A 57,671-nucleotide genomic window follows, 5' to 3' on the forward strand; every position below is an offset into this window, starting at 1 on the left:
TCCGTTACCTAAGAAGTAACGCACAAGTATAACCTATGATTATCAACACTTTGACTATTTACAAGCGTCCCAAAGGACAAGTCTTTACGTAATGTAAATTCATCCGATTCACCTCCGTACGCTCTTTCAACTCAAAACCTTTCAGATAAATTTGCGTCGTCTTTATAGACTTATGCCCCAAAGATTCGCTGATCATTTCAATTGGAACTCCACGATATTTTGCAGTAGTTGCCCAAGAATGGCGGATCGTGTAAGAAGTTACCGGTGAAGCCAACCGCAAAGCTCTTGCCAAACTCTTCAAATGATTATTAAACCGACGTAGTGCAGATTGATACTCACGATAAGCACGTTCATCCTTACGTTTCTTATTGCCGGAGAGAATACCGAAAAGATAGTCAGGACAACCCGGACGCGACGGCTGGGAATTACGGAGCTGATTCATAACCTCCTTGGCGGTATCCAAAACTTCCACACTCATCGGAGTTCTGGTTTTGATGCGATTATATCGCAGTACATTACAGTCCAAGGCTGACTTCTCCAAATGGGCCAGATCGGCAAAAGACATTCCACAGAATTGAAACATCAGAGCAGCAATAGACTGTGTACGCCGCAAAGACTCCGACTTGGGATCTTCGTAAAGAAGCCGGCGGAGTTCACTCATCGGAAGAGCTTTCTTCTGGCGGATATCCACTCCCGTATATACATCACGAAACAAACCATGAATATAGGGCGCACTACCCGACTCTACTCCACGATTATAGATGCTGCGAAGCATACGCATATAAGTAGACACCGTATTCGGCTTCAAGCCCGAATCATAAAGATGCTCTCCGTAACGACGCAGCCGGTCACGAGTGACTTGCCTGAAAGATACGCTGGTATTACCACAAAACTTATTGAAAGAGAAAAGAGCATTTTGATAGACATGTGCCGTAGAAAAACGACCTTCTTTTCGTAAAAGGCCAATGTATAGTTCCCCACATCGGCTAAATCCATTTTTATTCATTTGCATCACTAGTTATTTTATATACAATTATAGGGCGAAAATTTGGAATTACCATCTCAACGCCTTTATTTCTTAATTTTATTTAATTTAAGCGTTATGACAACAACTAAGAAAAGCCTGAAAAATGCGGTGGGCACGCAACAAAAGAAAAACATTGAAACTGATTATCAGGATGATGACGAAATCATCGACATCAATGAAGTGAGAAGAAGAAAAGGAATTACAGGTGAGAAAAAATTCTTTTTTATAGCCTGCCTTCGCTCTTTTTACGAAGATGAGGAGTTTCGTTTCTCTGTAAAATCTTTAACAGGCCTGGCCAGTTACATTGCCGGCTGGAGAATATTTTACGTAAATACGCATCACGGGTATAGATTAATGAAATACAGCAGTATACTCAGTGAAATACATGGTTTAAGCAAAAAGACAAGAGAAATCGCAAATCGCGAAAAAGAAGAGAAAAAACATTATAAGTCTAAGTATTACAGCAAAAAACAGTAAGAATAATTGGAGCGAAAAAAAACAACTCATAATTTTGCCCCCGTTTTTAAAACGAAGAAAAGAACGAACTATCCGATAGAAATTATAGTGTCACTATAATGACAAGATAGTGTCACTATAGATACAGGATGGTGTAAGCATCATCATACGATAGTGTAAGCATCTCACAGATAGTCCGCCTTTTCTTCAAACATAATAACACTTAATAGTAATCAAAATTAGAATGAAATGACTAAAGAAAAACGGCTAGCAGCCACAAAAGAAACGAAAGAACAAAAAGATCGATTGACAGAAGTATGGAAAAGACGTATCGTATCAGAGAAAGGTTATTCGGAAACAATTGCAGAACGAATAGCCGAAAAAGTGAAGTCGCTGGCAGATCATATGCAATATGGACATGCTATCATTGCGTATTACAGACAGAACGGCAACTTTCAACTGGTTACAGGAACTCTCATTTCTTACAACCGAGACTTTCACCACTCTTATGACATGACACAGGTACACAGTACTTTCATTTTCTGGTGCATGGAAGAGAAAGGATGGAGAACCTTTCAGATTGAGAATTTTCTGGATTGGAAACCTATTGTATAAACTTAAAACAAACCATTAGACGACATGAGTACAACGTATCTTAGCGTAGACTATTTCCCGCTTACCGTAAACTTTTTCGACAGAGATGCAATTGAACTGGCTGAAGCCAAATATGGTATCAGAGTGGACGGAGCCGTATGCAAACTTCTATGCAAAATATTCAAAGAAGGATATTATATTCCATGGGGTGAGGAACAATCTTTGATCTTTGCCCGTAAACTGGGAGGAGAACTCAGTGGAAAAGAGATGGACGGAATTATTCAGATTTTGCTTGACAAAGGATTCTTTGACAAAGAAAGCTATGAAAAGTTTCAGATATTGACTTCTGTCAAAATCCAGCGCATCTGGATAGATGCCACCTGCCGCAGAAAAAGAAAATTAGAGGATTTGCCTTACTTGCTGATCAATGACACCAGAAAACAGGAAAAGGAAAGTAATGCAGAAAATGCAGACAATGCGTCGGCACAAAGTGAATTGAAACCGGAAAATGAAAACATTTCACCCGAAATTGCAGACATTTCCGGACAAAGTAAAGGAGAGCAGAGTAAAGCAGGGGAAGAAGAAGACAATACGGCTCCGCCTTCGATTGAAATCCCCGGTTATGCTTATAACAAAAGCACGCACAACGTGAAAGGACTTTTAGACAGCCTGGCACAGCATGGAGTGACAAACAAGAAGGAAGTTACAGCTATTCTCAAACTGTCGGATTACGGAAAGAAGGGAACACAGATATGGATCACATTGTCTACCACCAAATGGGGGAAGATTGATAATCCGGGAAGGTATATCATTTCGACGTTGAGGACATAGGGATAAAAATCAGGCACGGATTACGCAGATTAACACGGTTTTCAGTTACTTAATTCTTAAAACCGTGAAATCCGCGTAATCCGTGCCTGAATAGAATATTACCAATTATAGTTGATACCAAAACTCAGTAATTCCTTCAACTGAAAGAAACTGCCATTTTCAACGGTTGGTTTTGAGCTGTCGTCGAAACGGGCATGTATGTAAAGTTTAGTAGAAAGATAACGGTTCAAAACAAAGTTGAACGTGTTCTCCCACTCTACACGTACCCATTCGTAGTTGGTCAGATAGTTCAGACGGGAGTCCAGTGAAATAGCCGAAATGATTTTCCAGTTGAACGTTGACTGCAACTGAGAACCAAAGTCATTTTTAGAGCATTTGCCTTTCTCCAGACCGAATTTGGTTTCGTTTACTTCCGCGTTATCAATGTATCGCAAGTTATAGGTCAGTGGACCGATAAAAACTGAAAGATTGAATTTCTTCTTATTCAGTTTGTAGTCCATACCGATACTGACTGCCAAATCTGCCGGAGACAGGAATGCGGAAACAAGTTCTTCGCTGTTGGCTTTGTAGCCGTGACAGAACTGGGTCTTAAACTCAGAAGAAATAGTATAATACCAGTTTTTCAACGCCCGCAATCCTAACTTATTGTAAAGACGGAACTGGTCGGTATTGATCAGATAATCATGAAATTTATCCGACGGAGTAGACGTCATGCCCAATTTTGCCTCCAACTGATTTTCGAAAAGGACTTTCTCATTATCATTGTAATTGGCATAAAGCTGCAAGGTAGCCAGACCGGCGAAGTTGCTTTCACCTCCTTTGTACCAGTTGTCCGAAAGGTGGTTCTGGCTGATCTGCAAAGAACCGTTACCTCCGGTAACCCACCAGTTGGGGCGATTGATCTTCATACTTGCCTTCCCCACATTGTTGCTCATTTCTTCCGGCTGGAAAAGATGGATGACAGTTGCCTTCGGAGAAATCTTCGGTTTCACGTCACGGCGGAAGACGTCACGGCTCATGATCCGGTTTTCAGTAGTGACAACCAGTTCCGGATGATTGAGATAAAGATCCATCAATGCTTTATTGACCGACTCATTGGCACGTGCAGACCTTGTGTATGCCAAAGTATCATATGGAAGAAGTTCCGCTGTCAACCTGGACAGTTGATCAGGCAGAGAATCAAATCGCACCGGTTTCCAGTCCACTTTCGAATACTGCGCCATCGGAGCATAATAATAGGCCAGCGGAGTAAACAGACGAAAATAATTGGGATCGGACGGAATGTAACGCGGCGGTACAGACGGGTCATTCAGATAGTCCAACTGGCCGATATACTTATTATATAAGATAGATACGGTATCCAGTTTAGGAATTTCGCCGGACATATTCAATTTAAGCATTAAATACTTCTGAAGTTCTGACGAAAGTGTGTCTGCCTTCACAATCCTCGCTTCAGCCACTACTGTAGAAGGTTGGGTGGTGGTCTGTGCTGAAAGCGATAAAGATAAAGTTGAAGTAAAAACTACGAATGATAATAACTCTCTTCTCATAATATTCCTAATTTGGTGCAAATCTACATTATTTTGTTTAGAAAACATAGTATTCCTTCAAAATTGCATTTTTTAATAAAATTGTAGAGGGGAAAGTCTGCATTCTTCCTCTTTTTTTTATAATTTTGCGCTTTTTAAGTTCGTAAGAAACTACTAAAGTAAAAATAATTAAAACAGTTATAGCTGTGGGAGAAACAAAGTATATTTTCGTCACCGGTGGTGTTGCCTCTTCTTTAGGAAAAGGGATCATCTCATCGTCCATCGGTAAATTGCTGCAAGCAAGAGGTTATAATGTAACCATCCAAAAGTTTGACCCGTACATCAACATCGACCCGGGAACTTTGAACCCGTATGAGCATGGAGAATGCTATGTTACCGTAGACGGACATGAAGCCGATCTCGACTTGGGACATTACGAACGTTTCCTGGGTATACAGACAACGAAGGCCAATAACATCACTACGGGACGTATCTACAAAAGTGTTATTGACAAAGAACGCCGCGGAGATTATCTGGGTAAGACTATTCAGGTGATTCCTCATATCACGGACGAAATCAAACGGAACGTGAAATTGCTCGGTAACAAATACAAATTCGATTTTGTAATTACCGAAATCGGTGGTACGGTAGGTGATATCGAATCACTCCCCTATCTCGAAAGTATCCGCCAGTTGAAATGGGAATTGGGCAAGAACGCTTTATGTGTACACTTGACCTATGTTCCCTATCTTGCCGCTGCCGGAGAGCTGAAAACGAAACCGACACAGCACTCTGTCAAGGAACTCCAGAGCGTAGGTATCCAGCCGGACGTATTGGTGCTCCGTGCCGAACACCCGCTGAGCGATGGACTTCGCAAGAAAGTGGCTCAATTCTGCAATGTGGACGATAAGGCTGTCGTACAGTCTATCGACGCAGAAACAATCTATGAAGTACCTCTTCTGATGCAGGCACAGGGACTGGACAGCACGATTCTCGAAAAGATGGGGCTGCCGGTAGGAGAAACTCCGGGACTCGGTCCGTGGCGTAAATTCCTGGAACGCCGTCATGCTGCTGAAACGAAAGAACCTATTAATATCGCACTGGTAGGAAAATATGACTTGCAGGATGCTTACAAGTCTATTCGCGAAGCATTGTCACAGGCAGGTACTTACAACGACCGCAAAGTGGAAGTTCACTTTGTAAACAGTGAAAAGCTGACAGATGAAAACGTAGCCGAAGCACTGAAAGGCATGGCAGGCGTAATGATTGGCCCGGGATTCGGTCAACGTGGCATCGACGGCAAGTTTGTTGCCATCAAATACACACGTACACATGATATTCCGACCTTCGGTATCTGTCTGGGTATGCAATGTATCGCTATCGAATTTGCCCGCAACGTGCTGGGATATGCCGATGCCGACTCACGTGAAATGGATGAAAAGACTCCGCACAACGTGATCGACATCATGGAAGAACAGAAAGCGATTACGAATATGGGTGGTACAATGCGTCTGGGCGCTTACGAATGTGTACTTCAGAAAGGCTCGAAAGCATTTCAGGCTTATGGCGAAGAACATATCCAGGAACGTCACCGCCACCGCTATGAGTTCAACAATGACTATAAGGCCCGATACGAAGCTGCCGGCATGAAATGCGTGGGTATCAACCCCGAATCGGATCTGGTAGAAATCGTGGAAATTCCGGCATTGAAATGGTTTATCGGTACACAGTTCCATCCGGAATACAGCAGTACGGTATTGAACCCGCACCCGTTGTTTGTGGCTTTCGTGAAGGCAGCCATCGAGAACGAGAAGAATTGATAATTGACAGTTGACAATTGACAATTTATTATTCAAAAATTTATAATTCATAATTAATAGGAATGGATAAAAACACCATTACAGGTCTCGTTTTAATAGGTATATTATTGGTAGGATTCAGTTTTCTGAGCCGTCCGAGCGAGGAACAGATAGCTGCACAGAAGAAATACTACGATTCTATTGCCGTGGTGCAACAGCAGCAGGAAGCGCTGAAAGCAAAAACAGAAGCCGCACTCGCCAACGAAAACAAAAGCGCAGCGGTTGCAGCAGATTCCTCTGCCCTGTTCTTCAACGCGATGCATGGAACCGACTCTAAAGTCAGCATCCAGAACGACGTAGCGGAAATAACTTTCACTACGAAAGGCGGACGGGTTTATTCGGCAATGCTGAAAGAATACAAAGGACAGGACAAGACAACTCCTGTCGTACTGTTCGACGGCGATGACGCTACCATGAGTTTCAACTTCTACAACAAGCAAGGAGCCATCCAGACGAAGGATTATTACTTCGAGGCTGTCAACAAGACAGACAGCAGCGTCACCATGCGCCTGGCTGCGGACAATGCCAGCTACATAGATTTTATCTATACGCTGAAACCCAACAGCTACCTGATGAACTTTGAAATCAAAGCTACAGGTATGGAAGGCAAACTGGCCAGTACGGAATATGTAGACATCGACTGGACACAGCGCGCACGCCAGCTCGAAAAGGGATTCACTTACGAAAACCGCCTTTCAGAGCTGACTTATAAAGTAAAAGGTGACAATGTAGATAACCTGTCGGCAGCCAAGGATGACGAAAAGGAGCTGGGTAATACAGCGATCGACTGGGTTGCATTCAAAAACCAGTTCTTCTCTTCTGTATTCATCGCAGATCAGGATTTCAACAAGGTTTCCGTGAAGTCAAGAATGGAACAGCAAGGAAGCGGATACATCAAAGATTACTCTGCCGAAATGAGTACTTTCTTTGATCCGAGCGGCAAACAACCGACGGAAATGTATTTCTACTTTGGCCCGAACCACTATAAGACACTGAAGGCACTGGACAAAGGACGTGCAGAGAAATGGGAACTGAACAGACTGGTCTATCTGGGCTGGCCGCTGATTCGCTGGATCAACCAGTTTATCACGATCAACGTATTCGACTGGCTGTCAGGCTGGGGCTTGAGCATGGGTATCGTACTGTTGATTCTGACGATTATGGTGAAGGTGCTGGTTTACCCTGCTACCTGGAAAACATACATGTCTTCTGCCAAGATGCGTGTACTGAAACCGAAAATCGACGAGATCAACAAGAAATATCCGAAGCAGGAAGATGCGATGAAGAAACAACAGGAGGTGATGAGCCTTTACAGCCAGTACGGTGTAAGCCCGATGGGCGGCTGTCTGCCGATGTTGTTGCAGTTCCCGATTTTGATGGCATTGTTCATGTTTGTACCGAGCGCTATCGAATTGCGTCAGCAGAGTTTCTTGTGGGCGGATGACTTGTCTACTTACGACGCGTTCATCACGTTCCCGTTCCATATTCCGTTCCTGGGCAACCATCTCAGCTTGTTCTGCCTGCTGATGACGGTAACCAACATCCTGAACACCAAATATACGATGACAATGCAGGATACAGGAGCGCAACCGCAAATGGCGGCGATGAAATGGATGATGTATCTGATGCCGATCATGTTCTTGTTCGTACTGAACGATTATCCGTCGGGATTGAACTATTACTATTTCGTGTCAACACTGATTAGTGTAGGAACCATGATTTTGTTGCGTAAGACTACGGACGAAACAAAATTGCTGGCTATTCTGGAAGCTAAGAAGAAAGACCCGAAACAAATGAAAAAGACCGGATTTGCTGCACGACTGGAAGCTATGCAAAAGCAACAGGAATTATTACAGCAGCAAAAACAGAATAAACGATAAGAAATTATCGGAAAATATATTCTGAGAAAGCCGGGCAACCGAATGGGGTTTGTCCGGCTTTCTTTCTCTAAAAAACAAACTTAATATGAAGACAAAATATACTTATAAACAAATCTGGACGATCGCCTACCCTATTCTGATCAGTCTGATCATGGAGCAAATGATCGGTATGACGGATACCGCATTCCTCGGACGCGTCGGGGAAATAGAATTAGGGGCATCTGCCATCGCAGGTGTATATTATCTGGCTATCTTCATGATGGCCTTCGGATTCAGTATCGGAGCACAAATCCTGATTGCCCGTCGTAACGGAGAAGGGAACTACAAGGAAATCGGGCCGATTTTCTATCAGGGCGTCTATTTTCTTCTGGCTATTGCCGCAGTCTTATTTACACTTTCGATTGTCTTTTCACCGCTTATCCTGAAAAATATCATTTCGTCCCACCACATTTATGATGCAGCCGAAAGCTATATCCACTGGCGGGTTTACGGGTTCTTCTTCTCCTTTGTCGGAGTGATGTTCCGTGCTTTCTTTGTCGGCACGACACAGACTAAGACACTGACGCTGAACTCCGTCGTAATGGTATTGTCGAATGTGGTATTCAACTACATCCTGATTTTCGGTAAATTCGGTTTCCCGCAGTTGGGTATCGCCGGTGCAGCTATCGGTTCTTCACTGGCCGAATTAGTTTCCGCCATCTTCTTTATCATTTATACATGGAAACGGATCGACTGCAAGAAGTATGCGCTGAATATTCTGCCTAAATTCCAGAGCCGGACTCTCAAGCGGATTCTCAACGTTTCCGTATGGACAATGATTCAGAATTTCGTATCTCTGTCCACTTGGTTTATGTTCTTCCTGTTTGTAGAGCATTTGGGAGAGCGTTCGCTGGCTATCGCCAACATCATCCGGAATGTATCGGGAATTCCATTCATGGTGGCCATGGCTTTTGCCGCTACGTGCGGTTCACTGGTCAGCAACCTGATTGGTGCGGGAGAGAAAAACTGTGTACGGGGAACGATCAACCAGCATATCCGCATCGGATATGTGTTCGTACTGCCTATATTGGTGTTCTTCTGCTTGTTCCCGGACCTGATTTTGCGCATTTACACGGACATGCCCGATTTAAGGGCAGCCTCCATACCTTCGCTATGGGTGCTTTGTTCAGCCTATCTGTTATTGGTGCCGGCCAACGTTTATTTCCAGTCAGTATCGGGAACAGGAAATACCCGCACGGCACTGGCCATGGAACTCTGTGTACTGGCAATTTATGTAGCTTACGCCACATACTTTATTCTTTACTTGAAAATGGATATCGCATTCGCCTGGACAACGGAACATGTATATGGTATTTTTATCCTTCTCTTCTGCTACTGGTATATGAAGAAAGGAAACTGGCAGAAAAAGAAGATTTAAATTCTTTTTTCATTATCTTCGCAAGAAAATAAACATTTTATAAAATATGAGACAAGCAAATCTATTTATGATGTCGGCAGCAATGTTGTTAGCTGCCTGCGGCGGAACAAAAGACGCAGGCAAAACGGATCAGGTGCTTATCGAAAAATCCGATATTAAGATCGAAGGGAAGCGCATGACGCCTGAAGCTCTTTGGGCAATGGGACGTATCGGAGGATTGGCGGTATCGCCCGACGGAAAGAAAATTGCGTATACGGTAGCATACTACAGTGTACCGGAAAACAAGAGTAATCGCGAAGTTTTCGTCATGAACGCGGACGGCAGCGACAACCGGCAGATCACCCGCACTCCTTATCAGGAAAATGAAGTGACCTGGATCAAAGGAGGAACGAAGCTGGCTTTCCTGAGCAACGACAACGGAAGCAGCCAGTTGTATGAGATGAACCCGGACGGTAGCGGTCGCAAACAACTGACCAACTACGACGGAGACATTGAAGGTTATTCAATCTCACCGGACGGCAAGAAACTACTGTTTATATCGCAAGTGAAAACCAAAGAAAGTACTGCCGACAAGCATCCGGATCTGCCGAAAGCTACCGGTATTATCATCACCGATCTGATGTATAAACACTGGGATGAGTGGGTGACCACTGCACCACATCCTTTTGTGGCCGATTTTGACGGCAACGGTATTTCCAATATCGTAGATATACTGGAAGGAGAACCATACGAAAGTCCGATGAAGCCTTGGGGCGGTATTGAACAACTGGCATGGAATGTGACTTCGGACAAAGTGGCTTATACCTGTCGTAAAAAAACGGGGCTGGAATATGCGATTTCTACCAATTCGGATATTTATGTGTATGATCTGAATACAAAGAAAACGGATAATATCACCGAAGAAAACAAGGGATATGACACCAACCCGCAATATTCTCCGGATGGCAAGTATATTGCATGGCAAAGCATGGAGCGTGACGGTTACGAAGCTGATCTGAACCGCTTGTTTATCATGAATCTGGAAACCGGTGAGAAACGTTTTGTCAGCAAGGCATTTGAGTCTAATGTAGATGCGTTTATCTGGGGAAATGATGCCAAGACAATCTATTTTACAGGTGTGTGGCATGGAGAAACTCAGATTTACTCTCTTGACCTGACAAATGACTCTGTGAAAGCGATCACTTCGGGAATGTATGATTACGAAGGGGTAGCGCTCTTTGGCGACAAACTAATTGCCAAACGTCATTCTATGAGCATGGGCGACGAAATCTATGCCGTAGCACTGGATGGTTCTGCTACTCAATTGACGCAGGAGAATAAGCAGATCTATGATCAGTTGGAAATGGGCAAGGTAGAAGGTCGCTGGATGAAAACGACGGATGGCAAGGATATGCTGACATGGGTAATCTATCCTCCCCAGTTCGATCCGAATAAGAAATATCCGACACTATTGTTCTGCGAAGGTGGCCCTCAGAGTCCGGTAAGCCAGTTCTGGTCTTATCGTTGGAATTTCCAGATTATGGCTGCCAACGACTATATCATTGTAGCCCCGAACCGTCGCGGACTGCCGGGATTCGGAGTGGAATGGAATGAACAGATTAGCGGTGATTATGGCGGTCAGTGTATGAAAGACTACTTCACTGCTATCGATGAGATGGCTAAAGAATCGTATGTAGATAAAGACCGTCTGGGATGTGTTGGCGCTAGTTTCGGAGGATTCTCCGTATATTGGTTAGCCGGTCATCATGACAAACGCTTCAAAGCCTTTATCGCTCACGACGGAATCTTCAATATGGAAATGCAATATCTGGAAACAGAAGAAAAATGGTTTGCCAACTGGGATATGGGTGGCGCATACTGGGAAAAACAAAATCCGGTAGCACAGCGCACTTTCGCCAACTCCCCTCACCTATTCGTAGATAAATGGGATACTCCGATTCTCTGTATTCATGGAGAGAAAGATTTCCGTATTCTGGCTAATCAGGCTATGGCTGCATTTGATGCCGCTGTAATGCGTGGTGTACCTGCCGAGTTACTGATTTATCCGGACGAGAACCATTGGGTACTGAAACCGCAGAATGGTGTCTTGTGGCAACGCACTTTCTTTGAGTGGCTGGATAAATGGCTGAAATCAAACAAGCAATAGTTTAAACAAAGATCATTCTAAAAATGATCATTAAATAAAATGTCCTATATGCAGCTTTCATTAGTCAGCATATAGGACATTCTTATTGTAACTATTATCTGAAATTATTCTATCTCATAATTTACATAATTTACAGACGACTTATCAGTAACATCAGACAAAGTCTTACGTAAACTATTAAACTGTATCCCTGTCCATTTACCTTTCAATGGATATTTTTTATCAGTATTTAAATCTCTTAGAGTTATATAAAAAGTTAATGTACATTTATATCCGCAGTCATGCCTCGTTATTTCATAAATAGAATAGGGTGGAACTGTATAGCTGATACGTTCAACGGAACGGTCTCCATTTTCTACAGCTTGTTGACGTCCAAAAATCAATGGAGTTTCTACTCCACCACTATAAAAAAGTTTTCCTTTGGTATCTACGATAGGTACACTAATCTTTAAATCCTCCAAGTTTTCAACTTTATTTGGCAATACGCCATCCGTTAATACAAATAAAGAATAATCCTTATACCTTTCTTCCGATTTATACTCCATTGGAAGAGGTGTGCTCTTATTATTCTCAACATGTTGTAGTACTTGCACCTCTCCTTCTATCCACTCTACCACATCCGTTTCCTCCTGCACAAACTTATAGGAAACGACCTCTAATATCGCCGGAGCATTGGATGGAGAAGAAGACACTTCATCCGAATCACTACTACAAGCTGCGAGTGCAGCGCAGATACCTGCAAGAAAGAACATTTTTGTTTTCATAACGCTTAGTTTTAGTTGTGTTACAATAGTTTAGTTTAGGGCAAATGTATAATATTTATATCACTTGTCAAAGTTTTACCGATAAAAAATAAAAAAAGGGAGAATTAATCTCCCTCCCAAATATTTTCAATTTCTACTATATACATCTTATGGAAACCTCCATGAGCACCGCCATACCATTTTTCTATAGATTCCTTATCGAGGAAGCAATCCGGTTTAATATTGTCCGCATAAAGTTTTTTGCATTCCAAAATCAGGCGGGCTTGTTCAAAAAACACATTGCCCTGTTCTGTAAATACAGGTTTCAGTCCGGTTGCTTTCACTTTGTCCATATCACGACCGGATTTTGAGCCACAAATTGCATGGACCTTTTTGTTGGCTTCTCCCAAAAAGGAAAGCGTCAGATAATCACTTTTCTCTATAAACTCGTATGTATATCGTTCGGGACGAATAAAAACAAAAGCAACAGGCTTATTCCAAAGCCACCCAATACCACCCCAACTGGCTGTCATTGTATTGAATTTCTCTTTTGTACCGGCAGTAACCAACATCCATTCTTTACCAATCGCCTCAAAGAAATTTTCTTTCAGGTCTTTTACTTCTAACTTCTTCATCTCTTTAGTTCGTTTTATAATTACTTTCTTTTACTCAGTTTTACGATTTCTCCCAGATAAGGGATTTCCACACGGATCTTTCTTTTTTTTGCTTCTGCTGCAAATACTTTAGGCGGATCATGCAAAGGTTCGTCTGATAAATCAAATGTACCATAATGCATCGGAATGGTAATTCCTGCCCGCATCTCTTCGGAGGCAGTCAGTGATTCATAAGGAGAGATATGATTGGGACGCATGAACCAGCGGGGTTTATACGCGCCGATACCCAGCAAAGCATAATCCGGAGCTCCGAACAGTTCCGGGATTTCCCGGAAATGGCTAGAATATCCTGTATCTCCACTATAATAAAGAGAGACACCATGTCCCTGCAACATGAAAGCGCCCCACAACCGCTGCCCTCCGTCACGCACGGAACGTTTGCTCCAGTGCTGTGCCGGCAAAAACGTTATTTTCAGTTCTTCATCTTCCAGTTGCTGATACCAGCCGGCCTCAATCACCTTCATTTCCGGAAACCAACTTTGTATCAATTCTCCGGTTCCCAACCCACAAAACAGTTTCATTTGCGGATTGTTATTCAGCAGACGGGTTATGCTCTGTTTATCCAGATGGTCAAAATGATCATGACTAATGAGCAGGTAATCAATTCCTGTAAAAATGTCGGGATTGGCAGGAAATTCACTTTGTCTCTTCACAAAAGGGATGCTCCCGAAAACCGGATCGAACATGATTCTTTTACCTGCCAGCTGAAGAAAAAAGGAATTATGCCCCAACCATATTAAAGAATCTCCCACCACAACATCCAGCGAACGAAGATAGCAGACTTTGGGGTCCCACTTCACTGTCTTCTTTTCTTTCCGCTGAGGATTGGGAGACAGACGCCATTTCAGCACACTTCCCATACCGGGGCGGAAACGGTGTTGCCTGTTAAAAAAACGTCCGCGCACCATCGGATTTCCTCTCCAATAAGGATTGACGGTAGCCAAACGTTCGTTTCGCCTGAAACATATATGTTCACCCATTTTCTTTATCTATTGAATAAGCTATTACAAACTTAATTAAAAATCTCGATTTAGAAAGAAAGACAAACAAAAAATGTACCCCGGACACACTATCGGGGTACATTTCTCAGAAAAAGAATAAATATTATTCTTTTTTAATAGAACAATCTTACATTAAAAGCAGTGCAGGCCATACAACGGCAACTGCCATCCGAGAGCTGACAAATTAATAATTACGATGACAAGCCCCAGTACCCACAGGATAAACAGAGACCATTTCAGACCGGTTCCCATCGGTGACCAATGGAACAACTGACGAAAAATGGTATACAGGAAGGCTCCTAACGGAATAGCTATCAAGGCAATTCCTGAGATGGTACCCAGCAATGTCATTATAGGAGATACGGTGGCTATAGGAGCCCAGTCGATAGCCGGAAGCATCTCATAAAGTATAGCTCCTCCGCCAATGAGTGCAGCAATCACCACAAACACCAACGCCACTATCAACACCGCTAGCACGAACAATATCGGGCAGCAAATAATGATAAGGGCAATCAGGAATATCTTGAGAATAATGGCAGCTATCGTCACAAATACATCGCCTACTTTCTGTAGAAAGGTGCGTGGCTTATCTGAGTTCACAAAGTTATTCACTCCGTCGGCAACCCGTTCAAAACCGTCTGTCACCGTTTTACCTATATTCTCAATGGTCACCGCTTCCCCACGCATGCTCAGTTTTTCGGCTGCCGTACGTGCTTCGGGAATGATAATCCATCCTATAATATAAAGAATAATCATCGGACAATAAGGAACGAACAACAAGACAATCATCAAGATGCGTACCAGCGTTATATCCCAGTCAAAATAAGCGGCCAGCCCCGAAGCTACACCTCCCAGCAGTTTATTATCCGGATCACGGAACAAGCGACGGGTAGTGGCAGTCCGTGTATATCCCTGACCGGCAGAAGCAGCCTGCTCCTTTTTACGAGGTTCGGATTCGTCGTCAGATACACCAAAGTCCTCCGGCTTGCCTACCCGGGCTATGATTTCCTCTACATCGGCAAGGGTAATGACTTGCTTCCCTGCAGACACTTTCTCGGCAAACAACTCGGCAATACGAATCTCGATATCATTCACAATCTCTTCCGCTCCCTCCTGTTTGCGAAAATAATGTTTCAGGTTGGCCAGATAGTTGTCCAACAGACGGTAGGCATCATCATCTATATGATAGACAGTTCCTCCTAAATTTACAGTCAATGTTTTTTTCATTATTATTTCTTCTTTATCGAATTATCTACTAGCAATATGATTCACTGTTTCATTCAGCTCCTTCCAGGACAGCTCAAGCTCGCCTAAAAAGGCTTCTCCTTTTTCTGTAAGCTTATAGTACTTACGAGGTGGACCTTGCGTGGATTCTACCCATTCATAACTCAACAAATCGTCATTCTTCAAACGTGTCAGCAATGGATATAAGGTACCCTCCACCACAATCAGCTGCGCCTCTTTCAACTTCTGAATAATGTCAGAAGCATAAGCCGGCTCTTTGTGAAGTAAAAGCATGATACAATACTCTAACATGCCTTTTCTCATCTGAGATTTTACATTGTCTACATTCATTGTTCTTTTTCTTTTTAACAGAACAAATATATGCATTACTTTAGTACCTTGCATTACAAAGTACTATAATTTAATAATAATTAAATCATTAAGAAGTTACCACCTTATTATAAAAAGAAATAATCGCTATATTTGCAATTCAAAAAAACCACAAAAAAGAAAATACGTATGTTTACTATTCGAAAAGCAACCACAGATGATTGCGGACTGATCAACCAAATGGCGGGTGAAGTATTTCCCGCTACTTATAAAGAGATCTTATCTCCCGAACAACTGGATTATATGATGGACTGGATGTACTCTCCCGAAAATATCCGGAAACAAATGGAAGAAGAAGGCCATGTTTATTTTATCGCGTATGAAGAGTGCGAGCCCTGCGGCTACGTCTCTGTACAACAACAGGAAGAAAATGTATTCCATCTTCAGAAAATTTACGTTCTCCCCTATTTTCAAGGCGCGCACTGCGGCAGCTTTTTATTCAGAGAAGCTATCAAATATATAAAGGAAGTACATCCGGAACCTTGCTTAATGGAGCTGAATGTGAACCGTGACAATAAAGCTTTACTGTTTTATGAACGGATGGGAATGAGAAAGTTGCGGGAAGGGGATTTTCCGATTGGCAACGGATATTACATGAATGACTATATCATGGGACTGGATATCTGAAAAATAAAGCTATATACAAAATGCCCCGGAACATGGATTGAATGACAATATCTGTTCCGGGGCATTCGTTTTATGTATTACTGACGTAAGCTTATTTCGCTACGCGTTCCAGCCATTTCAGCATGAAAATCATTGTAAACATTGAAATAGTACAAGCTACAACAAATACAGTCCATGTCATCCAGATAGGAATTGATTCGTATAGGATAGCACCGATCACCAGCAGCTGATTACCAAGCGCAGTTGCACCTAGCCATCCTCCCTGCATGATACCCTGGTATTTCGGAGGAGCCACTTTAGACACAAACGAAATTCCCAACGGGGAAATGTACAACTCAGCTACCGTCAGAATCAGATAAGTCAGCATCAACAGGAACGGAGTCACTTTCACCGGTGAAGTACCTACAGCAATAATATCCTTGTGCAAAGGTAGATTGGCAAAATAAGAGCCGACAGCCATTACGATAAAGGCTAATGCCGCAATACCCATACCAATCGCAATCTTTTTAGGAGTAGAAGGTTCTTTTCCACGTCTGCGCTGACTGGCAAAGATCGCCATAATCACAGGAGTCAGGAAGACAACGAAGAATGGATTCAGTGATTGGAACAACTCTGCGGAAATAGGCATGCCAAACAAATTGAGGTCAGTGTATTCTTTTGCAAAGTAAGTCAATGTCAAACCGTTCTGGTGGAAAGAGAACCAGAAGAAGATAACGACTCCGAATACTGCAAAGAGAGCGTACATACGTTGTTTTACTTCCTGAATACTCATTTCTACAGTAGCAGACGAAGAGGAGGAAGAAGCAGCTGCCTTCTTGCTGGGATCCGGGAAGTTTCTCTTATTCAGCAAATAGATCGTCAAAGAAATGACCATCGCGATGATAGCCACTCCAAACGCATAATGGAAACCTGTGGTAAAGACATTCAAATAATCAGATGCAAATGCTGTATAATCCTGTACCGGAACACTGGAGGCTTTCTCTACCAATGTATGATATGTTTCGGTAGCTTCGGGTGACAGCGTACCAGCCAAATGACCATGACATAATGCAGGAAGATCGGCATCATAATTGTAACCGAAAGTAGATAACCACCAGTTACGTACACCTACCGCTGCAAACGGAGCAAAAATGGCACCGATATTAATGAACATATAGAATAAGGAGAAACCGGAATCACGCATACTTGCATATTGGGGATTATCATACATCTGCCCTACCAGAGCCTGCAGATTTCCTTTAAATAATCCGTTACCAAATGCAATCACAAACAAACTGGCACAGGTGATCACCAGATAAAAGGTCTGATTGTCTACCGGAGTCTTAGATGGAATAGCCAGCAACAGGTACCCCACTGCCATCAGCACGATTCCCGTGAAAATAGTTCCTTTGTAGTTTCGTGTCTTATCGGCAATAATACCTCCGACCAAAGCAAGAATGTAAATGGAGAAATAAAAAGTTGAATAAATAAATCCTGCTTCTTTTCCATTCATTCCAAACTTAGCTTGCAGGAAAAGCACGAGGATTGCCATCATTGTATAGAAGCCGAAGCGTTCACCTAGATTGGCTAAAGCGGCTGCTATCAGTCCTTTAGGGTGTTTGTCAAACATAGATATAAATTTATTAATTAATGATTGATAATTTTTCTAATGACATATATTCTGCAAATATATACTTTTTTGGATTTATTCCTCAAATAAACGGCAAATTTCTGCCCTCGATTCACGGATTAAATCATCCGGTGCAAGCTTTATCTGAAGCCCCCGTACACCGGCACTTACATAAATATACGGAAAATGCAGGCAAGTGTCATGAATATAAGTAGGAAAATGCTTCTTCATTCCAATGGGCGAACAACCTCCCCGGATATATCCCGTCAGCGGAAGAAGTTCCTTCACGGGTATGAGATCGCACTTTTTATTGCCGGAAGCCTTTGCCGCCAGTTTCAAATCAACTTCGTGTTCACCCGGGATGACGCAAACAAAATAGCCGCTTTTGTCACCGTGAAGAACAAGTGTCTTAAATACCTGCTCTATATTTTCGCCTAAATTGGCTGCTACATGAATAGCACTCAGATCATTTTCGTCCACCTCATAAGGAATCAATTCATAAGCTATTTTAGCTTTATCCAGCAAACGCGCCGCATTCGTCTTATTGATCTTCATTTTGTTGTTTCTTTTATTAATCTTGTATGCAATATATACTAAAGAATATGATAAATGCCGACTTATCGGACAAAAGCCCATAAGCCGGCACTTATACTTCAATATCAAAGTCCTAACTCCTCGCGAAGAAACTTCGGAGTATAACCTTTCTGGCTCTTCGCAACCTCTTCCGGTGTTCCGTAGCTAAGGAGTACTCCCCCGCCCTTACCACCTTCAGGCCCCATGTCTATGATATAATCCGCCATCTTGATAACGTCCAAGTTATGTTCGATTACAATAACGGTATTGCCCTTATCCACCAATTTATTAAGTACCCCCATCAACACACGGATATCTTCGAAATGGAGGCCGGTAGTCGGTTCGTCAAGAATGTAAAGTGTTTTACCGGTATCTCGCTTGGACAATTCTGTCGCTAGTTTCACACGCTGGCTCTCTCCACCGGAAAGGGTGGTAGATGACTGTCCTAATTTAATATAGCCCAAACCGACATCCTGCAAGACTTTTATCTTATTCAGAATCTGCGGAACATTCTCAAAAAATTCGACAGCACGGTTGATAGTCATATCAAGCACATCAGCAATGGACTTTCCTTTGAAACGTACTTCCAGCGTTTCACGATTATAGCGTTTGCCATGGCAAACTTCACAAGGTACATACACATCCGGCAAGAAGTTCATTTCAATCGTCTTGTATCCGTTACCCGTACAGGCTTCACAACGACCGCCCGATACATTGAAAGAGAAACGACCGGGTTTATAACCGCGGATCTTGGCTTCCGGAAGACTTACAAACAAATTACGGATATCTGAAAATACACCCGTATAGGTAGCCGGATTGGAGCGAGGAGTACGTCCTATCGGAGACTGATCCACATCGACTACCTTATCTATATTTTCCAGTCCTTCAATAGACTCGTATTCCAAGGGGTCCTGCAAGGAACGATAGAATTTCTGTGAAAGAATCGGCTGCAAAGTCTCATTAATCAAAGTCGACTTACCGCTTCCGGATACTCCTGTCACACAAATCAACTTACCTAACGGAAATTCAACATCTACATTCTTCAGATTATTTCCTTTCGCTCCTTTCAGCCAGATAGACTTCCCATTCCCTTTTCTCCGCTTGACCGGAATTTCTATTTTCATCTTTCCGTTCAGATATTGCGAAGTCATCGTTTCGGTTTTAAGCATTTCCGACGGAGTTCCGGAGAAAACGACTTCTCCGCCCAGACGTCCCGCTTTCGGTCCCATATCAATCACATAGTCGGCAGCCAGCATCATATCTTTATCATGTTCAACTACTATAACAGAGTTCCCCATATCACGGAGCTCCTTCAACGAACGGATCAGTCGCAGATTGTCACGCTGGTGCAATCCGATACTGGGTTCATCCAGAATATAAAGTACATTCACCAATTGGGAACCAATCTGTGTAGCGAGACGAATACGCTGGCTTTCACCACCGGACAGACTGACTGAACTACGATTCAGCGCCAGATAATCCAGCCCTACATCCAGCAGGAATCTCAAACGCGTACGAATCTCTTTCAGAATCTCGGCAGCGATTTTCTTCTGTTTGTCAGACAGGAACTGGTCCACATTCATCAGCCAGTCATATAGCTCATTAATGTCCATATTTGCCAGCTCATTGATGTTCTTGTCGTGAATACGGAAGTGTAATGCTTCTTTATTCAACCGGGCACCTTTACATTCCGGACAAACAGTGGTCCGTGCAAACTGTTCCGCCCACTTCTGCGCTGTAGCAGATGCATCTTTTTCCTGAAGCATCTGGATATATTTTACGACTCCCTCGTAGGTCACAAAGTAATCGGAAGAAGTCCCTATCAACGAACTTTTGATCTTAATCCGATCGTCAGAACCATACAGGATTTCTTCAACCGCATCGTCTGACAATTCCTTCATCGGAGTTTTTAAAGTAGCCTCATACTTCTCCAGCAAAGCACCAATCTGCCAGAAAATCATCGCATTCTTGTATTTTCCCAAAGGCGCTATGGCTCCTTCATAGATGGAAAGTTCACGGTCGGGAATCACCTTATCGACATCGATCTGATTAACGACTCCCAATCCTTTACACTTCGGACATGCTCCCTGCGGAGAGTTGAACGAGAAGTTGTGAGGAGCCGGTTCCCGATAAGACAATCCTGTGACCGGACACATCAGGCGCTTGCTGTAATGGCGGATATTTTCTGTTTGTGCATCGAGAATCATCAATAAACCATCACCTTGACGCATCGCAGTTGCCACGCTCTGTTTCAGTCGTTTATCATCTTTATCAGCTACAATCAGCTTATCTATTACAACCTCAATATCATGATTTTTGTAACGGTCGAGCTTCATACCATGTGTCACTTCACGCAGTTCGCCATCTATCCGTACATAGAGATATCCTTTCTTGCGTACCTGTTCGAAAAGTTCTTTGTAATGTCCTTTACGCGAACGGACCAATGGTGCGAGCAAGTATATCTTCTTTCCTTTATAATCTTTCAGAATCAGATCCAGAATCTGTTCCTCCGTATATTTCACCATCTCCTCACCCGACAAGTACGAATAGGCAATACCTGCACGGGCATAAAGCAGACGAAGATAATCGTATATCTCCGTTGTTGTTCCTACAGTGGAACGGGGATTTTTATTCGTCGTCTTTTGTTCAATGGAAATAACCGGACTCAAACCGGTTATTTTATCGACATCCGGACGTTCCAGATTCCCCAGGAAGTTGCGGGCATAGGCTGAAAAAGTCTCGATATAACGGCGTTGTCCCTCGGCAAATATCGTATCGAAAGCCAAAGAAGATTTACCACTACCACTCAATCCGGTAATCACTGTCAAACTGTTACGGGGAATTTCAGCATCAATATCTTTCAAGTTGTGCACACGAGCACCATACACATTAATATATTCTGTTTCTTGCATATTCATATCCTTCATAAATGGTACAAAATTAATGTTTCCGCCCGAAATATGCTCCTAAAAAAGCACAATATTATTTTCTTAACTCAAATCTTATGAAGATATAGGGCATTATTCGTACCTTTGTTCCTTGATTTCAAGAACCAATAGTTATAAATTGATGAAACCGATAAGCCGAATATTCTTATGTTTGTTTTTTATAAGCGCCTCATACGCTATTAGTTATGCACAAGAGAACCAATCTTACTTCTTGCATACCATCGAAAAAGGACAGAGTTTATACTCAATCGCCAAGATGTATAATGTCACAACAAACGACATCATACGTTTGAATCCCGGATGTGATGAGAAAATTTATGCCGGACAGGCCATAAAAATCCCTAAAGGAAAAGAAAGCCAGAAAGGAGAAACATTTCATACGATTCAATCCGGAGAAACTTTATATAAACTGACTACAATCTATAATGTATCTGCGAAAGCCATTTGTGAAGCAAATCCGGGATTAAGCGCTGAAAACTTCCGTATCGGTCAGGTGATTCTCATCCCATTGGAGCAAGAACCGGAAACAGCAACGGCACAAACACCGGTTGATAAACCTGCTATCCAAGGTCCTGTACAATCCAGATGCAAAGATATGCATAAGGTGAAACGCAAAGAAACTGTATTCAGCGTAAGCCGCGAATACGGAATCAGCGAGCAAGAACTGCTTGCCGCCAATCCCGAACTGAAAAACGGAATGAAAAAAGGACAATATCTTTGCATCCCCTATCCTGGCGCAATAACGATGCAGCCGACAACTCCCAAAGAGGACCCGTACGCTATTCCACCCAGCAACAACGAACTTTTCCGCAAGAGTAAAGAAACTCCTCAGGAAATTTCCACTATCAAAGCCGCTTTGCTATTGCCTTTCCAGGAAGACAAACGGATGGTGGAATATTATGAAGGTTTCCTGATGGCAGTAGACAGCCTGAAACGTACAGGCACTTCCATTGATTTATATGTATATGACTGTGGGAAAGATGTTTCTACATTAAATTCTATTCTGGCTAAGAATGAGATGAAGAGTATGAATGTCATTTTCGGCCCGATGCACCAGCAGCAAATCAAACCTTTATCTACTTTTGCAAAAAAGAATGATATACGGTTAGTCATCCCTTTCTCTTCGAAAGGTGAAGAGGTGTTTAATAATCCCGCCATCTATCAGATTAATACTCCACAATCCTATTTGTATTCAGAAGTATACGAACACTTTACCCGCCAATTTCCGAATGCAAACGTCATTTTCATTGAGCCAACCAGCGCAGACAAAGAAAAGGCTGAGTTTATAAGTGGCATGAAACAAGAGCTGAAAAACAAGGGAATATCGATGAAAACCGTCAATGAAAACGCTACCAAAGATATGCTGAAGGAAGCTCTTCGCACTGACAAGGAAAATGTTTTCATCCCGGCTTCAGGCAATAATGTTATGCTGATCAAGATTCTTCCTCAGCTGATTCTATTGGTCAGAGACACTCCGGAGCAGAATATCCGCCTGTTCGGTTATCCTGAATGGCAAACGTACACCCGGGATCATCTGGAAAGTTTCTTTGAACTGGATACCTATTTCTATTCATCATTCTACACCAATACATTGTTTCCGGCTGCTATACAGTTCATCAACAATTACCACAAATGGTATAGTAAAGATTTAGTCAGCAAATATCCCAGCTACGGAATGCTCGGTTTTGATACAGGTTTCTTCTTTCTGAAAGGATTGTCACGCTATGGCTCGGAGCTGGAAAACAACTTGCCAAAAATGAATCTGACTCCCATACAGACAGGATTCAAATTTGAACGCGTCAACAACTGGGGAGGATTCATCAACAAGAAAGTATTCTTCATCCATTTCACGAAGAATTTTGAATTAGTAAAACTTGACTTCGAATAATACAAAAAATGATAAAGATAAAATCTGTTCTGATCGCTGCTTCCCTGATAATGGGACTTGCACTTCCGGCCACCGCACAGATTGGCGAACCACGCCAGAATTTTTCTGTCGGGTTTAATGGGGGTGTCAACTTAAACAGTGCTTCATTTACTCCTAAAATCAAGCAAAACTCATTAATGGGTATCACCGGAGGGTTGACAGCACGTTATATTTCCGAAAAATATTTTGCGATGATCTGTGGCGCGCAAGTGGAGTTAAACATCTCACAACGTGGCTGGGATGAGCTATTCGAAATTATGGATGCAAACGGACAGACAGTGGAAGATCCTACCCGCTCATACACACGGAAAATGACTTATATCGATATCCCTTTCCTGGCGCATCTGGCATTCGGAAAAGAAAGAGGATTGCAATTCTTTGTCAACGCCGGTCCGCAGATCGGACTCTTGATCGGCGAATCTGAAAGCATGGAGAATATAGATATGAATAAACTGACAGACACGCAAAAAGCTGTTTACGGTGATAAAATCCAAAACAAATTCGATTACGGTATAGCCGGTGGTGGTGGAATAGAATTCAGAACCAAGAAAGCCGGCAGCTTCCTGCTCGAAGGACGTTATTATTTTGCATTGTCCGACTTTTACAGTACAACGAAAAAAGACTATTTCTCTCGTGCAGCTCATGGCACAATCACGGTGAAATTCACTTATCTATTCGATCTGAAAAAGTAAAAGATAGTAGAAATAAAAAAACAGGCGCGAAGTTCGCGCCTGTTTTTTTATTTCTATAAAGCCACTCCCCTATGCCGGGAGCTTCTTTCATACTCTTACCGAAGTCTGTCTGCAGCCTTCACCATCACTTCATCACGTCCGATAGCACGAATAGCCAGCACGTTCAGAACAATGGATACCAGTGGCAAACAAAGTGCCCAACCAATACGGAACAAATTAGCGTCGCTCTTCAATGCAAAATAGAAAGCAACAAAGGCAATATAATAACCTACCAGCAACAAACTATTGAAGATCGACATGCGAATCTGTAACATGCGGTTCTTATACAGAAAAATAGTCGCAAAAGCTACCAGGGCACTCAGCATCAGAATACCAAATATCCCCCAAGTAGACTGGAAAGTTCCATTCACATCTATTCCCAGAGCTTTAAAAGGATGTTCTCCCGTAGTGTCGATAAAATATCCCATTGGCAAACACATTGCTGCGATCAGCAACGCTGTAACAATCAATAAGTACAAACTTTGAATCCGTTGAATCATAAATATTCTATAGTAGTTAAGTTAAACAATAATAGCCAAGCAATAAGGAATAGGAAAATACTTCCCGCTTACTACTTGACTATCAATTCTTTCGTTAGAAAATAAATTACTGAAGTTTTTCTTTCTCCTTAGCCGGATTTCTATAATAAATTTTCCCTTCGATGTATTCCTGTGTAGCAATCAAGTCAGGTTTCGGAAGTTTCTCATAATAACGAGAAATTTCAATCTGCTCTCTATTTTCGAATACTTCTTCCAGATTATCATTGTAAGAAGCAAACTCTGCTAATTTCTTAGAAAGATCGTTTTTAATTTCCACACTAATCTGATTAGCACGCTTACCAATAATGGCAACAGTTTCATAAACATTCCCTGTGTCAGCACAGAGTTCCATCATATCACGGGTTACTGTCGTAGCAGGAGCATTCGTTTTTTTGTAGTCCATAAATCTATTTTAATTTAGTCTTTAATTACTTTCTGTGATTCATTGAATATTTTTTCGGCCTCTTTCAGGTATTTGCTTTCTGGAAATTCATTCTTAAAAGCATAATATTCATCTACCGTTTCACGGTAACGATCCATCTTCTTATCTTCTACACTATAAATGGCCATTTCATGTCTGGCACGCAGAATCAAGATAGAAAGTTCTTCGCGATAATCTGTATAGGGATAATCTTTGAGTGCATTCTGGGCTGTAATTACACATGACTCATAGTTATTTCCCAGATAGTTGCCCAGATTATAATACAACTTCGCTGAATAGAGTTCTTTCAACACCAGCTTATCCTGCAAAGCAAAAATCATATCTTGCGCTTCCTGCTTCTTGGTACTGTTCGGGAAATACTCCATGAACATCTGCAGTTGCTGGATAGCCTGATAAGTGCTTGATTGATCCAAACGTGGTTCCGGAGTATCCAGGAACAGGGATTTACCTGCATGGAAACGTGCCAGTTCAGTGAAAGTCCCACGAGGATAAGTGTTGAAATAGGTGATAAATGTCTGGGCAGCTGTCTGATAATCTTTCTGATTATAGTAACTCATACCCAACATATACAGAGACTCCTCCGCCTTATCGGTTCCTTTAAGGATTGTAATCAATTCGTTCAGCAAGGTAGCTGAGCGGTTATACTGCCCTTTTGCAAAATAGTTTTTGGCGGCCTCGTACTTGTATTCGTAATCGGTACTTTTCAGCAATTTGTTGTACTCTCCACACGATGTCAGAGAGGCTGCTGCGAGCAAAGTTATAATGATATTTTTCTTCATCCTTTTAAAAAATATTGCGCAAAGTTACTTATTCGCGGGGAATTAACCAATTAATCTATGTTTTTTAATACATAAAAGGCGTTAAACATCGACGAAAAGAGAAAAAATGACGTCGAACGGGAAGCTGCCAACAGTCAATAATAAACGGTGAACGACAAACAAGTAGTGCCATGCTCATACATCAGCCCTACTGTTCCTCGTTCACCGTCCGCTTGTATTGTCAGTCACCCGGTTACAGCTTATACAATTCGCTCGCAGCCAACAGATCGACTTTCTTTTCTTTCAGTACTTCAATACACTTATCCATATTGCTGGGGCGAATCACAACATTTGCCACATTATTATTGGCAAATGAATACATGTATTCGATAAAGACGCCCTCTGCCGACAAGAATCCCAGCACTTTTGCCAAAGCTCCCGGCACATTCGGACAGCTAATACCAACTACATCTGTTATATTCACAGCAAAATGATTATCTTTCAATGCTTTATATGCTTTATCCGGATCGGATACAATTCCACGCAAAATGCCAAAATCAGCATTTTCGGCGATGCACAAGGCAGAAAGATTGATATTCTCTTTTGCCAGCACTTCAGTCACTTCCGTCAAACGGCCGGACTTGTTTTCCAAAAAGATAGAGAGTTGTTTTGCTACCATTATCGTAAAGTTTTAAGTTTTAAATACAGGTATTAGGTAATATGTATTAAATATCAGCCATGCGGATTCCATTTACAGCTACGATAATACTTAATACCTATTACTTAATATCTATTTCAAATTTTTCTGTTGTCAATCACTCGTTTTGCTTTGCCCACGCTACGTTCAATGCTACGCGGCTCTACCAGCTTTACATTCACTCCCAGACCAAGCACACTTTGCAGACGACCTGCCAGCTTCTTCTTCAACGCCAGCATGCGGTTTATCTCATCCGAATAGAAATTCGGACGCACTTCTACCTGAAGTTCCATGGTATCGGTATTGTTTTCACGGTCCACTATTAACAAATAATGTGGTTCGAACTCTTCCATCTCAAGTATAACAGACTCTATCTGAGTCGGGAATACATTCACACCACGGATAATCAGCATATCGTCACTACGTCCCAAAATACGATCCATACGAACCAATGTACGCCCGCAGGAACATTTATCATAATGCAACGCTGTCAAATCACGCGTACGGTAACGGAGCAATGGCATTCCTTCCTTTGTCAGATGAGTAAACACCAGTTCCCCCGTCTGCCCGGGTTCTACCGGCAACAATGTATTCGGATCTATAATTTCCGGGAAATAATGATCTTCATTCAAGTGCGTGCCATGCTGGCATTCACACTCATAACCGACACCCGGCCCGGCTATTTCACTCAATCCGTAGATATCATATGCTTTGATACCGAGCTTATCTTCGATTTCATGACGCATATTCTCTGTCCAGGGCTCTGCACCGAAAGCTCCCACTTTCAGCTGGAACTCTTCACGCGGATAACCGGAATCTTTAATGGCATCCGCCAGATAAAGCGCATACGAAGGAGTACAGCAAAGAACAGTTGATCCAAAATCATGCATTAATGTGATCTGTTTCTCTGTATTACCACTGGACATCGGAATCACAGACGCTCCAATATTCTCAGCTCCGGCATGTGCTCCTAACCCACCGGTAAAAAGTCCATATCCATAAGAAACCTGAAATATATCTGAACGGCCTGCTCCATAAGCAGTAAAAGCACGTGATATACATTCCGCCCATGATGACAGGTCTTTGCGGGTGTATCCCACTACTGTCGGCTTTCCGGTAGTACCGGAAGAAGCGTGAATGCGCACAATCTGGCTCATCGGTACAGCACAAAGTCCAAAAGGATAATTATCTCTTAAATCATGTTTCGTAGTAAACGGCAGTTTCACGATATCGTCAATCGAATTGATATCATCCGGGGTTATACCCATTTCCTGCATTTTCTTCCGATAAAAAGGCGTGTTGTGATAAACGTAATCCACAATTTTCTTGAGTCGTATGCTTTGAATCTTGCGAAGACTTTCGCGGTCCATACACTCAATGGTCTCATTCCAAATCATGTTCTCTTGGTATTATTAGTTGTATGAATCTGTTTCATGATATTAATATGTTGCAAAGTAAAGGATTTATTTGGAAAAATGATTTGTAATCTCAATTATTTTGCCGAATATTGCTCCACTTTTTAGGATTTAACTATGAATTTTGAACTAACATCAGCTTACAAACCTACCGGGGACCAACCGGAAGCCATCGCTCAGCTCACTGAAGGGGTACTTCAGGGAGTTCCTGCACAGACATTATTGGGAGTTACCGGGTCGGGAAAAACATTCACCATCGCCAATGTGATCGCCAACATCAACAAACCTACGTTGATATTGAGCCATAATAAAACACTGGCAGCGCAGCTATACAGTGAGTTCAAGGGATTCTTCCCTAATAACGCCGTAGAATACTACGTTTCATATTATGACTATTACCAGCCGGAAGCCTATCTGCCGAATTCAGACACTTATATAGAAAAGGATCTTGCCATTAATGACGAGATTGACAAACTGCGTCTTGCTGCTACCTCTTCTCTGTTATCCGGTCGGAAAGATGTAGTAGTCGTATCCTCTGTTTCCTGTATCTATGGTATGGGAAACCCGTCGGATTTCTATAAAAATGTAATTGAAATTGAACGGGGCCGGATGCTCGACCGCAATGTTTTCCTGCGTCGTCTTGTAGATAGCCTGTATGTCCGTAACGATATTGAACTGAATCGAGGCAACTTCCGCGTAAAAGGAGATACGGTAGATATTTATCTCGCTTATTCGGACACCTTGCTTCGCGTCACTTTCTGGGGGGATGAAATTGATGGCATAGAAGAAGTGGACCCGATTACCGGCATGACTACCGCCCCTTTCGAAGCTTATAAGATTTATCCCGCCAACCTATTCATGACCACCAAAGAGGCTACTCTTCGCGCTATTCATGAGATAGAAGATGATTTAACCAAGCAAGTAGCATTCTTCGAATCTATCGGTAAAGAATATGAAGCCAAACGACTGTACGAACGGGTGACCTACGACATGGAAATGATCCGGGAATTAGGACATTGTTCCGGTATCGAGAACTATTCCCGTTATTTCGATGGCCGTGCTGCCGGCACACGTCCTTATTGTCTTCTCGACTTCTTCCCGGACGACTTTTTACTGGTTATTGACGAAAGCCATGTAAGCATACCGCAGGTCCGCGCAATGTACGGAGGCGACCGTGCCCGTAAAATCAATCTGGTAGAATACGGCTTCCGATTGCCTGCTGCCATGGACAATCGTCCTCTGAAGTTTGAAGAGTTTGAAGAGATGACAAAGCAAGTGATTTATGTCAGTGCCACACCGGCGGAATATGAACTGATACAATCGGAAGGAATCGTTGTAGAACAGGTTATCCGTCCTACCGGCCTGCTTGATCCTGTCATCGAAGTGCGACCGAGCCTCAACCAGATTGACGACCTGATGGAAGAGATTCAGCTCCGCATCGAAAAAGAAGAACGGGTACTTGTCACAACACTTACTAAACGTATGGCGGAAGAGTTGACCGAATATCTTCTCAATAATAATGTAAGATGCAACTATATTCACAGCGATGTAGATACGTTAGAACGTGTGAAGATCATGGATGACCTGCGACAAGGTGTTTACGATGTACTTATTGGCGTCAATCTGCTCCGTGAAGGACTTGACTTGCCGGAAGTATCTCTTGTCGCTATCCTTGATGCCGATAAGGAAGGATTCCTCCGGTCCCATCGGTCATTGACCCAGACAGCAGGACGTGCCGCCCGTAACGTAAACGGAAAAGTGATTATGTATGCTGATAAAATAACGGACAGCATGCGGCTTACGATCGATGAAACAAATCGTCGACGTGAGAAACAGCTGGCTTACAATGAAGCAAACGGTATCACTCCACAGCAGATCAAGAAGGCCAGAAACTTGTCTGTATTTGGCAATGCCGGCTCGGAAGCCGATGAAATGTTGAAGGAAAAACATGCTTACGTGGAACCTTCCTCTCCTAATATTGCAGCCGACCCTGTTGTACAATACATGAGTAAAGCACAAATGGAGAAGAGCATAGAACGTACCCGTAAATTAATGCAGGAAGCTGCCAAAAAGCTGGAATTTATCGAAGCCGCCCAATATCGGAACGAATTATTAAAACTGGAAGATTTGATGAAAGAAAAATGGGGATAAACGGCTCATAAATATCAATAAATCTATAACAAACCCGCACTTTTGCTAATTAGTGTTATAAAAACACCTATTAAGGATGAATAATTTGCTAATATCACAGAAGTCCGTATCTTTGCACTGTGTTTTTCATAGTATTAGATTTAAGGTTAACAAAGGTTGGAGCAAGGCGTTGCTCCTTTTTTTATGTCCATACGTTATCTAAGCTTTTTCAATTCTATAAAATAATATACGAATGCCTTGGCCAATGTTCCATAATAGACTCTACTTTGGAATCTTCAGTAACCAAATAATCGATATCCCCCCAAAGAAGCTATAGTATAGTCTTCAGCCACCGAATATCCGCAAAGTCTAACAGAAAAACAAGAATGGCTCAACAAACATTTCCCTTTCATCACATGGGAGCAAATGATATTTTGCGGACGCAAAGACAGTATCAAAGGAGATATAATGATTGACGATCATCCCAAAAATCTCAGAATTTTTGATGGTGAAAAATATATTTTCACCCAACCGCATAATATTTTTATAACAGATTATAAGCGAGTAAATAGTTGGAATGAGATTATGACACTTTTCTAGTCTTTTCCACAACCTAAGAGCAAGAAAAAATGCCTCTTAATTTCTTTTCAAGAGGCATTTTTTTATATATTCTATTGACTAATTCATTCACTAAAGTGCCTTTTCAATAGCTTGTTTGATCAATGTTTCCATGACTTCATATCCCTCACCTGTCGGATGTACTCCATCTTTTGTATATTGAGGATTCAAAGCCTTGTTCTCGCCAACTACCATCGGCTGATAATAGTTCACAAACGGAATTTTGTTAGCCTTGGCATAAGCTTCTATACGGGCATTCAGTGACTGAATCTTTTGAGGAGCATCCTTGATCTCCCGTCTCCATGGAAATTCAGCAGCCGGCAGCACTGAAGTCAGAATCACCTTTATTTTATTTGCTTTCGCTAACTCTGCCATAGATGCAATATTTCCGAATGTATAATCTTCATTATACGGACCTGTATTTTCAGCCACGTCATTTGTTCCCGCATTAATGACAACCAATGCCGGAGCAAGATTTATCACATCTTCCCGAAAACGAAGTAAAAACTGATAGGAAGTCTGTCCGCTGATACCACGGCCAATATATCCATTCGTTTTGAAAAAGTCAGGATGCGTCCTCACCCATCCTTCCGTAATGGAATTGCCCATAAAAACAACTCTTTTTTCTTTCTTCACAGGTTGCGCAAGTGTTGCATTCTCTTTCGCATAACGTTTAAAGTCAGCGAACTCATGTTTCTGTGCATAGATCTCTCCTACCGAGAAACTCAAACAAACAACAGCCAATAACATCCATTGACCCAATTTTTTCTTTTCCATATACTTATAATAAAGATTAGTAATTCAAATTGCATGCAAAGATAAAAAAACTCTTTATATGAACGATTAAATACCGAATATCCGTTAAGTGAAGAAGTAATTTTCTTAATCTATATTATATAACATGGATTTTTCTTTGGATTATTTGCAGATTTCACAGAAGTCCGTATCTTTGCACTGTGTTTTTCATAGTATTAGATTTAAGGTTAACAAAGGTTGGAGCAAGGCGTTGCTCCTTTTTTTATGCCTATACATTTGGAATCCTGAAAAAGAATGGTATTTTTGTAAATCATAATATCCTAAAAAATACTGCCATGAAAAAACTCATAACTCTCTTCTTTATAAGTATACTTAGTCTTCAGATGTACTGTTCCGCACAAGAGATATTGAACGTAGATTATTCTGCCATCAAGGAATATGTAACCGACCATAGTACGGAATTTCAGAAACTCATGCAACGTTTTGAGGAAAATGATAGCCTACTCACCCGCCAGGATTATGCCATGATATATTACGGATACTCCTTTACTCCTGCCTATAAAGGAAGTATGGATAACTTTCAAGATCTCCGGAAACTGATTAAAGAGCAAAAGTATGAAGACGCTTATAATACCGGTAAAGAACTGCTGAAAAAGAATCCTGTATCTCTTCAATTATTATACAACATGTACGGATTAGCAGGTTTACTTGAAAAAGATATCCAGGAAATAAAGCATTATTCGAAGCGATACGCAGCCCTTCTTACTATGATTTCCCTTACAGGAGACGGCACAAGTGAAGAGACAGCATTCAAGGTTATCTGCGTTAATGATGAATACCAGCTACTGAACATGTTATTCAGAATGGAAAACATGAAAAGTCAATCGCTAGTCAATAAATGCGATCTGATAGAGTTTGATAAATGCCAGCATTATGAAGGCAATCAAATGTACTTCGACATTAGCCGTTCCCTTGATTATACGAGTAAATTATTCGGGAAATGAAAAGTAGGTTTGCTTTTGGGGATCTCTCCCAAACTAAAATACAAAAATAATAACTTATAATAAACTTGAAATAACTAATTAAATAATGGAATCAGAAATTCAACTCAACGACCACAACAAACAGGAATATCCTCCCATGCATACAGATGAGACACATTATCTTATTTTTTAGACAAAAGAACATAAGAACAAAAAAGAAACATGGAAATAGAAAGTTTGATAAAAGCTATTATCCAGTGTGCTTATAATGTAAGAACACACCTTGCAGCAGGTTTTCTTGAAAATGTTTATCAGAAAGCATTGATGATAGAATTAAAAGAAAAGGGTATTCATGCAGATACAGAAACTCCTATAAATGTATATTACAAAAATGAAATTGTAGGAGAATTCAGAGCAGACATAATCGTAGAAGGAGAAATAATCATTGAACTTAAAGCGGTACAGCATCTTCTTCCTATACACGAAACCCAATTAGTAAATTACTTAACCGCTACCAATACAGACCACGGCTTATTAATAAACTTTGGTGGTGAACGTATCGAAATAAAAAGAAAATTCAGAGAATATAAACATAAAAATAACGCATAAGAAAAAATATGTTCTTTTGTTCTTATGTCTAAAAGCAATAAAAATTTGTCTATTATGGAAATAAATCAAGCAGCCCCCAAATTTCAGGATGTGTCAATCGCGCCTATGCATACAGCAGAGCATTTATTAAATGCCACTATGGTAAAAACCTTTGGTTGCCTCCGCTCAAGAAATGCCCATATAGAAAGGAAAAAGAGTAAATGCGACTATATTCTTTCTGTATGTCCCACGGAGGCGGAAATACAAATGATCGAAGATAAAGTAAATGCAGCTATCGACCAAAATCTGCCCGTTACTGTAGAATTCATGACTCATGAAGAAGCAAAAGACATCGTAGACCTGAGCAAACTTCCCGCTGATGCCAGTGAAACCCTTCGTATTATACGTATCGGAGATTACGACGCCTGTGCCTGTATCGGACTACATGTATCCAATACTTCAGAAATAGGAACTTTCAAAATCATCAGTCATGATTATGATGAAGAAAGACAAGTATTAAGGTTGAGATTCAAGCTTCTTGAGAAGAAATAGAATATCAAATTAATATCTATATTATATAAAATAAACAAACACAGGCTACATTTTGTCATCAAACAAGATAAATTGACATTATCAAGATGACAAATAGACACTTACAGCCTCAAATATCTTTTGGCATAAGGTTTGCACTTATAACAGCGAACGACGGTTCGAAAACGGACGGCAAGAGTCGAAAATTCCTCTCTGCAGAAAGCGACGACCCGAAGTTCAAAATTGAATAAACCGAATGTTTAACTAAAAGATAGGAGACTAAGATTATGATGCCTGTTAGAAGAACTCAAAACTGGTTACCAAGTATTTTTAACGATTTCTTTGATAACGATTGGATGGTAAAAGCAAATGCTACCGCACCTGCAATCAATGTTTTTGAAACAGAAAAAGAATACAAAGTTGAACTGGCTGCTCCGGGGATGACAAAAGAGGACTTCAATGTTCGCATTGATGAAGAAAATAACCTCGTTATCACCATGGAGAAGAAGACTGAAAACAAAGAAGAGAAGAAAGAAGGTCGCTATCTACGTCGCGAATTCTCTTATTCCAAGTTCCAGCAGACTATGATTCTACCGGATAATGTAGATAAAGAAAAAATATCTGCCGCAGTAGAAAACGGAGTATTGAATGTTCAACTTCCTAAGATTTCTGAAGAAGAAGTGAAGAAAGCCGAAAAGCAAATCGAAGTAAAATAACACAGTAACCGCAATTCACCTCAAGCGGGTGAAGAGATAATAAAAAAACAGCTCTTTCCGATCATAAAGGAAAAGAGCTGTTTTTTATATAGTCCCATTACCCGACTATTGATTTTTCCGGTAGCTGAACACTGCCCAGCTATTGAAAACCAGGGCAAAAAGAAACAAGACTCCTATTTCAGGCAGCAATTCCAGTAAGCTGCTTCCCTTAAGATATACCATACGCATTGCTTCCATAAAGTACTTCAACGGATTAAAATAAGTGATCACCTGCGCCCACTCAGGCATGCTGCTCACCGGTGTAAATAGTCCGCTCATCAACATCAGAATCAACATAAAAAAGAACATCACAAACATGGATTGCTGCATAGTTGCCGAATAATTGGATATGACAAGCCCGAAACCGGACATAACAAACACAAACAGAATCGCCAAAAAATAAATCACAATAAAGTGTCCTACAGGAGTTATTCCATAAAGCAACCAAGATAATAAAAAGCACAAAGTCAATACGATAAAGCCTGTGATCCAGTAAGGTAGAAGTTTGGCCAGAATAAAAGTAAACTTCGGTACAGGGGTCACATTAATCTGTTCGATGGTTCCAACTTCTTTCTCACTAACGACATTCAAAGCAGGTAAAAAACCGCATATCAGAGTCAGCAACATTCCCATCAGTGCAGGAATCATATAAAGCTTATAATTCAGATTCGGATTAAATAATCCCTGCGTATCGATACAAATAGAAGGGGCACTACCCGAAGCTGAAACGGCATCAGGACGTTCCGCACGTAATTCGGTTGCGTAATTATTGATAATAGTAGCCAGATAAGAACTGCCCAACCCTCCTTTCGTTCCATTTACCGAATTGGCGGCAATCAAGATATGAGCTTCCCCTTTGTTCATCCAATCCTTTTCCAAATGACGGGGTATCTCCATCACAATATCCGCCGTTCCCAATTCAATATTCCGCAATCCATCCGCATAAGATGCCGGAACTTCCGTCAGAGGGAAATAAGTAGAAGCCGCAATCTTATTCACCAACCGCTGAGAAATAACCGAATGGTCGTTATCAACGATATTCAGCTGGATATTCTTTATTTCCATATTCACGGCCCAAGGCATCAGCAACATGATCATACAGGGAAAGACAAGAATCAATCTCGGCAAGAACGAATTGCGTAGCAACTGTTTAAACTCTTTTTCTATCAGAAATTTTATCATAATAAATTCCTTTATTCCAATCGATATTTAAATTTCTTGATGCTGATTGTAATAAGCACTATAGCCATCAGCAATAAAATGCCAATCTCTTTAAGTACCAGCACAACCGGCACTCCTTCAATCATCAGTTTGCGTACAGCCTGTATATACCAACGGGCCGGAATAATGTCCGATATGACCTGAAGAACTATTGGCATGCTTTCTACCGGAAAAATCATGCCGGACAAAACCATGGTAGGCATCATCAATATCATACCGGATGCCAACATTGCCGCCACCTGTGTACTTGTCACTGAAGAAATCAGCAAGCCCAAAGCCAGCGATACGAAGATAAAAAGCAAGGATACCATCACCAGCCAGAATAAACTCCCCACTACCGGCACATCCAGCACAAAGACTGAAAGCAACAGAATAGTAGTCAGATTGACAAACGATAAAACAAAGTAAGGAATTGCCTTCGCCAACACAATAAATAATGGTTTTACCGGAGATACCAGCAATACTTCCATGGTACCGGTCTCTTTTTCACGGACAATGGAAATAGAAGTCATCATCGCGCAAATCAACATTAAAATCAATCCCATAACCCCGGGCACAAAGTTATAGGCACTCTTCATTTGCGGATTATACAATAATTTGATATCCGGAATCAAACGGGAAACAGAAACGTTGGAAGGCAACATTTCCTGCCCCACCGAAGAAACAATACTGGCAGCGTAATTGGTTTGCGAAGTAGACATATTAGGATCAGTTGCATCTGCTATCAGCTGCACACGGGCATCTCCCTTATAAAGTCCGTCAGCAAAACGCTCTCCAAATACAATCGCCACATCAATCTTATTTTTCCGGAAGGCAGCCTCCATTTCCTGCGGAGAATGAAAGCGGGCAGTAACCGTGAAATATTCACTCGCATCCAGACGGTCTATAATTTTCCTTGTCACCACATCATTCGAAGGATCAAGAACAGCCAGCCGGACATTCTTCACTTCCGTACTGATAGCAAACCCAAACAGGATAATCTCTACGACCGGCATTCCCAACAGAATCAACATCGTACGCCGGTCACGGAAAATATGATAAAATTCTTTCTTTACGAAAGCTATAAATTGTTTCATAATCAATCTGCTTTACGCACCGCATGGCGGGCAAGTTGTTGAAACACATCATCCATCGTCTCCACACCAAACTGCTCTTTCAGTCGAGTCGGTGTATCCAGCGCCTTGATCTGTCCGTCTACCATAATCGATATCCGGTTACAATATTCCGCTTCATCCATGTAGTGTGTGGTAACAAAAACAGTTATTCCCCGATCGGCTGCCTGATAAATCAGTTCCCAGAATTGTCTGCGGGTAGCAGGGTCCACTCCTCCGGTCGGTTCATCCAAGAACACAATCTTCGGTTCATGAAAGATAGAGACAGAAAAAGCCAGCTTCTGCTTCCAACCCAAAGGAAGGCTTTTTACCAGTGTATTCCGTTCGTCTGCAAAGCCGAGGCGTTCTAACAATTCCTCTGTCTTTTCTTCAATTTCCTTATCCTTCATTCCATAGATCCCGGCAAAAAGGCGGATATTCTCCCACACTTTAAGATCTTCATACAAAGAGAATTTCTGGCTCATATATCCGATATGCTTTTTTACCTGTTCAGCTTCGCGGAAGATATCATAACCGGCCACCTTGCCTACCCCCGATGTCGGACGGCTCAATCCGCAAAGCATGCGCATTGCAGTTGTCTTACCTGCTCCATTGGCTCCAAGAAAACCGAAAATCTCTCCGCGTTTCACCTGAAAAGAAATATGGTCGACTGCCGTAAAATGCTCAAAGCATTTAGTCAGCTGATCCACTTCAATAACAGGAACTGCCATATTCTGCGCTTCCTCCCGTTCCAAAGGTGGCGGACAAAGAATAGAAGCAAATTTCTGAAGAATCCGTTCGGGTGTATCAATCCCATGCACCTGTCCATGATTAATAAAAGCAATCCGGTCACATTGACGAGCCTCATCCATAATAGGAGTTGAAACAATAATTGTAATCCCCTGCTTCCTTAAATTACGGAGCATCTGCCAGAATTCTTTTCGCGACACGGGATCTACCCCGGTAGTCGGCTCATCCAGAAATAAAATATCAGGTTTGTGAATCAGAGAACAACTTAACGCCAGCTTCTGCTTCATACCTCCTGACAAAGCTCCTGCCCTTCTTTTTTTAAACGGCTCAATCTGCTGATAGATATCTTTAATCAAATCATAGTTTTCCTGTATCGACGTATGAAAGACTGTCGCAAAAAACTCCAGATTCTCCTCCACAGAAAGATCCTGATAAAGCGAGAATCTTCCGGGCATATACCCTACTTTCGTGCGAATCAACTTGTAATCCGTCACCACATCCAGTCCGTTGACAATCGCCGTGCCTTTATCAGCCAGCAATAAAGTAGTCAGAATACGGAATAAAGTACTCTTACCCGCCCCATCGGGACCGATCAGCCCAAAAATTTCTCCCCGCTCTACTGCAAAGGAAACCTCTTTCAATGCCTCTACTTTCCCGTAGTTCTTACTGACTCCCTTTACAACAACTATGGATTCTCCTTTTTCCATACCACACCTCCATACATACCAATCTTCAGCGAACCGTCATTTTTCACGGCAATCTTTACCGCATATACCAGATTGGCACGTTCATTTTTAGTCAGGATAGTTTTGGGAGTAAATTCCGAACGGTCGGAAATCCAGGTGACCACACCGGGATAAGCTTTCTGTTCCGAATTTCCATAATCGGAGTACACAGTCACTTCATCTCCCAGCTTCACCTGAGACAATTGTTCTGAAGTGACATAAGCCCGCAGATACATCCGGTCAATCTCTCCCACTTTAAACAGCGGCTTGCCAACAGATGCCAGTTCTCCCGCTTCCGCATATTTAGCCAGTACCGTACCTTCGATAGGCGACAGGATATGACATTTGTTCAACTGATCTTCAACTTGTACCACTTGTATACCGACCGAATTTCCTTGTTCCGTCAGGCTGTTCGTACTATTCAGCAATGATGATTCCTGTGCAATCAACTGTCGCTGAAGCAAAGCGATCTGCGAATCCCAGTCGTCCAGCTGTTTCTGGTTAGCAGCTCCGGCAGCAAGCAGGTTCTCCACCCGTTTCTTTTCCCGTTGAGCCGTAGCTATTTGTTGTTTGGTAGCAGCTATCTGCTTTGCCAGGTCGGGACGTTGGCTCTCTACCGACTTCATACTTGCTTCCAGTTGCAGCTTCTTCAGATATAATTGGACGGTATCTACCAAACCGACTTCTTCACCGGCTTTCAGCCTTGTTCCTTCCTCTACTTCCAGTCGCAGCAATTTTCCTGACGCTTCAGCAGAAACGGTCACTTCCGTAGCTTCAAATGTTCCCGTTGCATCATAGTCGGGCACTCCATTCCCACAGGCAGCAAACATCCATACCGCCATCCCGTATATTCCTATTTTTGTCATTCGTTTCATATCCGAAAGATTTTATTAATGATTAGTAGTATATTTCAATTGATAAATGCCCATCAGCCGTTGAATCTCATGCATTGCTTTCGCCTGACGTGCAAGGCTCTCATTCGTCAGTTCTCTAAGCATCTCGGTCACCGTCAGCGTACCATTTGCAACTTTGGCTTCCGCAGCCCGACGAATATTAGTACGCAACCGGATAATTTCATCATCATCCTGCATCTGCTTTTCCAACGAACGGATAGACTGATCTTGCTGTGTCATTTCCAGTCGTGTATTAAAAAGAAACACATCCCGATTGCTGTCCAGTTGTTTCCGTTTATTTTCAATCACCCGGCGGTCGTTCTTCAGCGTATACAGACTCCCGAAATTCCACGAAAGCCGGACGCCTGCAATATAATAAGGAGAAAATTCATTCTTCAGCATATTTAATCCCGGATTACCATAAGCTCCCTGCACAAACAAGCCAAAATGAGGGAGATGACGCACATTCAATGCTTTCTCCTGCACCTGCAATCCCGTTCCCTGTGCATCAAACCATGACAGTTCCGGTCGGCGAATGTCACTGACAGCCGAAAGTTCGTTTTGCGGAACAGGCTTTTCAAACACAGTCTCCTGCGAAAGTACCTCTCCTACCAACAACGAAAGCATCTTCAAATAAGCCATGCGCGAAGATATCAACTCTACTCTTTTCTGGCGAGTATTCAATTGCTCCACTTTCACAGCATCCAGATCAGCCTGATTGGCAATCCCATTTTCTACATAAGCCGTAATCTGACGGAAGTTCCTTCCCAGCTCGTCTTGCAACAAGGCATTCTGAGCCAACTGTTCATCCAACATCAGAATTCCAAAATACAGATCATTCACACGGCTATTCAACGAGTACATATCCACGTTCAACTTTTCTCTGTTGATCTCCGCTTCCGCTTCAGTCTGCTTCTTCTGCATCCGGATTCCTCCGCCATCCCATATCTGCTGTTGTAACTCCAACATCACCTGATATTGATCCTTAGACATTCCTTTGATATCCACTCCGGGAATGGCAACAGGTAACTCCGTCACCTCGCTTTGATAAGACGCTTTTGCTGAAAGAGCGAACTGGGGCAAGTATCCTCTCGCCGCATTTTCCAAATTATATTCTTTCGTCTTCTCTATCAAATCATACTGACGCACCAACGGATAGTTGTCCTGCGTTTTCTGCTGACATTCTTCTAATGTTATACGTCTCGCCTGCCCATACATTCCCGTCACAAAGAGCAAGAGCGAAATACTAAAAATGATTCTTTTCATACACCTGTTTTCTATGAATTCTTCAAAAGACAAAGATAGCCGTTTAAGCGATAGCTTCACATTCCGATAGTTGGGAAATATGTCCCGTTAGTTCGATTTATCCTAAAAAAGGAGAAGATTTTGAGGCAATTTCTTATCTTTGCCGGAAAAGAGCAAAGGGAATGGAACAGAAAGAACCTATGGAATTAGGCCTCCAGCTACTGAAGGATATCAATATAGTACGTCACAACGAATTTCGTTTCATCAATGCCGAGTTCGGGTTTGTAACGAGCTTCTCGAAAATGGAAACGACCATTTTCAAAATCGGACAACCTTACCGGTTACAGGAAGGCCGTATCGCAATCATTACCAATGGACGGGCACGAGTTCTCATTAATCTGATCGAGTATATCTTTCGTCCTAATTATATCTCTCTGATCGCCCCGGGCTCTATCATACAAATTATAGAGACCTCCCAAGACTTTGATGCTCATATGATGGCGATAGAGCATAATTTCCTGCCAGTATCCGGTAAAGAAGAATTCTTTGCCCATTTCCTCCAACGGAAAAAGAATCTGCTGCTTCCACTGACTACCACTGAGCAGGTACAAATAGAGAATTTTATAACAGTCATGTGGGATGTATTACAAGAACCTGTATTCAGAAAAGAAGTAATCCAGCATCTATTGGCAGGATTACTATATAATATAGAATATATAGCCAAAAACAAAGGACAGTCCGAGTCGAGCCCATTGACACATCAGAACGATATTTTTCAACGTTTCATCTCTTTGGTCAACACTTATAGCAAGACAGAACGGAACGTCAGTTTTTATGCAGACAAACTTTGCCTTACTCCCCGTTATCTGAATACAGTGATCCGGCAAGCCAGTCAACAAACAGTAATGGACTGGATCAACCAGTCCATTATACTAGAGGCAAAAGTGCTGCTCAAACACAGCAATCGCCTTGTTTATCAAATTTCTGATGAATTAAACTTTCCCAATCCGTCCTTCTTCAGCAAGTTCTTTAAGCGAATGACAGGAATGACGCCTCAGGAATATCAAAAGAATTAAGGATTACTTTGAGAATTCCTTTATTCTCTGTTCCTCATCCAGTTTGCAAATCAGCAGTGTCTGATCCTTCTCGGCAATGATATATCCATCCAGTCCCTGAATAACAACACGCTTCTCTTCACTGGTATGTACGATACAATTCTTGCTTTCATACAGACGGACATCGGGACCTACTGTAGCATTTCCTGATTTATCTTGCGGCAACAGTCCACGAAGCGCTCCCCATGTCCCTAAGTCCGACCAGCCAAAAGAAGCCGGGAGTACATAGATTTCCTGCGCCTTCTCCATGACCGCATAGTCTATAGAAATAGCTTCACAGGTAGGAAATAGCTTTTTAATCGTTTCGTTTTCCTTCTCTGTATAGAAATCCGGGAAAATACGGTCGAAGATTTGCGCTATACCCGGAGCATATACACGCATCACAGAAGTGATAGTGCGTACATTCCATACAAAGATTCCCGCATTCCAAAAATAGCCACCTTCGGCAAGATATCTGTCAGCAGTCTCCCTATCCGGTTTTTCCTTGAATGCATCTACAGTAAAAATCTCCTTGTCAGTCATAATAGAATCTCCGGCGGCAATATATCCATATCCGGTTTCCGGACGAGTCGGTCTGATTCCCAGTGTCACGATAGCACTGCTGTTGTCAGTAAAACGAAGAGCTTTCTCTACTACCCGGCGAAATTCTCCCGTATCAATGACCAATGCATCCGATGGAGTCACCACCACATTGGCATTCGGATGTTTTTTCTTTATTTTCCAGCAAGCATAAGCGATGCAGGGAGCCGTATTCCGCGCACAAGGTTCTGCCAGAATATTACTTTCAGGAATCTCCGGCAATTGCTCCCGGACAATATCAATATATTTCTCGGACGTCACTACCCACACATTCTCCCGTGGGCAGACACCGTCAAAACGATCAGCGGTCAGTTGAATCAACGTACGTCCACATCCCATTACATCAATAAACTGTTTGGGACATTCCGGTGTGCTCATCGGCCAAAAACGGCTGCCGATGCCTCCGGCCATAATTACGATATGATTATCCATGCTCATATTACTCCCCTGTTTTTAGAATATTTTTGAATTGATTGCGCAATTTACACCAATTTGTCCAATCATGCAACTAATGCGCATTAAAAAAAATTCTTACCCGCTTCCTTCAAAAAAGATAGTGTCACTATCACGTTAGTATACTGTCACTATCACCCTGCGATAGTGACAGTATACCGACAGAATAGTGACACTAAAAAAAGCTGTCCCTGAGTATACAGGAACAGCCTTTTCAACTTATTATACAACAACTGATTACATCTTATTTATATTCTTCCCAGCTCTTGATGGCAATATCATCCACAGTCATCGTACAGAAGGCGTTGATAAATGCGCTTGCCAGACGGGCATTCGTAATCAACGGAACATTCAGGTCAATAGCTGCGCGACGGATTTTATATCCATTGTCCAGTTCTCCGGCAGTCAGATTCTTCGGAATGTTGACCACCATGTCGATTTCTTTATTATGAAGCATTTCCAGCGCTTGTGGATGTCCCTCCTCACTCGGCCAGTAGACAAGCGTACTCTCAATACCATTCTCCGCAAAGGTTTTATGAGTACCACCGGTTGCAAATAGCTTGTATCCTTTGTTTACCAACATGCGCGCCGCATCCATCATATCAGCTTTCTGCTTCATTGTACCTGTAGAAAGCAGTATGTTCTTTTTAGGAATGCGGTAGCCGACAGACAACATAGCTTTCAGCACAGCACAGGAAGTATCACTTCCGATACAGCCGACTTCACCCGTAGAAGCCATATCCACTCCCAATACAGGGTCGGCTTTCTGCAAGCGGTTGAAAGAGAACTGCGAAGCCTTTATTCCTACATAGTCCAGTTCAAACAGATTCTTTTCCGGTTTCTCCACAGGAAGTCCAAGCATCACTTTGGTAGCCAGTTCTATGAAGTTTATCTTCAGCACCTTGCTGACAAACGGGAAGGAACGGCTGGCACGCAAATTACACTCGATCACCTTGATATCATTATCTTTTGCCAGATACTGGATATTGAACGGACCGGATATATTCAGCGCCTTGGCAATCTCACGACTAATGCGTTTGATACGGCGGACAGTTTCGACATACAGTTTCTGCGGCGGGAACTGAATGGTAGCGTCACCGGAGTGCACACCGGCAAACTCAATATGTTCGCTGATGGCATAAGCTATGATCTCGCCATTCTGCGCGACAGCATCCATTTCCACTTCCTTCGCATGTTCGATAAACTGGCTTACTACCACCGGATGCTTTTTTGATACATTAGCAGCCAGCTTCAAGAAACGTTCAAGCTCTTCCTGATTGGAACAGACGTTCATCGCAGCCCCCGAAAGCACATAGGACGGACGAACAAGAACCGGAAACCCGACTTCATCGACAAACTCGTTGATATCTTCCAACGATGTCAACTCACGCCAGCGTGGCTGGTCTACGCCGATACGGTCGAGCATTGCAGAGAATTTTTCGCGGTCTTCGGCATTGTCAATGCTCTGGGCGCTTGTTCCCAGTATGTGGATATTCTGAGCATCCAGACGCAAGGCAAGGTTATTCGGAATCTGACCACCGGTAGAGACAATGACACCATGCGGATTTTCCAGTTCAAGAATATCCATTACCCGTTCGAATGTCAGTTCATCAAAGTAGAGACGGTCGCACATATCATAGTCCGTAGATACCGTTTCCGGATTATAATTGATCATCACACTGCGCCAGCCTTCTTTGCGAATGGTATTCAGAGCCTGTACGCCGCACCAGTCAAATTCTACAGAAGAACCGATACGGTAGGCACCGGAACCCAACACGACAATAGACTTATGATCACCCAGATAATGTACATCATTTGCCACTCCGCTATAAGTCAGATACAGATAGTTGGTCTGTGCCGGGTATTCGGCAGCCAGCGTATCGATCTGTTTTACAACCGGAAGAATGCCGGCAGCCTTCCGATATTTGCGGATATACAAGCTTCCATCTTCCATATCACCTTCATAACCAATGGCACGGGCAATCTGAAAATCAGAGAAGCCCTGTTGCTTCGCTTTTCTTAATAGAGAATGGACAAATGGCAATTGACAATTGACAGTTGACAAATGACAATTACCTTGCGGATCTTCGATTGCATGCGCTTCTTTTTCTTTCCTCATTGTCAATTGTCCATTGTCAATTGTCAATTGACGAAGCTCCTTGGAGGTTTGCATGATATTCATCAATTTCTGAAGGAACCATTTATCAATCTTTGTAAGTTCATGCACCTGATCGATGGTATATCCTGCCCGGAAAGCTTTCGAAATTACAAAAATACGTTTATCGGTCGGTTCGCGCAATGCCTTATCGAGATCAGAAATAACCAGTTCCTTGTTTTCTACAAAGCCATGCATTCCCTGTCCGATCATGCGCAGTCCCTTCTGAATAGCTTCTTCAAAAGTACGTCCGATGGCCATCACTTCCCCTACCGATTTCATGGAAGATCCCAATTCCTTGTCTACACCATGGAATTTTCCTAAGTCCCAGCGAGGTATCTTGCATACGACATAATCCAGTGCCGGTTCGAAGAAAGCGGAAGTAGTCTTTGTCACAGAGTTCTTCAAATCAAAGAGTCCGTAGCCGAGTCCTAATTTGGCTGCTACAAAAGCCAACGGATATCCGGTTGCTTTAGAAGCCAAGGCCGAAGAACGGGAAAGACGGGCATTCACTTCAATCACCCGATAATCTTCCGATTCGGGGTCGAAAGCGTACTGAACATTACATTCGCCCACAATACCAATGTGACGGATGATACGTATCGCCAGTTCGCGGAGTTTATGATATTCACTGTTAGTCAGCGTCTGGGAGGGAGCAATAACAATTGATTCACCGGTATGGATACCCAGCGGGTCAAAGTTCTCCATATTACAAACCGTGATACAGTTGTCGAAACGGTCGCGCACCACTTCATATTCTACTTCTTTCCATCCGCGAAGCGATTTCTCGACCAGCACTTGCGGAGAGAAAGAGAAGGCTTTTTCTACCAGCACATCCAGTTGTTCCTCATTATCACAGAAACCGGAGCCCAGACCACCCAATGCATAAGCGGCACGGACAATGACCGGATATCCCAGTTCCTTCGCAGCACGGCGCGCATCTTCTGCATTTTCTACAGCTTCACTTTTAATGGTCTTTACATTAATTTCGTTCAGTTTCTGCACGAAGAGTTCACGGTCTTCCGTGTCCATAATGGCCTGTACCGGAGTACCGAGCACTTTAACATTATATTTCTCAAGGATTCCTTCTTTGTATAAAGCAACGCCACAGTTCAGCGCAGTCTGTCCGCCGAATGCCAGCATAATACCCTCCGGCTTCTCTTTCTGAATCACTTTTTCCACGAAATACGGAGTGACCGGAAGGAAATAAATTTGATCTGCTACTCCTTCAGAGGTCTGTACCGTAGCAATGTTCGGATTGATAAGAATGGTTTCAATCCCTTCTTCTTTCAAGGCTTTGAGCGCCTGCGAACCGGAATAGTCGAACTCACCGGCCTCACCGATTTTTAAGGCACCGGAACCCAGCAGCAATACTTTCTTTATATTTTCTTTCATGATGGTCGGTTATTTTAGCAGGTTTACAAATTCGTCGAACAAGAATGCCGTATCCGTAGGACCACTCGCAGCTTCCGGATGGAACTGTGCGGAGAACCAGGGATTTTTCTTGTGCCTGATTCCTTCGTTGGAGCCATCATTCATATTGATGAACAGCGGTTCCCAATCTGCACCCAGCGTATTGTTATCCACGGCATAACCATGATTCTGTGAAGTAATGAAACAGCGTTCCGTTCCTACCATGCGTACCGGTTGGTTATGGCTGCGGTGTCCATATTTAAGTTTGTAAATCTTTGCCCCTCCGGCTTTCGAAAGCAACTGGTTTCCCATGCAGATTCCAAAGATAGGAAGTTTCTCGTTTGCCATTGCTTTGCGAATATTCTGTACAGCTGCATCGCAGGTATCCGGATCACCCGGTCCGTTGGATATAAACAACCCGTCAAATTCAAGTCCGTTGAAATCATAGTCCCATGGTACGCGAATAACTTCCACATTCCGTTTCAGCAAGCAACGGATTATATTTGTCTTGACTCCGCAATCCACCAGAAGTACTTTTTTCAATTGACAATTGACAGTTGACAATTGACAATTAAGCTGCGCAATGGGCATGGTTAATGGAAAAGAACGGGATGTCCCGTCAGGAAGATAGGAAATTATTTCTTTGCAGGAAACACGGTCTACGTAATTCACGGCAGCGTAATTGTCAATTGTCAATTGTCCATTGTCAATTGGATTGTCGAAGACAATCTTTCCCATCATCACTCCGTGTTCACGAAGTATTTTGGTCAGTTCACGCGTATCGATGCCCGTGATACCCGGCACTTGTTCACGTTTCAACCATTCACCCAAACTTTCCACTGCATTCCAGTGGCTATATTCATAAGAATAGTCACTTACGATAATCGCTTCCGCATGTATTTTCTCACTTTCCATAAAAGTGGCGAGTCCATTCGGTTCGATGGTAAAAGGAGGAACTCCATAGTTTCCTACCAGAGGATAGGTAAGAGTCATCAGCTGTCCGGCGTAGGAAGGGTCAGTGAGGCTCTCCGGATATCCGGTCATGGCGGTATTGAAAACTACTTCGCCCGCCACCGGCTTCTCGTAACCAAACGACTTACCGGAAAACCGGCTCCCGTCGTCAAGGATTAATGTCACATTTCTCATTCTTATTTCTGAATCGTTGTATGGTTGTTAGAATTGATACATCTGCTCAATGTAGTTGATGAATGCCTGATTCACCATTTTCACACCACCCGGCGTAGGATAATTGCCACTGAAATACCAGTCCCCCAGGTGGTTCGGACAGGCTTCATGAAGCCCTTCCAACGGTTGGTAGACAATTTCCACTTTGGCTTTCGTTCCCTTCGGTGTCAGCAGTTCCACCATTTTGGCAGATATTTCTTCATCCGTAAATGGGGCATAAATTTCTTTCACATAGTTTACCATCTGCTCTTTCGGCAAGCCGACCTGATCTTTGGACTTCCGGTAAGCCGCAGCAATGACATCTTTCATATCACGTTCTTTCAACAATTCGATGGCCGCTCTGAAAGCGATGAACTCGCTCATCTTTGCCATATCGATCCCATAATAATCCGGGTAACGAACTTGCGGTGAAGAGGATACAATCACTATCTTCTTCGGACCAAGACGGTCGAGAATACCGATAATACTTTGCTTCAAGGTAGTACCACGCACAATACTGTCATCGATAATCACCAAATTATCGACACCGGAGACAAGGCTTCCGTAAGTAATGTCATATACGTGAGCAGCCAGATCATTCCGACTGTTTCCCTCTGCAATAAAGGTACGGAGCTTTATGTCTTTTATAGCCACTTTCTCACTGCGGATACGGCGGGAAAGAATAACTTCCAGCTCCTCCATACAGGGATTGTGTCCCAATGCAGCAATCTGGCGTACCTTTTCTTCATTCAGATAATCATCCAGCCCCTGCAACATTCCGTAGAAAGCAACTTCAGCCGTGTTGGGGATAAACGAGAAAACGGTATGATCGATATCGTTATGAATGGCTTTCAAAATTCTGGGAATCAGTTTTTCTCCCAAAAGTTTCCTTTCTCTATAGATATCGACATCACTTCCACGGGAGAAGTAAATACGCTCAAAGGAGCAAGCGCGTCTTTCGCGTGGCTTATTGATCTGCGATGTCCGTAGCTTGCCTTCTTTACTGATAAGCAATGCCTGTCCGGGTTGCAGTTCTTTGATTTCTTCCACAGGAACATTCAGAGCTGTCTGAATCACCGGACGCTCGGAAGCCAATACGGCAATTTCATCATCCTGATACCAGAAAGCCGGACGGATACCCCACGGGTCACGGATAGCAAAAGACTCGCCGCTTCCGGTAAGACCGCAGATCACATATCCCCCGTCCCACTCACGGCTGGAAGTACGCAGCACGTTCGCCAGCTCGATATGTTCTTCTATATAGTGAGTGATCCCCATGCCCGTCAGTCCTTCGGCTTCGGCAAGATTGAAGAGGCGTTCCACTTCACGGTCAAGGCGATGGCCTACCTGTTCCAACATGATATAGGTGTCGGCATACTTACGGGGATGCTGTCCGATAGCGGTGATACGGGCAAATATTTCATCGACATTCGTCATATTGAAGTTTCCGCAGAGAGCCAGATTCTTGGCACGCCAGTTGTTTCTTCGCAAAAACGGATGTACATAGGAAATTCCGGATTTTCCGGTGGTGGAATAACGCAGATGCCCCATGTATGCTTCACCGGCAAAAGGTAAAGTACGTTTGGCGAAAGCTGCATCATGCAATTGTTCGGAAGTCAGGTCTTTAAAATTACTTTGTACGTTTTCAAAGATTTCAGTGATAGCACCGGAACCTAATGCACGTTCACGAAACATATATTCTTCACCCGGATTTGCTTCCAGTTTCACACATGCCAGTCCTGCTCCTTCCTGTCCCCGATTGTGCTGTTTCTCCATTAACAGATAGAGTTTGTTGAGACCGTACATCCATGTTCCGTACTTTTTCTCGTAATACTCCAGAGGTTTGAGCAGCCGTATCATGGCAACGCCACATTCATGTTTCAATTGTTCCATCTAATTTATTTACTATTTAATCATTCCACAGTTACCGACTTTGCCAGATTTCTAGGTTGGTCTACATCCATTCCTTTGCACACCGCAATGTGATAAGCAAGCAATTGGAGAGGTACCGTAGTAATTAACGGATCAAGGCACTCGATTGTTTCCGGAAGTTCGATACTGCAATCGGCTATTTTACTGATCACTGTATCTCCCTTAGTTACAAATGCAATTACCCGGCCTTTTCGTGCCTTGATTTCCTGAATATTGCTCAGTACTTTCTCGTACAGTCCGTTCTGGGTAGCAATGACGACTACCGGCATTTCAGCATCAATCAAGGCAATCGGTCCGTGTTTCATTTCGGCAGCCGGATAACCTTCGGCGTGAATATACGATATTTCTTTCAATTTCAACGCACCTTCCAAAGCAACAGGATAACTATATCCGCGTCCGAGGTAAATAAAGTTATGCGCATAGGTGAAAGTTTTTGATAATTCCGCCAACTTATCATTCAGCTTCAGCACCTCCTTCATTTTTTCGGGAATATTGTTCAGTTCCTGCACAATTGTGAGATAATGCGCCTCATCCAGCGTACCTTTCTCTTTGGCGAGAGTTAATGCCAACATTGTCAGTACACTCACCTGTCCTGTAAATGCTTTGGTAGAAGCTACTCCAATCTCCGGGCCGACGTGGATATACGAACCTGTATGAGTGGCACGGGGAATAGAGGAACCAATCGCGTTGCATATACCATATATAAAAGCACCGCGACTTTTCGCCAGTTCTACTGCCGCCAGTGTATCCGCCGTTTCTCCACTTTGCGAAATGGCAATCACCACATCATGCTCGTCGATCACCGGATCACGATAACGAAATTCGGAAGCATACTCCACTTCTACCGGAATACGGCAGAAACTTTCAATCAGGTGTTTACCGATCAGTCCCGCATGCCAGGAAGTACCACAAGCCACAATGACAAAGCGTTTGGCATTCAGCAACTTCTCTTTATAGTCAATCACGGCCGAAAGCACCACATTATTCGCTTCCACATTGATACGTCCGCGCATACAATCACGGATACAGTCCGGCTGCTCAAAAATCTCCTTCAGCATAAAATGCGGATAGCCCCCTTTATCCAGCTGTCCGAGGTTCAACTCTACCTTTTTCACTTCGGGGGTCATTTCCACATTATTCAGATTGACTACCTTCAATTCTTTTCCCCGGTTGATCACCGCTATCTCACCATCTTCCAGATATACTACCTTATCTGTATATTCTACAATCGGCGTGGCATCCGACGCCAGAAAAAATTCCTCTTCACCAATACCTACCACCAGCGGACTGCTTTTGCGGGCCGCAATAATTTCCTCCGGGTGCTCCTTATCAAGAATCGCAATCGCATAAGCACCAATCACCTCGCCCAATGCCAACTGAACGGCAGTGAGCAAATCAACCTGATGGGTAACTTTCATATATTCGATTAGTTGAACAAGCACCTCGGTATCGGTACTACTTTTAAAGGTGTAACCTTTGGCCTGAAGTTTTTCTTTGAGAACGGCGTAGTTTTCAATGATACCGTTGTGAATGAGAGCGAGCTTTTCGGAAGAAGAATAATGAGGATGGGCATTAGCTGAACAAGGTTCCCCGTGTGTAGCCCAACGGGTATGGGCAATTCCGACTGTACCGGAAATATCTTTGTGTGTGACGAAATTTTCGAGTTCGGAGACTTTTCCTTTCGTCTTGTACACATTTAATTGTTGGTTATCACTGATCAATGCTACCCCTGCACTGTCATATCCACGATACTCCAGCCGCTTCAACCCTTTAATAAGGATGGGGTAGGCTTTTCTTTTACCAATATAGCCTACTATTCCACACATATTATGATATTTTTATTTCGGTTGCAAATATACGAATTCCAAATGACATAAAGATAAATTTTCCTATATTTATTTGACATAAGCACATAAAAAAGTTGTAAACACATCAAAAAGTTAAATAATATATTATTTTTAGCTCAAAAAGAAACAAGTTACAATCAGAATAAAATAAAAGCAAACAACTAATAAATTTGATACAAATCCGCAGATTTTGATTACAATCTAAAAGAATAAAGAGCAGGCTTTTTATTTCGTGTTACACAAAACTAACAAAATACTATCATTATGAAATTAAATCATTAATTTTGCCGAACATTTTGATAGAATAAATAGGTATTATCATACAATAAAGCTAGAAAGAATGAAAAAACAAGAACTTTTTAACAACGCAACAGAAGGATTCACCTACCAACGAGCACCTCAACAGACGGGGTTGTACGACGCGGCATACGAACACGATGCCTGCGGAGTTGGCATGCTGGTGGACATTCACGGAAAAAAGTCACACGACCTTGTTGAGTCGGCTTTAAAAGTATTGGAGAACATGCGCCACCGTGGTGCTGAAGGGGCGGATAACAAAACCGGAGACGGTGCAGGTATTATGTTACAGATTCCGCATGAGTTTATTTTACTGCAAGGCATTCCTGTTCCCGAAAAAGGACGCTATGGTACCGGCCTGCTTTTTCTGCCGAAAAATGAGGAAGACCAGGCAGCTATTTTAAGTATCATTATTGAGGAAATAGAGAAAGAAGGACTTACATTGATGCACTTGCGCAATGTACCTACCTGCCCGGAAATTCTGGGTGAAGCAGCTCTGGCTAATGAACCGGACATCAAACAGGTATTCATCACCGGATTTACGGAAACGGAAGCTGCCGACCGCAAATTGTATCTGATCCGTAAGCGGATAGAGAATAAAGTCAGATTGTCAGCCATTCCGACAAGAAATGATTTTTATGTCGTTTCGCTCTCTACCAAGAGTATTATATATAAAGGTATGCTTTCGTCATTGCAGCTACGCAACTATTATCCCGATCTGACGAACAGCTATTTTACCAGTGGACTGGCACTGGTACACTCCCGTTTCAGTACCAACACATTCCCGACATGGGGATTGGCACAACCCTTCCGTTTGTTGGCCCACAACGGCGAAATCAATACGATTCGCGGCAACCGCGGATGGATGGAGGCCCGTGAAAGTGTACTCTCCACTCCTGATCTGGGAGATATCAAAGAGATCCGACCGATTATACAGCCGGGCATGAGTGACAGCGCTTCTCTGGACAATGTGCTGGAGTTTCTGGTTATGTCGGGATTAAGCCTGCCACATGCCATGGCAATGCTCGTACCGGAATCTTTCAACGAGAAAAACCCGATCAGCGAGGACCTGAAATCTTTCTATGAGTATCATTCTATCCTGATGGAACCATGGGACGGACCGGCAGCCCTGCTCTTCAGTGACGGACGTTTTGCCGGTGGTATGCTCGACCGTAACGGTCTGCGCCCTGCCCGCTATCTGATCACTAAAAACGACCTGATGGTAGTTGCCTCCGAAGTAGGTGTAATGGACTTCGAACCGGGAGACATAAAAGAAAAAGGACGCCTGCAACCGGGAAAGATTCTGCTGATTGATACAAAAAAAGGAGAAATCTACTATGACGGTGAATTGAAAAAACAACTTGCCGAAGCGAAACCGTACCGTACGTGGTTGTCGACCAACCGTATCGAACTGGATGAACTGAAAAGCGGGCGCAAAGTACCTCATCACGTAGAAAATTATAACCGGATGCTCCGTACTTTCGGCTACTCCAAAGAGGACATCGAACGGTTGATTATGCCGATGGCAAGCACAGGTGCGGAACCGATTCATTCAATGGGGAATGATACGCCTTTAGCTGTACTCTCCGATAAACCTCAGTTGTTTTACAACTATTTTCGCCAGCAATTCGCACAAGTGACTAATCCACCGATCGACCCGCTACGTGAGGAACTCGTCATGTCTCTGACGGAATATATCGGAGCGGTAGGCATGAACATTCTGACTCCCAGTGAAAGCCATTGCAAAATGGTACGTCTGAATCATCCGATTCTAAGCAACACACAGCTGGATATTCTCTGCAATATCCGCTACAAGGGTTTCAAGACTGTGAAATTGCCGATGTTGTTTGAAGTATCGAAAAGAAAAGCCGGCTTGCAGGAAGCACTGAACAGGCTGTGCAAAATGGCGGAAGAGTCGGTAACGGAAGGTGTAAACTACATTGTGCTGACCGACCGTGAGGTAGATGCCACCCATGCGGTAATCCCTTCATTGCTGGCAGTAAGCGCCGTTCACCATCATCTGATTTCCGTAGGCAAACGTGTTCAGACAGCTTTGATTGTAGAAAGCGGAGAAATACGTGAAGTTATGCACGCTGCCTTATTGCTCGGCTTCGGAGCAAGCGCACTGAATCCATATATGGCATTTGCTATCCTCGACAAGTTGGTGAAGGACAAAGATATTCAGCTGGATTATGCTACAGCAGAGAAAAACTATATCAAATCTATCTGCAAAGGTCTGTTCAAGATCATGAGCAAGATGGGTATCTCCACCATCCGCTCTTATCGTGGTGCGAAAATTTTCGAAGCTGTCGGGCTCAGTGAGGAATTGAGTAAGGCTTACTTTGGTGGAATCGGGTCACCAATCGGAGGTATTCGTCTGGAAGAGGTAGCCAAAGACGCAATCGCTTTCCACGATGAAGGTATCCGGGAGGTGAAGAGTGAAGAGTTACTGAATAGAGGATTGTATGCCTTCCGGAAAGACGGAGAAAAACATGCATGGAATCCGGAAACAATCAGCACGTTGCAACTGGCTACCCGCTTAGGCAGCTACAAGAAATTCAAAGAGTTCACTCATTTGGCAGACGATAAGGAGAGTCCTATTTTTCTGCGTGATTTCCTGAGTTTCCGTCGCAATCCTATCTCTATCGACCGAGTGGAACCTATAGAGAATATCCTCCGACGTTTTGTGACGGGTGCCATGTCTTTCGGTTCTATCAGCAAGGAAGCCCACGAAGCGATGGCAATTGCCATGAACACCATCCATGGACGCAGCAACACAGGGGAAGGTGGTGAAGACGCTTCCCGTTTCCACCCGCTGCCGGACGGAACTTCCATGCGAAGCGCCATCAAACAGGTAGCTTCCGGACGCTTTGGTGTCACCGCCGAATATCTGGTTAATGCTGATGAAATACAGATTAAAATAGCTCAGGGAGCCAAACCGGGTGAAGGCGGACAGCTTCCGGGATTCAAAGTGAACGATGTGATTGCCAAGACACGCCACTCCATTCCGGGGATCTCGCTGATTTCTCCTCCTCCCCACCATGATATTTATTCCATCGAGGATTTGGCACAATTGATATTTGACTTGAAAAACGTGAATCCACAAGCCAAAATCAGTGTCAAACTGGTGGCAGAAAGTGGAGTCGGCACAATCGCCGCGGGTGTGGCAAAGGCAAAAGCGGATTTGATTGTCATTTCCGGTGCCGAAGGCGGTACGGGAGCCTCTCCTGCTTCATCCATCCGCTATGCAGGTATTTCTCCGGAATTGGGATTGAGCGAGACACAACAGACACTGGTTCTGAACGGCCTGCGCGGACAAGTCGTTCTGCAAGCCGACGGACAATTGAAAACCGGACGCGATATTATTTTAATGGCATTGATGGGAGCCGAGGAATATGGTTTCGCTACTTCCGCACTGATCGTATTGGGATGTGTGATGATGCGTAAATGTCATCAGAATACTTGTCCGGTAGGTGTAGCTACTCAGAACGAAGAATTACGCAAACGTTTTCACGGACGTAGTGAATATCTGGTCAACTTCTTCACATTCCTGGCACAGGAAGTCCGTGAATATCTCGCAGAAATGGGATTTACCAAGATGGATGACATCATCGGACGCACAGACCTGATTGAACGCAAATCCGTTGCGGGTGATCCGAACCCGAAGCATGCCTTGATCGACTTCACCAAATTACTGGCACGTATAGACAACAGTGCGGCTATCCGTCACGTCACCGATCAGGAGCACGGCATTTCGACCGTAAAGGATGTGACAATCATAGACGCTGCCCAAGAGGCGATTGAACACGAAAAAGAAGTTTCGCTGGAATATACGATTGCCAATACGGACCGGGCGACAGGTGCCATGCTCTCCGGTGTCATTGCCAAGAAGTACGGAGAAAAAGGCTTGCCGGAACATACCTTGAATGTAAAGTTCAAAGGTTCTGCGGGACAGTCATTCGGCGCTTTTCTGGTGCCGGGCGTAAATTTCAAGCTGGAAGGTGAAGCCAATGATTACCTGGGTAAAGGTTTGAGTGGCGGACGTATCGCCGTCCTGCCTCCTATCCGCAGCAACTTCGAAGCCGAGAAGAACACAATTGCAGGTAATACCCTGCTTTATGGGGCAACCAGTGGCGAGGTATACATCAATGGGCGTGCCGGCGAACGTTTCGCCGTACGTAATTCGGGAGCTGTCGCTGTAGTAGAAGGTGTAGGCGACCATTGCTGTGAATATATGACCGGAGGCCGCGTAGTGGTTCTGGGACAAACGGGACGAAATTTTGCAGCTGGTATGAGCGGCGGTGTAGCTTATGTGTGGAACAAAGACGGCAATTTCGATTATTTCTGCAACATGGAGATGGTAGAATTATCACTGATCGAAGAGGCCAGTTACCGAAAAGAACTGCACGAACTGATTCGACAGCACTATCTGTACACCGGTTCGAAACTGGCACGTACCATGCTCGATGACTGGAACCATTATGCCGATCAGTTTATTCAGGTAGTACCTATCGAATATAAAAAGGTGCTACAGGAAGAGCAGATGAGAAAGTTACAGCAGAAAATTGCAGATATGCAGAGAGACTATTAATTCAAGTAATAGGTATCAGGTATTAACGATGCAGAAGGCTACGGCTAATACTTAATACCTAACACTTAATATTTAAGATTAAAGAAAATGGGAGATCCAAAAGCATTTTTAAATATACCTCGCCAGGAAGCGGGATACCGCCCCATAAGCGAGCGCATCACTGACTATAGTCAGGTAGAACAGACATTGAATACAAACAGCCGCAAGTTGCAGGCTTCCCGCTGTATGGACTGTGGCGTACCATTCTGCCATTGGGCATGTCCGATAGGCAACAAACAGCCGGAATGGCAGGACGCATTATACAAAGGAAAATGGAAAAAAGCGTATGAAATTTTATCCTCAACCTGCGACTTTCCGGAATTTACCGGACGTATATGCCCTGCCCTTTGCGAAAAGTCCTGTGTGCTGAAACTATCCTGCGACCAGCCGGTGACGATTCGCGAGAATGAAGCGGCTATCGTAGAAGCCGCTTTTCGTGAAGGATATATACAGGTACAAACACCCCGAAGAAACGGAAAAAGTGTAGCAGTGATCGGTGCCGGTCCTGCCGGACTGGTAACTGCCAATCAGTTGAACCAGAAAGGTTACACCGTCACCCTGTTTGATAAGGACGAAGCACCGGGAGGATTGTTACGTTTCGGCATTCCAAATTTCAAACTGGATAAAAATGTCATTGACCGGCGTATGAAAATATTGGCAGCAGAAGGTATCCGGTTTGAGATGGGAGTAGAAGTAGACGTCCATCATTTGCCGAAAGGTTTTGACGCTTACTGCATTTGTACCGGAACCCCCGTTGCCCGTGACTTGAGTATTCCGGGACGTGAACTGAAAGGTATTCACTTTGCACTCGAAATGCTGGCACAGCAAAACCGGACTCTGGAAGGTCAGACTTTCGCAAAGGATAAGTTAGTGAACGCTAAAGGCAAAAAGGTACTTGTCATCGGTGGCGGCGATACCGGATCAGACTGTATCGGAACCAGTGTACGACAGGGAGCAACCAGTGTTACACAAATTGAAATCATGCCCAAACCGCCCGTAGGTCACAATCCGGCTACTCCGTGGCCTCAATGGCCTGTAGTATTTAAAACGACTTCCAGCCACGAAGAAGGTTGTACACGTCGCTGGTGCCTGGCCTCCAACCAGTTCCTCGGGAAAGACGGTAAGGTTACAGGTGTAGAAGTGGAAGAGGTGGAATGGACTCCGACAGCAGACGGCGGACGTCCAACGATGAAGCCTACAGGCAAGAAGGAAGTAATCGAGGCGGATCTGGTACTATTGGCTATGGGATTCCTGAAACCGGAGCAACCTAAATTCCCGGAAAACGTATTCGTTGCCGGAGATGCGGATACAGGCGCAAGTCTGGTAGTACGGGCTATGGCAGGAGGACGGGCGGCAGCAGCTAAGATAGATGATTACCTGACCAAATAGTACTACGACAGGTAATAAGAAAAAGTTGGATTACTATGATTCTTTCGTTCCACCTGGGTAGAACGAAAGAAAAACCTAGGTGGAACGAAAGAATTATAACCAATCCATTTAAAAAGAATAGCGAGAAAACAATATATTATATAACCCCCAAACACTTAAAGTTATGTGTGGAATAGCAGGTATACTCAACATAAAAGTTCAGACTAAGGAACTAAGAAGCAAAGCACTGAAAATGGCTCAGAAAATCCGTCACCGCGGACCGGACTGGAGTGGCATCTACGTAGGCGGAAGCGCCATTCTGACACACGAGCGTCTCTCCATCGTTGACCCGCAAAGTGGCGGGCAACCCCTCTACTCTCCCGATCGCAAACAAG

General features: G+C 43.1%; 45 protein-coding genes and 1 pseudogene (1 of these 46 only partly in view). 20 read left to right on the forward strand and 26 right to left on the reverse strand.

The window, feature by feature from the left end; genetic code table 11:
* Positions 1 to 58: 58 nt before the first annotated feature.
* Positions 59 to 1,006: a tyrosine-type DNA invertase cluster 3b gene (locus HMPREF2794_RS21710; protein ID WP_032837109.1), complete on the reverse strand. Its 948-nt coding sequence runs from the start codon at positions 1,004 to 1,006 to the stop codon at positions 59 to 61.
* Positions 1,007 to 1,102: 96 nt separating this feature from the next.
* Between HMPREF2794_RS21710 and HMPREF2794_RS21715 the strand changes: the two genes are divergently transcribed.
* The 3 genes from HMPREF2794_RS21715 (at position 1,103) to HMPREF2794_RS21725 (ending at position 2,908) form a co-directional block, all read left to right on the forward strand.
* Complete coding sequence (locus HMPREF2794_RS21715) at positions 1,103 to 1,504, forward strand: DUF4119 family protein (protein WP_010538373.1); 402 nt, start codon at positions 1,103 to 1,105, stop codon at positions 1,502 to 1,504.
* 228 nt (positions 1,505 to 1,732) lie between these two features.
* Positions 1,733 to 2,098, forward strand: a complete 366-nt coding sequence (locus HMPREF2794_RS21720) for an SH3 beta-barrel fold-containing protein (protein ID WP_010538374.1) — start codon at positions 1,733 to 1,735, stop codon at positions 2,096 to 2,098.
* Between the two features lie 24 nt (positions 2,099 to 2,122).
* A complete protein-coding gene (locus HMPREF2794_RS21725) occupies positions 2,123 to 2,908 on the forward strand; it encodes a DUF4373 domain-containing protein (protein WP_055271672.1) in 786 nt (261 codons plus the stop codon).
* Positions 2,909 to 3,006: 98 nt separating this feature from the next.
* Here the strand turns inward: HMPREF2794_RS21725 and HMPREF2794_RS21730 are convergent, their stop codons facing one another.
* A complete protein-coding gene (locus HMPREF2794_RS21730; protein ID WP_022301867.1) occupies positions 3,007 to 4,458 on the reverse strand; it encodes a DUF3078 domain-containing protein in 1,452 nt (483 codons plus the stop codon).
* A gap of 185 nt (positions 4,459 to 4,643) precedes the next feature.
* Between HMPREF2794_RS21730 and HMPREF2794_RS21735 the strand changes: the two genes are divergently transcribed.
* The 4 genes from HMPREF2794_RS21735 (at position 4,644) to HMPREF2794_RS21750 (ending at position 11,739) form a co-directional block, all read left to right on the forward strand.
* Positions 4,644 to 6,257 (forward strand): CTP synthase, encoded by a 1,614-nt coding sequence (locus tag HMPREF2794_RS21735; RefSeq protein WP_010538377.1) that lies wholly within the window; start codon positions 4,644 to 4,646, stop codon positions 6,255 to 6,257.
* 62 nt (positions 6,258 to 6,319) lie between these two features.
* The gene (yidC, locus tag HMPREF2794_RS21740; protein WP_022301868.1) at positions 6,320 to 8,176 is read left to right on the forward strand and encodes a membrane protein insertase YidC; all 1,857 of its coding nucleotides are present in this window, start codon (positions 6,320 to 6,322) and stop codon (positions 8,174 to 8,176) included.
* Positions 8,177 to 8,261: 85 nt separating this feature from the next.
* The gene (gene bexA / locus HMPREF2794_RS21745) at positions 8,262 to 9,593 is read left to right on the forward strand and encodes a multidrug efflux MATE transporter BexA (protein ID WP_070752676.1); all 1,332 of its coding nucleotides are present in this window, start codon (positions 8,262 to 8,264) and stop codon (positions 9,591 to 9,593) included.
* 46 nt (positions 9,594 to 9,639) lie between these two features.
* A complete protein-coding gene (locus tag HMPREF2794_RS21750; RefSeq protein ID WP_070752678.1) occupies positions 9,640 to 11,739 on the forward strand; it encodes a dipeptidyl-peptidase Dpp5 in 2,100 nt (699 codons plus the stop codon).
* Positions 11,740 to 11,843: 104 nt separating this feature from the next.
* Here the strand turns inward: HMPREF2794_RS21750 and HMPREF2794_RS21755 are convergent, their stop codons facing one another.
* The 5 genes from HMPREF2794_RS21755 to HMPREF2794_RS21775 form a co-directional block, all read right to left on the reverse strand.
* Positions 11,844 to 12,503, reverse strand: a complete 660-nt coding sequence (locus tag HMPREF2794_RS21755) for a hypothetical protein (protein ID WP_010538381.1) — start codon at positions 12,501 to 12,503, stop codon at positions 11,844 to 11,846.
* A 104-nt stretch (positions 12,504 to 12,607) separates the two neighbouring features.
* On the reverse strand, positions 12,608 to 13,117 hold the full coding sequence (locus HMPREF2794_RS21760) for a flavin reductase family protein (RefSeq protein WP_010538382.1): 510 nt from the start codon (positions 13,115 to 13,117) through the stop codon (positions 12,608 to 12,610).
* A gap of 20 nt (positions 13,118 to 13,137) precedes the next feature.
* Complete coding sequence (locus HMPREF2794_RS21765) at positions 13,138 to 14,136, reverse strand: MBL fold metallo-hydrolase (protein ID WP_022301872.1); 999 nt, start codon at positions 14,134 to 14,136, stop codon at positions 13,138 to 13,140.
* A gap of 153 nt (positions 14,137 to 14,289) precedes the next feature.
* Positions 14,290 to 15,384 carry a PspC domain-containing protein gene (locus HMPREF2794_RS21770; RefSeq protein WP_022301873.1) on the reverse strand — a complete coding sequence of 365 codons (1,095 nt, stop codon included), beginning with the start codon at positions 15,382 to 15,384 and terminating at the stop codon, positions 14,290 to 14,292.
* A gap of 21 nt (positions 15,385 to 15,405) precedes the next feature.
* Complete coding sequence (locus HMPREF2794_RS21775) at positions 15,406 to 15,732, reverse strand: PadR family transcriptional regulator (RefSeq protein WP_010538385.1); 327 nt, start codon at positions 15,730 to 15,732, stop codon at positions 15,406 to 15,408.
* Positions 15,733 to 15,900: 168 nt separating this feature from the next.
* On the opposite strand from HMPREF2794_RS21775, the gene HMPREF2794_RS21780 reads away from it, so the two are divergent.
* Complete coding sequence (locus HMPREF2794_RS21780; protein ID WP_010538386.1) at positions 15,901 to 16,398, forward strand: GNAT family N-acetyltransferase; 498 nt, start codon at positions 15,901 to 15,903, stop codon at positions 16,396 to 16,398.
* 91 nt (positions 16,399 to 16,489) lie between these two features.
* Here the strand turns inward: HMPREF2794_RS21780 and HMPREF2794_RS21785 are convergent, their stop codons facing one another.
* The 3 genes from HMPREF2794_RS21785 to uvrA all read right to left on the reverse strand — a co-directional run bounded on the left by HMPREF2794_RS21785 (position 16,490) and on the right by uvrA (position 21,492).
* A complete protein-coding gene (locus HMPREF2794_RS21785; RefSeq protein WP_022301875.1) occupies positions 16,490 to 18,007 on the reverse strand; it encodes a peptide MFS transporter in 1,518 nt (505 codons plus the stop codon).
* A 75-nt stretch (positions 18,008 to 18,082) separates the two neighbouring features.
* Positions 18,083 to 18,562 carry a Cys-tRNA(Pro) deacylase gene (ybaK, locus tag HMPREF2794_RS21790; protein WP_010538388.1) on the reverse strand — a complete coding sequence of 160 codons (480 nt, stop codon included), beginning with the start codon at positions 18,560 to 18,562 and terminating at the stop codon, positions 18,083 to 18,085.
* 104 nt (positions 18,563 to 18,666) lie between these two features.
* Positions 18,667 to 21,492 (reverse strand): excinuclease ABC subunit UvrA, encoded by a 2,826-nt coding sequence (gene uvrA / locus HMPREF2794_RS21795; RefSeq protein ID WP_055271685.1) that lies wholly within the window; start codon positions 21,490 to 21,492, stop codon positions 18,667 to 18,669.
* Between the two features lie 157 nt (positions 21,493 to 21,649).
* Between uvrA and HMPREF2794_RS21800 the strand changes: the two genes are divergently transcribed.
* Positions 21,650 to 23,416, forward strand: a complete 1,767-nt coding sequence (locus HMPREF2794_RS21800) for a LysM peptidoglycan-binding domain-containing protein (RefSeq protein WP_022301877.1) — start codon at positions 21,650 to 21,652, stop codon at positions 23,414 to 23,416.
* An 8-nt stretch (positions 23,417 to 23,424) separates the two neighbouring features.
* Positions 23,425 to 24,147: a porin family protein gene (locus HMPREF2794_RS21805; protein ID WP_055271679.1), complete on the forward strand. Its 723-nt coding sequence runs from the start codon at positions 23,425 to 23,427 to the stop codon at positions 24,145 to 24,147.
* A 95-nt stretch (positions 24,148 to 24,242) separates the two neighbouring features.
* Here HMPREF2794_RS21805 and HMPREF2794_RS21810 read toward each other — a convergent pair whose 3' ends face one another.
* The 5 genes from HMPREF2794_RS21810 to HMPREF2794_RS21830 form a co-directional block, all read right to left on the reverse strand.
* Positions 24,243 to 24,686, reverse strand: a complete 444-nt coding sequence (locus HMPREF2794_RS21810; RefSeq protein ID WP_055271681.1) for a DUF4293 domain-containing protein — start codon at positions 24,684 to 24,686, stop codon at positions 24,243 to 24,245.
* Between the two features lie 106 nt (positions 24,687 to 24,792).
* Entirely contained in the window at positions 24,793 to 25,128 is a 336-nt protein-coding gene (locus tag HMPREF2794_RS21815; protein ID WP_004299989.1) for a DNA-directed RNA polymerase subunit omega, read from the reverse strand.
* 14 nt (positions 25,129 to 25,142) lie between these two features.
* Positions 25,143 to 25,946 carry an outer membrane protein assembly factor BamD gene (locus tag HMPREF2794_RS21820; RefSeq protein ID WP_022301880.1) on the reverse strand — a complete coding sequence of 268 codons (804 nt, stop codon included), beginning with the start codon at positions 25,944 to 25,946 and terminating at the stop codon, positions 25,143 to 25,145.
* Between the two features lie 232 nt (positions 25,947 to 26,178).
* Entirely contained in the window at positions 26,179 to 26,604 is a 426-nt protein-coding gene (locus HMPREF2794_RS21825) for an amino acid-binding protein (protein ID WP_010538394.1), read from the reverse strand.
* A 116-nt stretch (positions 26,605 to 26,720) separates the two neighbouring features.
* Positions 26,721 to 28,019, reverse strand: a complete 1,299-nt coding sequence (locus tag HMPREF2794_RS21830; protein ID WP_070752680.1) for a phenylacetate--CoA ligase family protein — start codon at positions 28,017 to 28,019, stop codon at positions 26,721 to 26,723.
* A gap of 135 nt (positions 28,020 to 28,154) precedes the next feature.
* Between HMPREF2794_RS21830 and uvrB the strand changes: the two genes are divergently transcribed.
* Together uvrB and HMPREF2794_RS21840 are read left to right on the forward strand one after the other, a co-directional pair.
* The gene (gene uvrB, locus HMPREF2794_RS21835; RefSeq protein ID WP_010538396.1) at positions 28,155 to 30,188 is read left to right on the forward strand and encodes an excinuclease ABC subunit UvrB; all 2,034 of its coding nucleotides are present in this window, start codon (positions 28,155 to 28,157) and stop codon (positions 30,186 to 30,188) included.
* Positions 30,189 to 30,572: 384 nt separating this feature from the next.
* Positions 30,573 to 30,767: pseudogene (locus HMPREF2794_RS21840) on the forward strand (5'(3')-deoxyribonucleotidase); the annotation flags it as partial.
* A gap of 90 nt (positions 30,768 to 30,857) precedes the next feature.
* Here the strand turns inward: HMPREF2794_RS21840 and HMPREF2794_RS21845 are convergent.
* Positions 30,858 to 31,562: an SGNH/GDSL hydrolase family protein gene (locus HMPREF2794_RS21845; protein WP_010538398.1), complete on the reverse strand. Its 705-nt coding sequence runs from the start codon at positions 31,560 to 31,562 to the stop codon at positions 30,858 to 30,860.
* A 314-nt stretch (positions 31,563 to 31,876) separates the two neighbouring features.
* Between HMPREF2794_RS21845 and HMPREF2794_RS21850 the strand changes: the two genes are divergently transcribed.
* The 4 genes from HMPREF2794_RS21850 (at position 31,877) to HMPREF2794_RS21865 (ending at position 34,359) form a co-directional block, all read left to right on the forward strand.
* On the forward strand, positions 31,877 to 32,545 hold the full coding sequence (locus HMPREF2794_RS21850) for a DUF4919 domain-containing protein (RefSeq protein WP_010538399.1): 669 nt from the start codon (positions 31,877 to 31,879) through the stop codon (positions 32,543 to 32,545).
* Positions 32,546 to 32,746: 201 nt separating this feature from the next.
* The gene (locus HMPREF2794_RS21855; RefSeq protein ID WP_010538400.1) at positions 32,747 to 33,133 is read left to right on the forward strand and encodes a GxxExxY protein; all 387 of its coding nucleotides are present in this window, start codon (positions 32,747 to 32,749) and stop codon (positions 33,131 to 33,133) included.
* Between the two features lie 54 nt (positions 33,134 to 33,187).
* Complete coding sequence (locus HMPREF2794_RS21860; RefSeq protein WP_032837111.1) at positions 33,188 to 33,664, forward strand: alanyl-tRNA editing protein; 477 nt, start codon at positions 33,188 to 33,190, stop codon at positions 33,662 to 33,664.
* 266 nt (positions 33,665 to 33,930) lie between these two features.
* Complete coding sequence (locus HMPREF2794_RS21865) at positions 33,931 to 34,359, forward strand: Hsp20/alpha crystallin family protein (protein WP_010538402.1); 429 nt, start codon at positions 33,931 to 33,933, stop codon at positions 34,357 to 34,359.
* Positions 34,360 to 34,464: 105 nt separating this feature from the next.
* On the opposite strand, the gene HMPREF2794_RS21870 is transcribed toward HMPREF2794_RS21865, so the two are convergent.
* Genes HMPREF2794_RS21870 through HMPREF2794_RS21890 form a run of 5 tightly spaced genes read right to left on the reverse strand, consistent with a single transcriptional unit; the run spans position 34,465 to position 40,344 of the window.
* A complete protein-coding gene (locus HMPREF2794_RS21870; protein WP_070752682.1) occupies positions 34,465 to 35,580 on the reverse strand; it encodes an ABC transporter permease in 1,116 nt (371 codons plus the stop codon).
* Between the two features lie 11 nt (positions 35,581 to 35,591).
* Positions 35,592 to 36,695 (reverse strand): ABC transporter permease, encoded by a 1,104-nt coding sequence (locus HMPREF2794_RS21875; protein ID WP_010538404.1) that lies wholly within the window; start codon positions 36,693 to 36,695, stop codon positions 35,592 to 35,594.
* Positions 36,696 to 36,697: 2 nt separating this feature from the next.
* Positions 36,698 to 38,167 (reverse strand): ATP-binding cassette domain-containing protein, encoded by a 1,470-nt coding sequence (locus HMPREF2794_RS21880; protein ID WP_070752684.1) that lies wholly within the window; start codon positions 38,165 to 38,167, stop codon positions 36,698 to 36,700.
* Positions 38,146 to 39,060 carry an HlyD family secretion protein gene (locus tag HMPREF2794_RS21885; RefSeq protein ID WP_022301887.1) on the reverse strand — a complete coding sequence of 305 codons (915 nt, stop codon included), beginning with the start codon at positions 39,058 to 39,060 and terminating at the stop codon, positions 38,146 to 38,148. Before HMPREF2794_RS21885 ends, HMPREF2794_RS21880 begins: the two co-directional genes overlap by 22 nt.
* 15 nt (positions 39,061 to 39,075) lie before the next feature.
* A complete protein-coding gene (locus tag HMPREF2794_RS21890; RefSeq protein ID WP_010538407.1) occupies positions 39,076 to 40,344 on the reverse strand; it encodes a TolC family protein in 1,269 nt (422 codons plus the stop codon).
* A gap of 161 nt (positions 40,345 to 40,505) precedes the next feature.
* On the opposite strand from HMPREF2794_RS21890, the gene HMPREF2794_RS21895 reads away from it, so the two are divergent.
* A complete protein-coding gene (locus HMPREF2794_RS21895; RefSeq protein ID WP_010538408.1) occupies positions 40,506 to 41,399 on the forward strand; it encodes an AraC family transcriptional regulator in 894 nt (297 codons plus the stop codon).
* Positions 41,400 to 41,402: 3 nt separating this feature from the next.
* On the opposite strand, the gene HMPREF2794_RS21900 is transcribed toward HMPREF2794_RS21895, so the two are convergent.
* From HMPREF2794_RS21900 to glmS, 5 genes are all read right to left on the reverse strand, one after another.
* On the reverse strand, positions 41,403 to 42,449 hold the full coding sequence (locus HMPREF2794_RS21900; RefSeq protein WP_070752771.1) for a mannose-1-phosphate guanylyltransferase: 1,047 nt from the start codon (positions 42,447 to 42,449) through the stop codon (positions 41,403 to 41,405).
* Positions 42,450 to 42,714: 265 nt separating this feature from the next.
* Positions 42,715 to 46,020, reverse strand: coding sequence for a carbamoyl-phosphate synthase large subunit (carB, locus tag HMPREF2794_RS21905; RefSeq protein WP_010538410.1), 3,306 nt, complete (start codon positions 46,018 to 46,020; stop codon positions 42,715 to 42,717).
* A 9-nt stretch (positions 46,021 to 46,029) separates the two neighbouring features.
* Complete coding sequence (gene carA, locus HMPREF2794_RS21910) at positions 46,030 to 47,184, reverse strand: glutamine-hydrolyzing carbamoyl-phosphate synthase small subunit (RefSeq protein WP_010538411.1); 1,155 nt, start codon at positions 47,182 to 47,184, stop codon at positions 46,030 to 46,032.
* A 27-nt stretch (positions 47,185 to 47,211) separates the two neighbouring features.
* Positions 47,212 to 49,095, reverse strand: coding sequence for an amidophosphoribosyltransferase (locus HMPREF2794_RS21915; protein ID WP_022301889.1), 1,884 nt, complete (start codon positions 49,093 to 49,095; stop codon positions 47,212 to 47,214).
* A 20-nt stretch (positions 49,096 to 49,115) separates the two neighbouring features.
* Entirely contained in the window at positions 49,116 to 50,960 is a 1,845-nt protein-coding gene (gene glmS / locus HMPREF2794_RS21920) for a glutamine--fructose-6-phosphate transaminase (isomerizing) (RefSeq protein ID WP_010538413.1), read from the reverse strand.
* Positions 50,961 to 51,321: 361 nt separating this feature from the next.
* On the opposite strand from glmS, the gene gltB reads away from it, so the two are divergent.
* The 3 genes from gltB to asnB form a co-directional block, all read left to right on the forward strand.
* The gene (gene gltB / locus HMPREF2794_RS21925; protein WP_022301890.1) at positions 51,322 to 55,869 is read left to right on the forward strand and encodes a glutamate synthase large subunit; all 4,548 of its coding nucleotides are present in this window, start codon (positions 51,322 to 51,324) and stop codon (positions 55,867 to 55,869) included.
* Positions 55,870 to 55,956: 87 nt separating this feature from the next.
* Positions 55,957 to 57,297 carry a glutamate synthase subunit beta gene (locus tag HMPREF2794_RS21930; RefSeq protein WP_010538415.1) on the forward strand — a complete coding sequence of 447 codons (1,341 nt, stop codon included), beginning with the start codon at positions 55,957 to 55,959 and terminating at the stop codon, positions 57,295 to 57,297.
* Positions 57,298 to 57,460: 163 nt separating this feature from the next.
* Positions 57,461 to 57,671 carry the 5' portion of an asparagine synthase B gene (gene asnB, locus HMPREF2794_RS21935; protein ID WP_010538416.1) on the forward strand. The gene runs 1,469 nt beyond the window's last position, so only the first 211 of its 1,680 coding nucleotides appear in the window; its start codon is at positions 57,461 to 57,463; the stop codon falls past the right edge of the window.

Origin of the sequence: Bacteroides sp. HMSC067B03 (genome assembly GCF_001811315.1) — a bacterium.
GTDB classification, from domain to species: domain Bacteria; phylum Bacteroidota; class Bacteroidia; order Bacteroidales; family Bacteroidaceae; genus Bacteroides; species Bacteroides faecis.

What these genes read in the sequence shown, in the direction of transcription:
- yidC (WP_022301868.1), top strand. Translation starts at nt 6,320, where the DNA reads ATGGATAAAAACACCATTACAGGTCTCGTTTTAATAGGTATATTATTG.
- HMPREF2794_RS21760 (WP_010538382.1), bottom strand. Translation starts at nt 13,117, where the DNA reads ATGAAGAAGTTAGAAGTAAAAGACCTGAAAGAAAATTTCTTTGAGGCG.
- HMPREF2794_RS21820 (WP_022301880.1), bottom strand. Translation starts at nt 25,946, where the DNA reads ATGAAGAAAAATATCATTATAACTTTGCTCGCAGCAGCCTCTCTGACA.
- HMPREF2794_RS21860 (WP_032837111.1), top strand. Translation starts at nt 33,188, where the DNA reads ATGGAAATAAATCAAGCAGCCCCCAAATTTCAGGATGTGTCAATCGCG.
- HMPREF2794_RS21825 (WP_010538394.1), bottom strand. Translation starts at nt 26,604, where the DNA reads ATGGTAGCAAAACAACTCTCTATCTTTTTGGAAAACAAGTCCGGCCGT.
- uvrB (WP_010538396.1), top strand. Translation starts at nt 28,155, where the DNA reads ATGAATTTTGAACTAACATCAGCTTACAAACCTACCGGGGACCAACCG.
- HMPREF2794_RS21855 (WP_010538400.1), top strand. Translation starts at nt 32,747, where the DNA reads ATGGAAATAGAAAGTTTGATAAAAGCTATTATCCAGTGTGCTTATAAT.
- HMPREF2794_RS21830 (WP_070752680.1), bottom strand. Translation starts at nt 28,019, where the DNA reads ATGATTTGGAATGAGACCATTGAGTGTATGGACCGCGAAAGTCTTCGC.
- HMPREF2794_RS21715 (WP_010538373.1), top strand. Translation starts at nt 1,103, where the DNA reads ATGACAACAACTAAGAAAAGCCTGAAAAATGCGGTGGGCACGCAACAA.
- HMPREF2794_RS21815 (WP_004299989.1), bottom strand. Translation starts at nt 25,128, where the DNA reads ATGGACTACAAAAAAACGAATGCTCCTGCTACGACAGTAACCCGTGAT.
- HMPREF2794_RS21720 (WP_010538374.1), top strand. Translation starts at nt 1,733, where the DNA reads ATGACTAAAGAAAAACGGCTAGCAGCCACAAAAGAAACGAAAGAACAA.
- HMPREF2794_RS21730 (WP_022301867.1), bottom strand. Translation starts at nt 4,458, where the DNA reads ATGAGAAGAGAGTTATTATCATTCGTAGTTTTTACTTCAACTTTATCT.
- glmS (WP_010538413.1), bottom strand. Translation starts at nt 50,960, where the DNA reads ATGTGTGGAATAGTAGGCTATATTGGTAAAAGAAAAGCCTACCCCATC.
- HMPREF2794_RS21800 (WP_022301877.1), top strand. Translation starts at nt 21,650, where the DNA reads ATGAAACCGATAAGCCGAATATTCTTATGTTTGTTTTTTATAAGCGCC.
- HMPREF2794_RS21850 (WP_010538399.1), top strand. Translation starts at nt 31,877, where the DNA reads ATGAAAAAACTCATAACTCTCTTCTTTATAAGTATACTTAGTCTTCAG.
- HMPREF2794_RS21755 (WP_010538381.1), bottom strand. Translation starts at nt 12,503, where the DNA reads ATGAAAACAAAAATGTTCTTTCTTGCAGGTATCTGCGCTGCACTCGCA.
- carA (WP_010538411.1), bottom strand. Translation starts at nt 47,184, where the DNA reads ATGAGAAATGTGACATTAATCCTTGACGACGGGAGCCGGTTTTCCGGT.
- HMPREF2794_RS21710 (WP_032837109.1), bottom strand. Translation starts at nt 1,006, where the DNA reads ATGAATAAAAATGGATTTAGCCGATGTGGGGAACTATACATTGGCCTT.
- HMPREF2794_RS21900 (WP_070752771.1), bottom strand. Translation starts at nt 42,449, where the DNA reads ATGGATAATCATATCGTAATTATGGCCGGAGGCATCGGCAGCCGTTTT.
- uvrA (WP_055271685.1), bottom strand. Translation starts at nt 21,492, where the DNA reads ATGCAAGAAACAGAATATATTAATGTGTATGGTGCTCGTGTGCACAAC.
- HMPREF2794_RS21915 (WP_022301889.1), bottom strand. Translation starts at nt 49,095, where the DNA reads ATGGAACAATTGAAACATGAATGTGGCGTTGCCATGATACGGCTGCTC.
- ybaK (WP_010538388.1), bottom strand. Translation starts at nt 18,562, where the DNA reads ATGAAGATCAATAAGACGAATGCGGCGCGTTTGCTGGATAAAGCTAAA.
- carB (WP_010538410.1), bottom strand. Translation starts at nt 46,020, where the DNA reads ATGAAAGAAAATATAAAGAAAGTATTGCTGCTGGGTTCCGGTGCCTTA.
- HMPREF2794_RS21810 (WP_055271681.1), bottom strand. Translation starts at nt 24,686, where the DNA reads ATGATTCAACGGATTCAAAGTTTGTACTTATTGATTGTTACAGCGTTG.
- HMPREF2794_RS21780 (WP_010538386.1), top strand. Translation starts at nt 15,901, where the DNA reads ATGTTTACTATTCGAAAAGCAACCACAGATGATTGCGGACTGATCAAC.
- HMPREF2794_RS21785 (WP_022301875.1), bottom strand. Translation starts at nt 18,007, where the DNA reads ATGTTTGACAAACACCCTAAAGGACTGATAGCAGCCGCTTTAGCCAAT.
- HMPREF2794_RS21930 (WP_010538415.1), top strand. Translation starts at nt 55,957, where the DNA reads ATGGGAGATCCAAAAGCATTTTTAAATATACCTCGCCAGGAAGCGGGA.
- HMPREF2794_RS21725 (WP_055271672.1), top strand. Translation starts at nt 2,123, where the DNA reads ATGAGTACAACGTATCTTAGCGTAGACTATTTCCCGCTTACCGTAAAC.
- HMPREF2794_RS21775 (WP_010538385.1), bottom strand. Translation starts at nt 15,732, where the DNA reads ATGAATGTAGACAATGTAAAATCTCAGATGAGAAAAGGCATGTTAGAG.
- HMPREF2794_RS21750 (WP_070752678.1), top strand. Translation starts at nt 9,640, where the DNA reads ATGAGACAAGCAAATCTATTTATGATGTCGGCAGCAATGTTGTTAGCT.
- HMPREF2794_RS21895 (WP_010538408.1), top strand. Translation starts at nt 40,506, where the DNA reads ATGGAACAGAAAGAACCTATGGAATTAGGCCTCCAGCTACTGAAGGAT.
- HMPREF2794_RS21805 (WP_055271679.1), top strand. Translation starts at nt 23,425, where the DNA reads ATGATAAAGATAAAATCTGTTCTGATCGCTGCTTCCCTGATAATGGGA.
- HMPREF2794_RS21765 (WP_022301872.1), bottom strand. Translation starts at nt 14,136, where the DNA reads ATGGGTGAACATATATGTTTCAGGCGAAACGAACGTTTGGCTACCGTC.
- HMPREF2794_RS21770 (WP_022301873.1), bottom strand. Translation starts at nt 15,384, where the DNA reads ATGAAAAAAACATTGACTGTAAATTTAGGAGGAACTGTCTATCATATA.
- bexA (WP_070752676.1), top strand. Translation starts at nt 8,262, where the DNA reads ATGAAGACAAAATATACTTATAAACAAATCTGGACGATCGCCTACCCT.
- gltB (WP_022301890.1), top strand. Translation starts at nt 51,322, where the DNA reads ATGAAAAAACAAGAACTTTTTAACAACGCAACAGAAGGATTCACCTAC.
- HMPREF2794_RS21885 (WP_022301887.1), bottom strand. Translation starts at nt 39,060, where the DNA reads ATGAAACGAATGACAAAAATAGGAATATACGGGATGGCGGTATGGATG.
- HMPREF2794_RS21875 (WP_010538404.1), bottom strand. Translation starts at nt 36,695, where the DNA reads ATGAAACAATTTATAGCTTTCGTAAAGAAAGAATTTTATCATATTTTC.
- HMPREF2794_RS21880 (WP_070752684.1), bottom strand. Translation starts at nt 38,167, where the DNA reads ATGGAAAAAGGAGAATCCATAGTTGTTGTAAAGGGAGTCAGTAAGAAC.
- HMPREF2794_RS21865 (WP_010538402.1), top strand. Translation starts at nt 33,931, where the DNA reads ATGATGCCTGTTAGAAGAACTCAAAACTGGTTACCAAGTATTTTTAAC.
- HMPREF2794_RS21870 (WP_070752682.1), bottom strand. Translation starts at nt 35,580, where the DNA reads ATGATAAAATTTCTGATAGAAAAAGAGTTTAAACAGTTGCTACGCAAT.
- HMPREF2794_RS21845 (WP_010538398.1), bottom strand. Translation starts at nt 31,562, where the DNA reads ATGGAAAAGAAAAAATTGGGTCAATGGATGTTATTGGCTGTTGTTTGT.
- HMPREF2794_RS21890 (WP_010538407.1), bottom strand. Translation starts at nt 40,344, where the DNA reads ATGAAAAGAATCATTTTTAGTATTTCGCTCTTGCTCTTTGTGACGGGA.